The sequence below is a fragment of the Roseovarius sp. YIN77 genome, assembly GCF_057219155.1.
Genome location: NZ_JBXVVI010000007.1, coordinates 1 through 55008, shown reverse-complemented (window position 1 = coordinate 55008; position 55008 = coordinate 1). Strand labels below are relative to the sequence as shown.

The following is a 55008-nucleotide window of genomic DNA, read 5'->3' as shown; positions in this document are numbered from 1 at the left end:
TGGATCAGCAAAGCAAGGATGACCTGTGCTGGATGCGCCGGCCCTTTATTGACGACCGCTCAGACCACGGCGCCCTGATCATCCACGGCCACACCCCGGTTGATCGGGTGACCCATTACGGCAACCGGGTGAACATCGACACCGGGGCCGGGCATGGTAAACGTCTCAGCGCCATCGTGATAGAGGATGGCACCGTCTTTGAACTTGGCCCATTGGGCAGAACGGACCCCGCACATGAATAACCATCTCAAGGGCCTATTGCTCACCACGTTGGGCGTTCTGCTGGTGGTGCCGGATTCACTTTTCGTGCGATTGATCGCGGCGGAGCCGATGGTCATCGCTTTCTGGCGGGGGACGAGTTCAGGTTTGATCATCCTGATCGGTACATTGATTTTTCAGGGCACCCGGGGCATTCGCGCCTCACTGACGACCGGCTGGCCCGGGGTGATCTATATCTGTGCGATCGGCTCCACCACTTTTGGTTTTGTGCAGGCCGTGGCCAACACCAGTGTTGCCAATGTGGTGTTTATCTTTGCGACGATTCCGATCTTTGCCGCCATTTTTAGCCGGATTTTTCTGGGTGAACCGATCTCGCGCCGCCTGATCGCAACCATGCTGGTGGTGATGGTGGGGCTGGGCGTGATCGCCTATGGCTCCGGCGGATCCGAACTTGCCTCGTGGAAGGGGGACTTGTGGGCGCTTTATGTCTCTGCCGCCTATGCCGGGGCGCTGACCGCCGTGCGCCGGGTGAAAGACACATCAATGATCCCGGCGGTGCCGATTGCCTATCTGGGGGCGGCCGCCCTGATCTGGCTGTTTGTCGATCCCTTTACCGCATGGCAGGCGAACTGGACATTGATCATCGCCCATGGTGCCTTCATCGGGCTTGCCACCTGCTTTTTGACCCTTGGCCCGCGGTACATCAGTTCGCCCGAGGTGTCGCTCTTGATCTTGCTGGAATCCGTACTGGCCCCGATCCTTGTCTGGGCCGTGCTGGGCGAAGATCCTGGCCATTGGGCGATCATGGGCGGGGTGATTGTGATCGGGGCACTGGTCGTGTCCAATCTGGTGGCGCTACGGCGCCGATAATCACGCAAACCGTCTGAAATTCACGCGATCTGACGCCCAATTCACGCAGGTCTGCCGCCCCGGCTCGCGGTCAGATGCGCCGCGCCCTGCAAACTGATCCCATAGCACAACGCCATATTGGCCCAACACAGGATCAGACCATGACAGTTCGTAATCTCACCCTTGCAACCGCGTTTTTCATTGCCACCTCGACCCTGACCGCCGCTGCGGTGATGGTTGGCTCTGATGCCACCTCTCGGCCCTCAGCCACAGCCCAAATGCAAAAATACTTCGTATCCGTGCCCCAAGATCAGCCCGCTGGAACCACGCTCATAGAAGATGACCGTATGAAATTGCTCAACCAGTTTACGTGGCAGGGGCAAAACCATCTGGTGATCGAGGCGGCAGAGATCGACACCCTAATGCAGGCCCTTCTCAACCAGAATATCCGCTTTCACACGATCGAACCGATGCCGACACGGTGGGGTGATGATGCGCCGGTCAGCATGATGCCGTCTGAAAAGCTGGCCTTCTTTGCATCGCTGGCCTTCTGATCGCAGCGATCAGGCCTTGGTGTAATCCGGGCCGATTACAGTTGGCAAACCATCATCCAATCGCAGCCATGGCAGCTGTTCTTCGGCGGAAACATTCAGCGTCGGGCCATAGTGTTCCGGCGCCTCTAATGCGGCGACGTACAGGTGCATAACCCCCGACATTTTCTGGGATCGAAATGACATCGGGCTCCCGCAATTGCCACAAAACGTCCGTTCCACCCCGGGCGAGGAATGAAACACCTTCGGCGCATCCCCCAACCACCGCCACTGCCCGTCGGGGATGCCGATATAGGTGGTCATGGGCGATGAACACTGCCGCCTGCAACTGTCGCAATGACAATTGACACAGGCACTGACCGGATCGTCGACTTCAAATCTGACCTGTCCACACAAACATCTGCCGCGCATGCCACCCTCCACTGAACACGGTAACTCCGTTTAATCTATTCATGTTCAGGTGGGCTGTCTTGGCTGATTTGCGACGATTGGCGGCGGCTTTCACCACCTGCGCCGCCTTTATCTGTCTAATGCGAGCTTGGCACCCAGCCCAACCAAAATGCTGCCGCCAATGCGTTGTGCCCATCGATTGGCACCGCCTGCGGTTTTGAAATACACAGCGATCCTGTCTGCAAGGAGGACACAGATGGCATCGGCGCTGGAAAACATGAAATTGACGATCGTTCCCAGAATGAAAAGCTGGGCCCAAATAGGAAGTGATGCAGCGGGGTCCGCGAACTGGGGCAGGAACGCGACGTAGAAGATTGCCGTTTTGGGGTTGAGCACCTCGACCGAAACACTTTGCCAAAACGCCCGCTTGGCGCTTTTCCGGGGCATGGCGACAACGGAGTTGGTCGTGTCGGGCTTGGCCCTGAACATCGTCAGACCAAGCCAGATCAGATAGGCCGCACCTGCAAGTTTCAGTGTCAGATATAATGGCGGCACCGCGTCAAACAAATAGGCCAAGCCAACGGCGGCGGCAAAAACATGCACATACCCCCCCAGATGAATGCCCAACGCCGCGAACCATCCGGCCCGGCGCCCCCGCGCAATGGTCTGGGCCGCCGCGTAAAGCGTGGATGGCCCGGGCATATAGGCGAAAATGCTTGTCGCGATCAAAAAGGCGATCAACAGCTCTAAGGGTGGCATTGGTTGGGTCCGGTTGAATCAGGCTTGGGCAACAGTAACGTCACACGGCATAGGGTCCAAGCCGCTTGTCGCCTTCGGTCCCTCAGGTCAATCCTATGTGGTGTGGGTGATCCATGGTATCAGTGGAGGCATGACCAGACTATTGGATTGGATAACACTCAACGCCTGGGCTGTGGCGCTGGCTGCTGTCGCGTTTTCGCTGCTGGGCTTCGCCATCACGCGCAAAACGGCATTGCGGGGACAATCATCAGATGATCCGACGCCTTGGGTTGCCTTTTGCATGGGGCTGTATCGCGACACCGGGTCAGAGGGATCAGAAGACAATTCTGCAACATCTGATAGCGGCGACAGCGCGGCGGATGGCGGCGATTAAACCACACGGGCGCGCATGGGCCATCACTCCTCATCCACCCGGCCACGCGCGGCCTTGACCTCACCGCGCGTTTTTTTGGCTTTCAGCCGTCGTTCAATCGATCCTTTTGTGGGGCGGGTGGCGACGCGGCGTTTGGGGGCGACCATCGCCTTTCGGATCAGCTCTGCCAAACGTTCCCGCGCGATCTCTCGATTGCGGGCCTGGCTGCGGGTCTCTTCGGCCCGGATCACGATCGCGCCGTCCAGCGTCCAGCGCCGTCCGGCCAAACGTTTCAATCGGCGTTTGACGGCATCTGGCAGATTAGGGCTGCGGGCGGCTTCAAACCGCAGCTCGACCGCAGTGGACACCTTGTTCACGTTCTGACCGCCGGGGCCAGAGGAACGGGTGAACTGTTCGGTCAGTTCCCAGTCTTCGATGCAGAGTGTATCTGTTATGCGCAACATGCCAAATTCTGCCGTGGTTCATGTGTCATCATGCCTGAAAACCCCGGATATCGACACCGTCGTAATACCGACGTTACACCGACGTGCTGCAGCGGGTCAAAAAGGCCACAAATGGAAAGAGCCCCGTCCAGATCAGACGGGGCTCTCCTCGAGAATTGGAGGTGGCAAGCAGGGAACCCGGAGGGTCGCCCGAAGCCAGGATCGTGTCAGAGGGGCTGCCCCCTAAACCTTCACCTCGCTTGTAACCTTACCCAGCTGCTCCCGTTTCCCAATGATCATTGGCACCTCCTTTCTAGTAGTTATCTACAATTAGAAGCCTGCCATAGATTTTGTGTTTGTCAAAACATTTTACGCATGATTTGGAGAAAGTTTTGCAACAACTATGCGGAAAGGCACCAGTGCGACCAGTGCAAGCGACAGTTTGACCATCCAATCGGCCACCGCCAACGACACCCAAAGCGGCACTTCGGGACCCGCGCCCAACAGCGGCAGAACCTCTCCGGCCCAGCTGACGTCATTGGCAGGTTCGATAAAGCTCAGCGCGCCGGAAAACGCGATGGTAAAGAACATCGCCGTATCAACCGAGGACCCAATCAGGGTAGACGCCAAGGGCGCCCGCCACCAAGCCCCATCCCGCAACCGATTGAACACCGCAACGTCCAAAAGCTGCGCCACCAGAAACGCGCTGCCCGATCCCACGGCGATGCGCAAGGTCACCAGCGGGCCATACTCGCCCATGATTTGTGTGCCAATGAACGAACAGATGATGCCCACGACAAAACCCGCCAGCACGACCTTGCGCGCTGCCGAGACGCCATAGACGCGGTTCATGATGTCGGTGACCAGAAAGGCCAGAGGATAGGTAAAAGCCCCCCACGTCAGCCAATTGCCGAACAGGAACTGCACAAGGATGTTTGAGGCCACGACAATGGCGGCCATGGCAATAATGCCAGGAAGAATTCGTGTCATATCTTGATCCGTTTTATCAAGGTTGCGGAGACTTGGTCCTGCATCTGTGCAGGACGCGGGCTGTTACCACAGGCTTGTGCTGCAGATCAAGGACCAACGCGCAGCGATTAATCGGCGGACAAAACCGATGCGCATTGCAAGGGCAACTCGCCCAACGTCAATTCCCGGCGCGGTTTCGGTGGCGGTGCGTTGGGATCGGGTGGCGGCGGGTTCAGAATGTTGTGGACCCATTCATCGGCCTCGGCACATCCGTCGCCGGGTGGCGGTGGGGCCTGATCAACGCAGCCCTCAATGCCATCCGGGCAGGACAGCCTGACATGGAAATGATAATGGTGCCCCCACCAGGGGCGCACCTTTCGCAGCCAATCGCGATTGCCGGTCTCGTCACGGCACATCTGTGCCTTGGCCCCCGGGAAAATGAAAATGCGTGCGACCGCCGGGTCAGAGGCCGCAGCGCGAACAATCTGGTGATGGGCGCGGGTCCATTGATCATTCACATAGGCCCCGTTCTGGCGGCGCATAGAGGTAGAGGACAGATCCTCCCGTTCGGCGCGGCTCAGGGTCATATCCGTGCCCGGGCGCAGCCAGATATCGGCATCCAAGCCGATCTGGTGTGACCGATGCCCGGTCAGCATCGGCCCTCCGCGCGGCTGGGAAATGTCGCCGATGTAAAGCCCGTTCCAGCCCAGCTTCACCGCCTCCTGGCTGAGTTGTTGGATGAACCTGATCGTGTCGGGATGGCCCCAATTGCGATTGCGCGACAGGCGCATGGCCTGCCATGTCGGCCCGGTTTCCGGCAGTTGCATGCCACCCGCCAGACAGCCCTTGGCATAGCTGCCATGGGGGGCAGGGGATTGGCGGGACGCCTCATGTTCGTTGCCAAACAATTGCTTGGCCTCCACCGACAGCAGGGCCGGGTCCAGATTGCTGCTGGCGACGGTCACGATCGGTTGCTGCGCGACCGGCTCGCTGGCCTGACATCCCAACAGGGCAATGCAAAAGACAAATGCGGTGGACAATCGGATCATGGTTGAACCTCCCCATCCGGCTTGACCCAGCGCAACAGGATCAGGCCAATTAAAAACAGCGCAATCAATGGCGTCACACCCAGACTTTGGCTGCCGGTCACCGCAGTGGCGATGCCGATCATAAGGGGCGCGATGAAGGATGTGGCCTTGCCCGCCAATGCGTAAAGGCCGAACGCTTCGGTCATGCGATCCGGATTGGCTTGTCTGACCATCATCGTGCGGCTGGCAGATTGCAATGCCCCCCCCGCGGCCCCAATCGTGGCCCCGAGGACGTAAAACGCTATGTCGGGCAAGCGTGATGTCTCTGTCACGGCAAATCCAAAGACGGACTCGCGTGAAACGAAGACCACCAGAATGGCCACGACTGTCAGGATCGAGATACAAAGGGTGATCACCGGTTTGGGGCCGTAAGTCTGATCGGCCCGTCCGCCGATCCACGCAAATATGGCCCCGGTCACAATCGCCAGAATGCCGAAAATCCCCGTATCCACGATGGACCAATTCAACACCCCCGCCGCGTAGATGCCGCCAAAGGTGTAAATCCCGTTCAGGGCGTCGCGATAAAACATCGACGATCCCAGATAGGCAAACAGGCTCGGCCGTGCGGGCAGGCCGCGGATGGTCTGTTTCAACTCCTGCAGGGCATAGGACACTTTCAGCGCCGACACCGCCTGATGTTTCGGATCCCGCACCCACAGGAAAAACGGGATCATGAACACGACATACCAGATGGCGGTCAGGGGCCCGACAAACCGCGTGCCTTCCCGCGCCGAACTGTCCAGTCCAAACAGTGGGTCGAGCCCAATCAATGTCTTGCCATTGCCCTGTTCGGCAAACAATAGCAGCATGATCACCAGCGCCAGAAGACCCCCGACATAGCCAAAGGCCCAGCCGTTGCCGGATATCCGTCCGATCTCTTTTTTAGGCCCAAGGTCGGGCAGCATGGAATTGGTGAAAATCGTCGCAAATTCCATCCCGATCAGGCCGACGGCAAATAAAAGCATGATCTGCACGATGTTGAAATCTGCCGGGTCAGACCACCACAGACCCGTCGCGCCGACGACATACATGACGGAAAACACCCAGACCCAGCGCACCCGGTTGCCGGAATTATCGGCAATCGCCCCCAATACGGGTGCAAGAATGGCAATCACGATCCCGGCAGCGGCCACACCAAAGGCCCAGATTGTTTGTGCGGTGGTACCATCGCCAACAACGGATTTGACATAAGGGGCAAAAATGAAGGTCAACAGCAAGGTGTTGTATGGCTGGCTGGCCCAGTCAAAAAAGAACCAGCCCCAAACCCGTTTGCGCAGTGAAATCTCTGCCATGCTCTGCCTCATTTCCTGCCCGTTGATGGAATAAGACAGGCAATTGCCGGATCAGGCAAGCCCCGTATGGCAAAGAAGCGCCGACCCTTGATCGCAAGACAGGGGCTTGCGCTTTGGTCGCCCTGCACCTAGGTCTGCCAAAGACTGACTGAGGAGCGCAATAATGATGGCGATATACGGACCGCTGGCCCTGATCCTGAACGTGGTTTTCATGATTATGATCATTCACATCATCATGAGCTGGCTGATCAATTTTCAGGTCCTGAACCTGCGCCAGCCAATCGTGGCGCAAATCTGGTTCAGTCTGAACCGGCTGTTGGAGCCGATCTATCGCCCCATTCGCAACTTTTTGCCAAACACGCACCCACTTGATCTGGCGCCGCTTGTGGCGTTCATCATCGTGATTTCCCTGCGCGATTACATCTTGCCGGAACTTTTGCTGCGCTAATCCTCGTATGCGGCCTTGAGGTGGGCCGCTACATATGGGATGTCTGGGCCTGAGCAGACAAAATGATAATCAGGCCCAATGTCCGATCCAAAGGCACTTCTTTCCTCTGTTTTCGGCTTTTCCGAGTTTCGCCCCGGACAGGCAGAGATCGTGCAGGCCGTAACCGCCGGGCGCAATACATTGGCGATCATGCCAACCGGCGGCGGCAAATCCTTATGTTTCCAACTGCCCGCGTTGTGCCGTGATGGCCTGACCGTCGTGATCTCCCCCCTTATTGCGCTCATGCGCGATCAGGTGCGCGCGCTTAGGCAGGTCGGGGTGGAGGCGGGCGCGCTGACCTCTGGCAATACCGAGGAGGAAACCGATCAGGTCTGGCAGGCGCTGGAGGACGGGCGTTTGAAACTGCTCTACCTCGCGCCCGAACGATTGGCCGCTGGGGGGACGCAAAACATGCTGCGCCGCGCTGGTGTCAGCTTGATTGCCGTGGACGAGGCGCATTGCGTCAGCCAATGGGGCCATGATTTCCGCCCGGATTATCTGCGTATCGGTGAATTGCGCCGCACCCTGAATGTGCCGCTGGCGGCCTTCACCGCCACCGCCGATGCCGAAACGCGAGACGAAATCGTTGCGCGGTTGTTCGGCGATGAGCCCCCCGAAACCTTCCTGCGCGGCTTTGACCGGCCCAATATCCATCTGGCCTTTCAGGCCAAAAACCAGCCGCGCCAGCAAATCCTGTCTTTTGCTGCCGCCCGCAAGGGCCAGCCCGGCATCATCTATTGCGGCACGCGTGCGAAAACCGAGGCGTTGGCCCGCGCCTTGATCGAGGCAGGCCACAGCGCCTGTGCCTATCATGGCGGGATGGAGGCCGATCATCGCCGTGAGGTCGAAGCGCGCTTTCAGCAAGAGGACGGATTGATCGTCGTCGCCACCGTGGCCTTTGGCATGGGGGTAGACAAGCCCGATATCCGCTGGGTCGCGCATGCCGACCTGCCCAAATCGATAGAGGCCTATTATCAGGAAATCGGTCGGGCCGGGCGCGACGGGGCACCGGCTGAAACACTGACGCTTTATGGCCCGGATGACATTCGCCTGCGCCGCACCCAGATTGATGAGGGGCTCGCCCCACCAGAACGGCGCATGGCCGATCACGCGCGCCTGAACGCACTTTTGGGTCTGGCAGAAGCCCTGCGCTGTCGTCGCCAGAACCTTTTGACCTATTTTGGCGAAGCGCCGGACCCCTGCGGTAACTGTGATCTGTGTGACTCCCCCGCAGATATCTATGATGGCCGCGAAGCTGTGCAAAAGGCCCTGTCTGCAATCTTGCGCACCGGCGAATATTTCGGGGCCGGGCATCTGATTGACATCCTGACGGGAAATGAAACGCCCAAGGTCAAGGAACGTGGCCATGACGCCCTGCCAACTTTTGGTGTTGGGCGCGAATTTGATCGCCGCCAGTGGCAGGCGATTTTCCGGCAGATGATGGGCCATGATCTGGTGCGCCCCGATCCCGAACGCCACGGTGCCCTGCGCATGACCCACGCCGCCCGCCCGATCCTGCGCGGCGAGGTCGGGATCGAACTGCGCCGCGACAGCATCAAATCCGCCACCCGCCGCCCGGCGGTCAAAACGCTGGTCAGCGAAGAGGACGCGCCGCTCTTGTCGGCACTAAAGGCCAAGCGCCGCGCCCTGGCAGAGGCCGCAGGCCTGCCCGCCTATATGATCTTCAACGACCGCACACTGATCGAAATGGCCGAAACCCGCCCCGCAACTCTGGACCAGATGGCCGGGGTCGGCGGGGTCGGCGCCAAGAAACTGGAAAGCTACGGCGCCGCGTTTCTGACCATCATCACGGGTGAGGCCACCGCCGCTATGCACCCGGCGCGCCGGAAAATCGCGGGCCGCGAGGCCGGTGCCGTATTTGACCGATTGATGGAAGCCCAACAGCGCCTGGCGCGGGGTCACGACGGCGTTGACAAATTCATGAGCTGCCCAACCTCCACCTTACGCCATATTGCCGAACGCAGGCCCGACAGTCTGGACGGGCTGGCCCGGATACAGGGGATGGGCGCGCAAAAGGTGGAACGTTTCGGTTCGGCCTTTTTGGAAGTCTTGCTAACAGAGGATGCCTGATGCTGATCACAATTTCCCCGGCCAAACGCCTGAACGAGGCAGCCAGCACATCCCTGCCCATGACCACCCCCCGGTTTCAGGCAGAGGCTAGCAATCTGGCCAAGGTGGCTCGTGAACTGACCGCGCCGCAGTTGCAGAAATTGATGGCGATCAGCCCGGCACTGGCCGAATTGAACCAAACCCGCTTTGCCACCTATCAAACCGCGCCCACGCCAGAGGCTTTGGCCCCTGCGGCCCTGATGTTCGCGGGCGATACCTATCTGGGGTTGGAGGCGGAAACGCTTTCTGATGACGCCATGCGCTGGGCACAAAACCACCTGCGCATTCTGTCAGGGCTATACGGGGTGCTGCGCCCGCTGGACGGCATTCAACCCTACAGGCTGGAAATGGGTAGCCGTCTAAACAACCCCAAGGGCAAGTCGCTTTACGACTATTGGGGTGCTCAGATTGCCACGGCACTGAATGAAGAAGCCGATAAGGTGGGCACCGACATCTTGGTCAATTGCGCCTCTGTCGAATATTTCAGCGCCGTTGACCGGCAGGCCCTGAACCTGCGCGTGATCACTCCCGTCTTTATGGAATTGCGCAATGGCACACCAAAGATCGTCAGCTTTTATGCCAAAAAGGCGCGCGGGGCGATGGCGCGCTTTGCAGTCGAAAATCACCTGACAGACCCTGTGCACCTGCAACAGTTCGACACCGGCGGTTATCAGTTTCAGCCGGGGATGAGCAGCGGCGATCAATGGGTGTTTCTGCGCAGCGACGCGGCGGGCAGCTGATCAGCGGGCCTGCCTTTGGCGCGGTGTCGGGGCGGGTGCCGCCGGTTTGAGATCTGCCGATAGTTTTTCGATCGCGTCCCACAAATCCTGCCTGCGGATCGGCTTGGCAAGGTGTTGATCGAGCCCCGCCGCCATGATCTCTGCAATCTCTTCTTCCAGCGTATAGGCGGTCATCGCCACGATCGGGATGCGCACAGTACCGGATGCCTGCTCCATCCGTCTGATCCGCGCGGTTGCCTCTTTTCCGTCCATTCCGGGCATCGAGATATCCATGAAAATGATGTCCGGCTGAAACTGACCGAAGGCTTCAATCGCTTCGACCCCGTCACAAGCCAGACACAGATCAATGTCCAGTGTCGCGACCATCTTTTCAAAAACCAGCCTGTTGGTTTTGTTATCGTCGACGGCCAATACCTTGATCAGTTGTTGGCTCCGTCGCAGATTGGGCTGCGCGACAGGTCGCTTGGCCGAAGCTGATGTCGCGGGTGCCTCCAACCCACGAAAGATCGACATCACGTCCCGACGCGACATCGGCTTGCGAATGATTTTTAACACGCCGGCCTGTAGAAAGTGCTCCACCGATGTTGATGGGGAGTTGGACATAAAGATGATCGGCATCTTGGGGGCGGATTTATGCGCCTGTTTGGCGAAATCCGGGCTTTCCAGCGGTGGCAAATCAATATCGGCAATCAACAAATCAATCGACGGGCCGCAATATTTCAACGCGTCATCAGAAGATTTGGAGATTGCGGTCGAAGCACCCATCGTGCGCAACTGCCGTTCCAAAATCGTGCCAGTGATTTCGCTTTGCGTTGCGATCAGAATGCGCCGGGTGTCTTTGGGCAATTCCAAAGCCTGCCAGTTCACATCATGGGCCGGCTCCAACGGCAGTCTGAAACCGAAACATGATCCTGTCCCTTCCTCGGAATCGACCCAGATCTCACCCCCCATCAATTCGACCAGATGTTTGCTGATCGACAGGCCCAGGCCGGTTCCACCCAAATGACGGCTGCTGTCATTGTCGACCTGATCAAACTCCCCGAATACATGGTCTAACCGATCCTCGGGGATGCCAATGCCGGTATCTTCCACAGAAATGTGAACCTGCGTTTCGCTGGTACCGTCCGGTTGATGCCCGACCACGCGGATGATGACATGCCCTTGGGATGTAAACTTCACCGCATTGCCGATCAGGTTTGTCAGAACCTGCCTGATGCGACCGCCATCGCCCAAATAACACGGCGGCAAAAACAGATCGAAATCCACCAGCAAATCGATCCCCTTGGCGTGTGCCTGTGGTAACAATAACGTCACCACCTCATGCAGACAGCGATCCAGATCGAACTGTTCACGGTGCAGGGTCAGCTTGCCCGCCTCGATTTTGGAATAGTCTAAAATGTCGTTGATAATGACCAGCAGGGCCTCACCCGAATTGCGGATCGTATCCACGTATAGGCACTGATCCTCGCTCATCTCGGTATCTGACAACAGTTCCGCCATACCCACCACGCCGTTCATAGGGGTGCGGATTTCGTGGCTCATACGGGCCAGAAATGCGGATTTGGCGTGATAGGAATCCTCTGCCTGTTGGCGCGCGTGGGCAAGCTCTTGCTCCGCCAGCACCGCCTCAGAATTGTCAATCGCGATAGAGGTCCGATCCCCCAGCGGTGTTTTGACATCGATCAGTAGGATATACCGCCCGTCTGTTAGGCGGATCGTTTCGGGGCGGGGGCGCTCCGCCGCGCATCTTTCAACAAGCGGTCTACACCACGCCTCTGCGTCTTTTCCATCAGTGTTGAAATGACCGGATTTCACCCCGTCAGACAAGAGATCACCAAAACATCTGCCCATCGGATCACGACCGTCCAGCGCAAAGTAATCGCGGTAAAATGCATTGGCAAACATCAGCTTGTTATCTGCGTCATACATGGCCACCCCGTTTGGACCCGCTGCAAAGCCCGAAACCAGACGTAAAGCGCGGGCATAATCGATGTCACGCAAGAGCGCATCCGTGTGCTGATGTTGCTTGCCTGATTGTTGGTGAAGCTTTCCCAGCTCTGCCAATAACGCAGAGACGCGTTCGTGATGCAGGTCATTGCCCGCAGGTGTGTTCGGTGTTTGAGGTGCCATCTGTCCGCCTGAGTTGTCACAACAAGGCGACTGTTTCAGACAGATGTGAACCCGGGATTAATTTCTGATATCCAGGCGACCGCGTCGTGCCCCAGCCGATCCTCCATATCACCAAGCTTTGTTGACAACACGGGCCGAAGAACGCAGGTATTGGGCATGGCCAATCACTCCGACATCCTTGATCAACTGGCAAGCCGGCTGAAACATGCGCGGACCTCGCAAGGGCTGTCGCTTGATGCCGTGGCGAAACTGTCGGGCGTTTCCCGGTCAATGGTCAGTCAGATCGAACGCGGGGAATCGTCGCCCACCATTGCCACCTTGTGGAATCTGACCCGGGCTTTGCAGGTTGATTTTGCCGGATTGTTGGAAGGCGGCAGCCCAGAGCCCGAAATTGACGTTGTCCGGGCGGAGGCAACCCCCACGATCGAACAGCGTGGGGCAGGATGCCGCATTCGAATTCTGTCACCGCCTGAAGATGCCGGGCGGTTCGAGGTCTACGAACTCTCCTTCGATGCCCATGGCGCGCTGGACAGCCAACCGCATACCACTGGCGCGCGTGAGGCGCTGACAGTGATAGAGGGGGAATTGCTGGTCCGGTCCGGGGATACCAGCGCAAGGTTGAACGCCGGTGATACCGCGCGATATGCGGCGGATGTGACCCATATGATTTCGGCGGCGGATCAACCGGCAAAGGCATTTTTGATCGTTCAGGGCGGTTAATTCCGTAATAGTGGACAGAATATCCGTTATATGATATCCGTCATATTGACAGCACTGTCCGTTATCACAGATTTATCAACCGGAGGTCCAAATGTCCCAGAATTTTCTGACACATGTCTGCAATACCCTGAAGGGAATCGATGCGGACGGCCTGATGAAACGCGAACGTCCCATCACCTCTGCCCAGGGCGGCCATATCGCGGTTGGTGAACACGAGGTCATCAACCTGTGCGCCAATAACTATCTGGGGCTCGCCAATCATCCCGATCTGATCCGGGCCGCCCGCGATGTGATGGATGACAAGGGATTTGGCATGGCCTCGGTCCGGTTTATCTGTGGCACACAGGATATCCACCGCGAGCTGGAACAGAAACTGGCGACCTTTCTGAACAAGGACGATGCGATCCTTTTCGCCGCCTGTTTCGATGCCAATGGGGGCCTCTTTGAACCTTTGCTGGGCCCCGAAGACGCAATCATCTCCGACAGTCTGAACCACGCATCAATCATCGACGGCGTGCGCCTGTGCAAGGCCAAACGCTATCGCTACATGAACAATGACATGGCCGATCTTGAGGCGATGCTAAAACATGCCCGCGAAGAGGGCGCGCGCCATATTATGATCGCAACAGACGGCGTGTTTTCGATGGATGGGTATTTGGCCAATTTGCCGCAAATTACCCGGCTGGCCCGCGAATACGATGCATTGGTGATGGTCGATGACTGCCATGCCACCGGGTTTATGGGGCCACGCGGTGCGGGAACGCCAGACCATTTTGGCGTGGACGTAGACATTTTGACAGGGACGCTCGGCAAAGCACTTGGGGGGGCCATCGGCGGTTATATCGCCGGGCCGCAGCCAGTGATTGATCTTTTGCGGCAGCGGGCGCGGCCCTATCTGTTTTCCAATTCGCTGCCGCCCTCGATCGTTGCCGCGGGGATAGAGGCGATCCGTCTGGTGGAAGAGGGTGCCGCCCTGCGTGCGCAGCTTTTCGACAATGCGCGCTACTGGCGCGCGGGGCTGGAACGCCTCGGCTTTAACATCTTGCCGGGCGAACATCCCATCATTCCGGTGATGCTGGGGGAGGCACAATTGGCCCAAGACATGGCGGCGAAACTGTTCAACGAAGGCGTTTATGTCTCCGGCTTCTTCTTCCCGGTGGTCCCGCGCGGCCAGGCCCGGATCAGAACCCAGATGAACGCTGCCCTGACCCGCGACGATCTGGATACGGCGCTTGCCGCCTTCGCCAAGGTCGGGTGCGAGCTAGGGGTCATCCAATGACACGTCCAAACACGATGAAGGCGCTGGAGAAGTCAAAGCCAGAGGAAGGCCTGTGGATGGTGCAGGCACCGGTTCCGGAAATTGGGCCAGACGAGGTGCTGATCCGTATCCGCAAAACTGGTATCTGCGGTACTGACATCCACATCTGGAACTGGGATGACTGGGCCGCGAACACCGTACCCGTGCCGATGATCACAGGCCACGAATTTGCCGGTGAAATTGTCGAGTTGGGCAAAAATGTCGAAGGGCTGGAAATCGGCCAGCGCTGTTCAGGCGAGGGGCACCTGATCGACCATGACAGCCGCCAATCGCGCGCCGGCAAGTTCCACCTTGATCCCGGCACGCGCGGCATCGGGGTGAATGAACAGGGGGCCTTTGCCGAATATCTGCGCTTGCCTGCCTTCAACGTTGTGCCGCTGCCCGACGATATCCCGGATGAGATCGGTGCCATTCTGGACCCGCTGGGCAATGCGGTGCATACCGCCCTGTCCTTTGATTTGCTGGGGGAGGACGTGCTGATCACCGGCGCCGGTCCCATTGGCATCATGGCTGCCGCCGTTGCCCGCCATGCAGGCGCGCGCAATGTGGTGATCACCGATATCAACCCGGATCGGTTGGCATTGGCCCAGCACGTGGTCCCAACCGTGCGGCCGGTCAACGTCGCCAATGAGGATCTGAATGACGTTATCGCCGAACTGGGCTTGGCCCAGGGTTTCGATGTGGGGCTGGAAATGTCCGGCAATCAGGCCGCATTGGATCAGATGGTCGAGGCCTTGGTGATGGGTGGTAAAATCGCCCTTCTGGGCATACCGCCGGGAAAATCGCCAGTGGACTGGTCGCGCATCGTTTTCAAGGCCATCACCATCAAGGGCGTTTACGGGCGCGAGATGTTTGAAACCTGGTACAAGATGATCGCCATGCTGCAAAACGGGCTGGACGTCAGCCGGGTGATCACCCACCGGTTCAGCGTTGATGACTTCCGCAAAGGATTTGCTGAGATGAAAGGCGGGGCCTCGGGCAAGGTCGTGCTGGATTGGGGATAGATCCTGACCCTAAGGTCGGTCCCCAATTTTCGGTGGTTTGTCCAGCCCGGCCAACACATCCACCACAATATTGCGAATCCACCTATGTTCAGGATTGTTCGTGGATGTTTTATGCCAAACCATTTGCAGAGAAACGGGCGGGATTGGCAAAGGTGGCAGGTAGATGTCGAGCTTCAATCTGTCGGCAACATTTTCGGCGGATTGATGCGGCAACAGTGCAATAATATTGCTTTGGCTTACGGTGTTGCACACACCTGAAAAATTGGGCGCAGTAAAGTTAACGGTTCGGCATCTGCCAATCTTTTCCAATGCGGCGTCAGCATGCCCCCAAAACTTTCCCTCCGGGGAACACAGAACATGCGTAAGGCTACAGAACAGATCTAGGGGCAGAACGTCGCCAACTGGCGTACCGGAACGAGATATTTCCGGGTGCCCTTGCCGAGCAACGACAACATAGCTGGTGGTCAAAACTTCTTGCGCCTCCAGCCAACTGGGCAAGGCAAATTTTGGAATCAAAGCGATATCCAAATTGAATTTCGGGAAATATTCCATCTTGTCGTCCAGAATAACATCCACCATCTGCACGCGCATGTGGGGGGCCAGTTCTGACAATCTGTTTGCCAAAACCGGAAAAAGATGTTCGGCAAAGAAATCAATGCCCGTCAGGCGAAAGGTTTCATGTGATGTCGCCGGGTCAAACTGATCTGGCCCGGCCAATATTGTCTCCAGCCGATTCAACATATCCCGTATGGGCAGGTCCAGGCTGCGGGCATAATCGGTCGGAACCAGCTTTTGCCCCTGCCGAATGAAAAGCGGATCGTTCAGCGCATGGCGAAGCCGACCAAGAGCGGCGGACACGGCAGGCTGTGACAAACCTATGCGTTTGCTTGCTGCAATCGTCGAACTCTCTCGAAACATGGCATCAAGAACCCGCAACAGGTTCAGGTCAAGCTTGGATAAATTTGTCATGTTAATATATATTATAATTATAATTCATTTTATTAATCAATTCTATTTTCTTACCCTGTATGAATATGGGGAAGGAGAACTATCATGAAGGGACTGTCATTTAATTTCATGGTCTTGGGGGCACTGTTTGTGGTGATCGGGATGGGATGGGGCATCCAAATGTCCGCCTCTGGGGATCACACAATGTCACCGGCCCATGCGCATTTGAACCTGTTGGGTTTTGTGCTGTTTGCAATCTATGCGTTTTACTATCACCTCGTGCCCGCAGCGGCAGAGGGGATGTTGCCCAAGGCGCATTTCGCGCTGGCTTTGGCCGGGGTTGTCATTGTGGTGCCGGGGATTGTCATGGCGATCAGTGAAACCACCGAAACCTTTGCCAAGATCGGGTCAATCCTGACATTGCTATCTGGCATTGCGTTTCTGGTCGTGGTGTTCAAAAACCGCGGCTAGGGTCAGGGCAGGGCCCTATAATGCGCCCTGCCAATCACGCACCGCATCCAGCGGATACAGCAGCATCAGCACATTTAGCGCCAGACCGTCGCGGATCACCCAGGCGGTTAGCAGTTCAAACCCGATCACGATCACAAAGCTCAGCCAAACGGGGAAATGACGCGCTAGCCAGAACCCCACCAGCATCGCGATGATATCGGCAAACGAATTGACGACGCTGTCACCGTAGTAATCCAGCGATATCGTCACCTCGCGGTAGCGTTCGATCACCGCATTGGTGTTTTCCACGATCTCCCAGGCGGCCTCGACAATCGTGGCAATCAGCAGGCGCCAGCCGACATTCATGTTCCGCGCCACCAGCCACAAAATCGCATAGAACAAGAACCCATGCAGCAGATGGCTGGGCGTATACCAATCCATCAAATGCTGAGAGTTTTCCGACGTCATGACTGCGCCGTACCACAGCTTGATCGTGCCGCATTCGCACCACGGCACCCGCCCCATCGCTAGCAGGATGATGGTGGTCAAAAGAACAACAATCGCGGTCAGCCAATAGGCACGTTCAACTTGTGTATTCATGGGGATAAGCAATCACACCCCGTCTGATCTGTCTACACCAAGATATGATGATCGCATTTGATTCAGGCTCTTGCTGTTTGGTAGGCTCCGGGCGTAGCCTAGTGGCATATTTTTCAGAGGTGAATTTATGCGTTGGTTGGTTCGGTTTGGTGTTCTGGTTCTGCTTCTCATCGCCTTGGGGGTTACGGCGTTGATGCTGATCCCCGGGGATCGCATCGCGCGGATCGCAGAGCGCCGGTTTGAAGAGGCGACCGGCCGTGCCATGACATTGACCGGCGGCATCAGCGCCACAATTTACCCGCAACTTGGCATTCGCATCGGTGGTGTCAGTGTCGCCAATGCCGATTGGTCTGATGACGGCCCGATGCTGACTGCCAAAGCCGCCCGCATAGGTGTCAATGCCTGGGCCTTGATGTCGGGTGGCGTGCGGATCGAAGAGGTGGAGATTACTGAGCCGGTCCTGTTGCTGGTCGCCGATGAACAGGGCAGAACCAATTGGGATTTTGACGTCGAAACCGGCGGCGCCAGCATTGGCGCCCCCGAGGCATCGGGTGATGTGCCCGCCTTTTCACTGGATCGCGGGCTGGTTCAAAATGGCACCGTCATTTATCGCAATCTGGCCACTGGCAAAGATACGCGGCTAGAGGCACTGGATCTGTCACTGCGGCTGCCAGACTTCAGCGGCCCGGCCTCTGTTGATCTTTCCGCACTTCTTCACGGTATCCCGCATAAACTAGTCGCCCGGATAGAGGAGTTTGACACTTTCCTGACCGGGGACATCACGACCCTGGATCTGGAGGTCGACAGCGGCGATAACTCTCTCAGCCTGAACGGGCAGGGCGGCTATGCGCCCACCGCGTTCGAGGGGCAGTTGGACGCACAGTTCGCCGATATTCCGCAATTCTTTACCGCGATCGGCGATGACACACCGGAAATCCCGGCAGGCTTTGGCCGCGACCGGATAGACATCTCGGGCGCGGTGACGCTCACCCCGGATCAGACTTTGCACCTGCGAAACGGTTCGATCCGGCTGGACGATAACCGGTTGACCGGGGCGTTTGATGCCAATCTTGTCGGGGACCGCCCGCAATTCAATGCCAGGCTGGCCGGGGATCAGCTTGACTTTTCCTCCCTGGCCGCCGGGGAGGGGCAGGGCGAAAGCCAGCAAACCGCCGCGCCTGCCGACGGCTGGCCCACCGATCGGATCAACGCTGATGCGGTGTCTGCCATCGATGGCGATCTGGCCTTCACGGCCAATGGCATCAACTTTGGCACGCTGACGTTGGGCAAGACGGAAATCCTGACAACGATTGACCGATCCCGCGCGGTTTTTGGCCTCAGATCAATTTCGGCCTATGGCGGGCAGATCACGGGCGAGTTTGTGATGAACAATCGCAATGGATTGTCCGTGGGCGGCAATCTGAACCTGGCCGACATGTCCATTCAGCCGTTCCTGTCCGATCTGGCCGATTATGAACGGCTGATCGGAACCGGAAATGCCAAGGTAAACTTTCTCGGCGTTGGGAACAGTCTGGATGCGATCATGAAATCGCTTTCAGGTTCCGGATCTCTGTCGCTGACAAATGGCGAATTGCGGGGGCTCGATCTTGCCGGGATGCTGCGAAACTTCGACAGCTCCTACGAGGGCAGCGGATCAAAAACGATCTTTGATGCGATCACGGCCAGCTTTGTGATAGAGGCCGGCGTTTTATCCAATTCCGACCTTCTGATTGCCGCCCCGCTGGTCAATGCGACCGGCGAGGGCAAGGTGGATATCGGTCGCCAGAAACTGGATTACCGGATCGTTCCAACCGCTTTGGCTGGCGAGGATGGCACGGGCGGCTTTACCGTGCCGGTCATCATCACCGGCCCGTGGTCTGATCCATCCTTCCGCCCGGATCTGGAGTTTTTGCTGGAACAGGAACTGGCCGAAGAACGCAAAGCCGCCGAAGAGGCCCTGAAACAACAGGCCGAAGAGGCGCTGGGCGTTCAGCGCGAAGAAGATGAAAGCCTGGAAGACGCCGTCAAACGCGAACTGGAAGAGGAACTGGGCAACAAGCTGTTGGATATTTTGGGCGGCAACTGACCCACCCCGCAGGCCGGGCTTCAGCCCGGCATTCTGCGTCATCCCCCAGTCAGAAAACAGACAGGGCCGCACCCAGCCCTCCACATCAATTTTGCGATTGAATCGCCGCTAGACCCGCGTATAGGTTGTGACATGACCTGAGCCAGTTGCATTGCAAAATTATTCACCCATACCGCCAAACCCAACGCGCCGCACTCGGTGATTGGCCGATTGGTGGAACCGGATATGCTAAAACAGATGGGGGCGCAGGGCCCGACGGATCAGGACTAAGGGGGCAGATATGGTTTATCACATTTCAGGCGGAAAATACGTTACGGATTATGATTACGAGTTGCCAGCATGGCATCCTCTTAACGGTGACAAACGCAGAATTCAATTGGTTGACCCAACCCCGGATGGGGGGGGTAATGATCGCTCGTCAATCTGGAAGAGCACAAAAACCTGATCATATTCCTACTAAATTGGAGCGTCAGGGGGTGGGACCCGATAAAGTTGCATTGGTTGACATCGACGATTTTAGCAGTTGTCTCCTCGTCAATCAGACCTTCAAGGACATTTTGGAGGAATTGGAACCCGGCGTGCATCAGTTCTGGCCAATGGAGCTGTATATCAAGGGTGAAAAGATCGGCGATGCCTATTGGTTGAATATTTGCAACCGGCTGGATACGACGCACCGAGGGTTGACGTATCCTGTTAATGAACGAGGATTTTGGGTGCCCACCAAGGGCAAGCCCAGTCAATTCTTTTTCGATGTTCAGAAGATCGGTGTTCACCACGCCTGGCATGACAAATTTCGAGGCGGCACCTTTATTTCAGAGGAATTCGCCGCGCGCCTGAAGGCGGCTGGAGTGACGGGGTTGTCATATCAGCACCTCGAACAGGCCTGATCCACGCTCGAAACCCAAATGGTTAACACCATCGCGCCTATCCAATACCCACCGTCGCTATGCAGTCGTAATACCGACGTAATACCGACGTTGATTTTGGCGTTAACGATTTCCGTTTCCGGGGCGTCAACGGAAATTCCCGGTCGCCGGTTGTGCATCCAGCGCAGAGCCCTTAGATCGACAAGGACCCGATTTTTGATGGTGATTTCATGCCTGTTCCCAATCCATCCGCGCTGGAATTTCTGCTGACCCGGCGCTCGCGTCCGGCCAAAACATTGACGGGCCCAGTGCCCTCCTGCGATGACCTGATCCCCCTTCTGACCGCCGCCGCCCGCAGCCCCGATCATGGTAAGCTGGAGCCTTGGCGTTTTATTGTTTTGGAACGTAACGCACTGAAAAGACTGTCTGAACTTGCGGTCACCCGCGCGGGTGCATTGGGTAAAGATGCGGTCGTGACCGAAAAAACCCGCCGTCAGTTCGCCGATGCAGAGCTTGCTGTCGCCGTGATATCCACCACAATCTCGTCGGAAAAAGTGCCCCAGATCGAACAGCATCTTTCCGCCGGTGCTGTGTGCCTGTCATTGCTCAACGCGGCACTGGCCACTGGCTGGGGCGCCAATTGGCTGACCGGTTGGCCCGCCACGGATGATGAATTCCTGAAAGAGGGGCTGGGTTTAACAACGGGCGAATTCGTCGCCGGCTTCATCCACATCGGCACCGAAACCGCCGCCCCACCAGAACGCCCACGCCCCGATATTGATGCAAAAACCACCTGGGTAAGTGAATGATTATAAGTGATTTTTTGCGTGCTCTGGGGCAGCTGGGTGATCCCCGGTTTCGATCAGTTCTGGCCAAAGGAATTGGCCTGTCGCTGGGTTTGCTTGCCCTGATTTACTTTGTGTTTTTAACGCTGATCGGGTGGTTTGTTCCTGATCAGGTGAGCTTGCCATGGATCGGTGCGGTGACATGGGCCGATGATGTCCTCAGCATTGGGTCCTTCTTTGTGATGATCGGGCTGTCGATCTTTCTGATGGTGCCCGTCGCCTCTGCCTTCACCGGGATATTTCTGGACGAGGTCGTGAATGCCGTAGAAGACCGACACTACCCCGGCATTAGTACCCCGCCATCCGTACCTTTGGTAACCGCGCTACGGGATTCCGTTGGATTTTTGGGGATAATGATCGCCGCCAACCTGCTTGCGCTGATCCTTTACATCGCCCTACCACCCTTTGCCCCGCTGATTTTTTGGGGGCTAAACGGATACCTTCTGGGGCGCGAGTATTTTCAGATGGTCGCCATGCGACGTTTGGGGCGCAATGGTGCGCGTGCCCTGTATCAGCAGCATCGTTGGTCAGTTTGGACGGCGGGCTTTTTAATGACGGTGCCGTTGACCATCCCGCTGATCAACTTGTTGATCCCGGTTTTGGGCGTGGCGACCTTCACTCACCTTTATCATCGGGTTCAGCAGGCTCGCCCATAATATTGCGCCAGTCCAGATCACGAACCGTGATCGCGCCGCTGACAATCGTGCCTGCGATCACTGCCCATAAAACGATAGACAGCGCCGTGGTGATCTTGGCCCGGCGTCCAATCTGCGGATCATGCGGGGCCCCGGCATGGGTGCCCGCGACAATCTCGCCCACATCGCCCTGTGTTTTCAGGCGGATCGGCAGCACGATCAGAAAGACCATGAACCAGATCACAGCATACAGCACGATTGCCGACGTGATGGACATCAGATTTCTTCCAATTCGATCAGGCAGCCGTTGAAGTCTTTGGGATGTAAAAACAGAACCGGCTTGCCATGGGCGCCAATCTTTGGTTCCCCAGTGCCCAGCACCCGCGCGCCTTCGGCCTTCAGCTTGTCGCGGGCGGAGATGATATCTTCGACCTCATAGCACATGTGGTGAATACCGCCTGACGGGTTCTTTTCGAGAAAACCGTTGATCGGAGAGGCATCGCCCAATGGGTAGAGCAATTCGATCTTGGTGTTCGGCAGTTCAATAAACACGACGGTCACGCCGTGATCGGGCTCATCCTGCGGTGCGCCGACATCGGCCCCCAGCGTGTCGCGATACTGTGCGCTTGCGGCTTCCAGATCAGGGACGGCGATGGCAACGTGGTTGAGACGACCAATCATGAGACATTCCTTCCGGGTGCGAATATCAGTTGCGCTTCTTATGTCGACAGACAGCTGCGACAACAAGTGATTTTCAAGCGACCCAAGGCCGCAGGTTGTGGTTTACGCCCCCTTTACCCGGGCGTGATCTGCTGCGCGGGTACCCAAGGATGTTGCCATGAATGAGATCGAGCGAATGGTTCCCCCGCGCAGGCCCAAAACACGCGGCCCGCTTGCCGGAATCTGCATTCTTCTGGTCGAAGACAGCAATCAGGCATCGGATGCCATTCGGTTGATGTGCCTGCACAGCGGGGCAAAGCTACGCCGCGCCCGCGACCTTGCCGGTGCCTTGTGGCATCTGGATCGGTCGCGCCCCGATGTTGTCATCGTTGATCTGGGGCTGCCGGACGGGTCGGGTGAGAGACTGATTTCCCGTATCGACAAGCGCACAAAAGACAATACGCGCCCTGCGATACTGGGCCTTAGCGGCGATCCTGACGGGCGGGGCCGGGCGCTGAATGCCGGCGCGGGTGCCTTTCTCGCCAAACCCATTCAACATGTTGGCGCGTTTCAAATGAGCGTCCTATCTGTTCTTCCGGGTGCCCGACGGAAATCGATACCCCGCCTTCAGGTCACAACGTGCGCTTGCGATCCATTGGCCTGCCGGGAGGATTTGACCATGGCCGTTGAGCTTCTGCAAAATCGGCCAAACAGCCGCTACGCCGCCCAGTTTGTCAGGGGGTTGGCCCTCAGCATCGGGGATGGGGAGCTTCGATCAGCGGCGCAGGCGCTTTTGTCCGCCACACCCAATGCAAACAACCGGCAGAGCGCCACGGTAAACCTGACCCAAATCTTGCACACTCGCCTTGCCCGGCTGGATGAAATCTGACCCACAGAACCGCATTTTCCGCTTGCCCGATCCGGGTTCCGCCCGTATAGGGGGCGCTCTAGTCGCGCGACCGGCCCAAGTGGCATGCCGAGTCGTGCATAAACCGACCTGAAATCAAGGAGCCGGAAATGCCCAAGATGAAGACCAAATCAGGCGCTAAAAAGCGCTTTAAGGTGACTGCCTCTGGCCGCGTTGTCGCAGCCCAGGCTGGCAAGCGTCACGGCATGATCAAGCGTACGAACAAATTCCTGCGCAATGCCCGTGGAACCACAACCCTGTGTGCCGCTGACGAGAAAATCGTCAAAGGCTACATGCCATACGCTCGCTAAGGAGTACGACTAATGTCTCGTGTAACTTCTGGTAAAGTCACCCACGCCCGTCACAAGAAGGTCATCAAAGCGGCCAAAGGCTATTACGGCCGCCGCAAGAACACCTTCCGCACCGCAACCCAGGCTGTCGACAAGGCAAACCAATACGCAACCCGTGACCGCAAGGCACGCAAGCGTAATTTCCGCGCCTTGTGGATTCAGCGCATCAACGCTGCTGTACGCAGCCATGATGAGGCCCTGACATACAGCCGTTTCATCAACGGTCTTTCGCTGGCCGGGATCGAAGTGGACCGCAAGGTTCTGGCCGATCTCGCTGTGCATGAGCCCGAAGCGTTCGGTGCCATCGTCGATAAGGCGAAGGCCGCGCTGGCATAAGATACCTCTGGCGGAGCATTCCCAGCAAAAGTGGATACCGGTTTTGCGGTTCGGGAATGCGACCAAAAATAAAGAGGGACAGATGGAAAGCCGCGGGCCCCGCAAGGGTTCCGCGGCTTTCTTTGTTTACATCGGTTTTCAGGGGGGCAGCCGCTTGAAAACCCGGGCCCCGGCGGGTAGCAGGGGCAAGACAGAAATTGAGAGGCCGCAATGGACGATCTGAGGCAGAAATATCTGGATGCAATCGCGGGCGCCGCGGATGAAAACGCGCTGGAAGATTTGCGCGTGCAGGCCGTGGGCAAAAAGGGCGAGGTCAGCCTGAAAATGCGCGAGCTGGCCAAAATGACACCAGAGGAGCGTCAGATCGCAGGCCCCAAGCTGAACGCGCTGAAGGATGAGCTGAATTCGGCCTTGTCTGCCAAGAAAACCGCGCTGGCCGATGCCGCGCTGGATGCCCGCCTGCGCGACGAATGGCTGGACATCACGCTGCCCGGTCGCCCACAGCGCCAAGGCACCATCCACCCGATTTCTCAGGTGACAGAGGAAGTTTCTGCCATCTTCGCCGATATGGGCTTTGCCGTGGCCGAAGGGCCGCAGGTGGAAACCGATTGGTATAACTTTGACGCGCTGAACATCCCCGGCCACCACCCGGCGCGCGCCGAAATGGACACGTTCTATATGCACCGGGCCGCAGGCGATGATCGCCCGCCGCATGTGCTGCGCACCCACACGTCGCCGGTGCAAATCCGGTCGATGCAAAAACACGGCGCACCGATCCGCATCATCGCACCGGGCCGTGTGTACCGCGCCGATTATGACCAAACCCACACGCCGATGTTCCATCAGGTTGAGGGGCTGGCAATTGACACCGACATTTCCATGGCCAACCTGAAATGGTGTCTGGAAGAGTTCGTGAAAGCCTTCTTTGAGGTCGATAATGTAGAGCTGCGCTTCCGCGCCTCCCACTTCCCCTTCACCGAACCGTCGGCAGAGGTCGATATCCGCTGCAGCTGGGAAGGTGGCACCGTGAAAGTGGGCGAAGGCGACGATTGGCTGGAAATTCTGGGCTCTGGCATGGTGCATCCCAAGGTGCTGGCCGCCGGTGGCATTGACCCCGAAGAATATCAGGGGTTCGCCTTTGGTGTCGGCATCGACCGTATCGCCATGCTGAAATACGGCATCCCCGACCTGCGCGCATTCTTTGACAGCGACCTACGCTGGCTGCGCCATTACGGGTTCGCAAGTCTGGATCAACCGACCCTGCATGGGGGGTTGAGTAGGTGAGTGAGACCATCTCCGCATGTGAAAACATTTGCCGCGACTTTGACTGGATTTGGTTTGCGGACAAAAGCGTAATCAGTGGATTGTTGACTTTTGCTGCGGCAATTTTCGGTTCAGCAACGGCCTTGTTTATTGCGATAAAGGTATATCCGTTGCAAAAAACAAAGGACCGCGAGCTACAGATTCAGTTGGAGCAGCGGTCGGAATACGTTGCTACGCTTAAGGCGATCTCTGATCTAAAGACACAAGTAGAACGATTTAAATTTGACAATTACGAAGCTCTAAAGGCTTCTGTAAGCGATTACTTTTCGGCATGTGATGAAGTCGAGAACAAACTTACCATTCTATCATGTTTGGCGGATGGCGAGATTCTAAAGTTTACTTCGGAGTGCTATGAAGCAATCAGAGAAATTGTGGGTGAGTTTGCTCAGAAGTTAACCAGTATTGCCAATTCTGGATGCAATGAATTTGAAGCAGATGAACTAAAACAAGAGATGCTTGAAGTGCGAAGGGCGGCGAGCGAGAAAATCGATCAGGCGACAGTTAGATTAGTTAATGCTGTCAGACAGAAATCGTTTGGCTTGAGCGGCGAAATTTCCATCAAAAGCCGAATAAGTCTAAGTCAACAAGCTCTGCGTCAAAGTGTTGAAGCTGAAGGGTGATGTAGAAATGCTTAAAATTTCTCCCAAACTGAACCAAAAATATGATCTTTGCGACAACAGGAAGACGTCATGAAATTCACCCTCTCCTGGCTGAAAGAGCACCTTGAAACAGAGGCGAGCCTTGATGACATCACCTATGCCCTGACCGATCTGGGGTTAGAGGTCGAAGGCGTTGAAAACCCGTTGGAAAAATTTGGGGCCTTTACCCTTGGCTATGTGGTGGAGGCCGTTCAGCACCCCGATGCCGATCGCCTGCGCGTCTGTCAGGTCGAAACCGACGAGGGCATGAAACAGATCATTTGTGGTGCGCCGAATGCACGCCAAGGCATCACCGTCGTCGTTGCCAAGCCCGGCATGTATATCCCCGGCATCGACACCACCATTCAGGTTGGCAAAATCCGCGGGATTGAAAGCCACGGCATGATGTGTTCCGAGCGCGAGATGGAACTGTCGGACGAACACGATGGCATAATCGAGCTGCCATCGGGCAAAGTCGGCGACAAGTTCACCGACTGGCTGGCGGAAAATGACCCGGCCAAGGCCGACCCGGTGATCGAGATTGCCATCACACCCAACCGCCCCGATGCGTTGGGTGTTCTGGGCATCGCCCGTGATCTGGCCGCCCGTGGTCTGGGCAGCCTGAAACCGCGCGAGCTGGACCCGGTTCCAGCAGCGTTTGAGACTGATTTCAACGTCACCATTGATGACGACACACTGGACGGCTGCCCGCTGTTCACTGGCCGCGTAATCCGGGGCGTGAAAAACGGCCCCTCCCCGCAATGGTTGCAGGATATTCTAAAGGCGATTGGTCTGCGCCCGATCAGCTTTCTCGTCGATGTCACCAACTACTACACCTATGACCGCAACCGCCCGCTGCACGTGTTTGACATGGACAAGGTGCAGGGCAATCTGCGGGTCCACCGCGCCAAGGGTGGCGAGACTTTGATGGCGCTGGATGACAAAGAATACACGTTCCAGCCCGGCCAGATGGTAATCTCTGATGATCAGGGCGCAGAAAGCATCGGCGGTATCATGGGCGGGCTAGAGACAGGCTGTACCGATGACACCGTGAATGTGTTTGTGGAAAGCGCCTATTGGGACCCGATCCAGATCGCCTATACCGGTCGCGCGTTGAAGATCAATTCCGATGCGCGGTACAGATTTGAACGCGGCGTTGATCCGGCCTTTACCCCCTTCGGTCTGGAACACGCGGTGCGGATGATCGTTGACCATGCCGGTGGTGAGGTCAGCCAGATGATCACTGCCGGGCAGGTGCCAGACACACAGCGCAAATACCGACTAAATACCGACAGAATACAGAGCCTGGTTGGAATGGAAATTCCGGCCGATGAACAACGCCGTTCATTGACCGCTTTGGGCTTCGTTCTGGAAGGGAATATGGCCTATGTACCAAGCTGGCGCCCTGATGTTCAGGGGGAGGCTGATTTGGTTGAAGAGGTCGCGCGGATCGCGTCTCTGACAAAGCTTAAAGGCAAACCTTTACCCCGTCCTGCTGGTGTGGCGCAGGCGATCCTGACACCGATGCAGAAACGCGAATGGTCTGCGCGGCGTGCAATGGCGACCCTGGGCTATAATGAGTGCGTAACATATTCATTTGTAGACAAAAAATCTGCCAAGGCCTTTGGTGGTGGCGATGATGCTGCGATGCTGGAAAACCCGATTTCGTCAGAGTTGAGCCACATGCGCCCGTCGCTGTTGCCCGGTCTTTTGCAGGCTGCGGCACGCAATCAGGCACGCGGGTTCATGGACCTTGCCCTCTTTGAGGTTGGCCCCGTCTGGCATGGCGGGGAACCCGAGGATCAGGAACTGTTGGTCACCGGTATTCTGGTCGGCAACACCGGCCCGCGCGACCGCCTGGGCAGCCGCCGTCCGGTGGATACATTCGATGCCAAAGCCGACGCCGAAGCGATCCTCAACGCCATCGGTGCACCGGCAAAGTTGATGCATTTGCGCGGCATGAACAACTGGTGGCATCCGGGTCGGTCGGGCAAACTGTCCTTGGGGCCGAAAAACGTGCTGGCTGGTTTTGGCGAATTGCATCCCAAAGTGATCGGTGAAATGGATGTGAAGGGGCCGGTTGTCGCCTTTGCGATCCACATGGCCAATGTGCCTTTCGCAAAGTCAAAAGGCGCCAACAAAGGCGCGCTGAAGGTCAGCGATCTGCAAGCGGTAGAGCGTGATTTCGCCTTTGTCGTTGATGCGGATGTCGAGGCTGTGACGCTGGTGAATGCGGCTGCCGGGGCGGACAAGGCATTGATCGACAACGTGCGTGTGTTTGACGAATTTATCGGCGGCCGCTTGGGTGATGGTAAGAAATCGCTGGCGATTTCAGTGCGTTTGCAGCCCTCGGACAAGACGCTGACCGATAAGGATATCGAGGCGGTCGGCGAGAAGATCGTCGCCAAGGTCGAGAAAGCCACGGGCGGTGTCCTACGCGGCTAGTGTGGGATGCCTCCGGCGGAGGTATTTAAGGCGAAAGGAAGAGCATCATGGGTTTGAACGTCTATCTGTCCGGTGAAATTCACACCGATTGGCGCGAGCAGATTGTCGAGGGCGCGACGGGTCTGGATGTGACTTTCCATAGTCCGGTGACGGATCACGATGCCTCTGACGATTGTGGGGTCGCCATCATGGGGGCAGAGCCCAACAAGTATTGGCACGACCACAAGGGGGCGATGGTGAATGCCATCCGCACGCGCAAGGGGATTGCGGATGCCGATGTTGTTGTTGTGCGGTTTGGCGAGAAATACAAACAGTGGAATGCGGCCTTTGATGCGGGTTACGCCGCGGCGCTGGGAAAATCCCTGATCATTCTGCATGGACCGGATCATCAACACGCACTGAAAGAGGTGGACGCTGCAGCCCTGGCGGTGTGTGAAGAACCTGCGCAAGTGGTGAACATCTTGCGTTATGTGTTAACCGGATCATTGCCGGGCTAACGGTCTGAGCAACGACGCAAGCTGTTCGACCCCGTTTGTTAAAGCCTCCTCGTCAAATCCGGCATATCCCAGAATGAGCCCCTGGCGCGACGACGCGCCTGAGGTGTAGTCAGAGATAGCGCGCACGGTCAGGCCGATCTGTTTGGCCGCGCGCGATATTTCTGTATCGGTTGTTCGGCCCAACAGCTTTGGCCCCAATCCACAGACCAGATGCATGCCTGCCGGATCCTCTGCGCATTCCAGATACTCTGACAATTCGGATGAAATCAGGGACAACAAATGCCGTTGCCTGGCGGCATAGAGTCTGCGCATGCGTCTGAGGTGAATGGAAAACTCTCCACTATTCATGAAACTGGCCAGTGCTGGCTGGGCGATCATTGAGGCCTTGCTGCCGCGGATCGCCAGCGTTTCGCTGAGGGCAGGCACCATGTGCGCTGGTGCAACAAGGTATCCGATCCGCAAATGTGGGGAAAACAGCTTGGAAAAGCTTCCGACATAGAGCACATGCCCCTGATCATCCAATGCCGACAACGCCGGTAGTGGTTGACCCTGATAGCGAAACTCCCCGTCATAGTCATCTTCGACGATCAGAGTTTTGTTTTTCTGCGCCCAATCCAGCAGCATCAATCTGCGCCCAAGGGGCATTGTCATGCCAAGCGGGTATTGGCGAGAAGGTGTGACAATCGCGGCCTGAGCCACCGCTTGTGATGTGCAGAAATCCAGATCAAATCCGGCATCATCCACGGGGCAATGTGTCAATTGCAACCCCACCTGCGACAGAGCATTTTGCATGGGAGTGTAGCCGGGATCCTCAACACAGACCGTGTCCCCGGGTGAAAGAAGTGCGCTGCCGATTAGCTCGAACGTTTCGACGGCGCCGGATGTGATAAAGACCTGATTGGCATTGCACTGAATGCCGCGCCAGGCGCCTAAATGATTTGCTATTTCTGCGCGCAGCGGCTGCCAACCCGCAGGGTTGGGTTGGTTCAGTAATGCGTCACTTGGATTTCGCCAGGCGCGGTCCAGATGACGCGCCCATTGTCGGTACGGGAACAGTTTCAGATCAGGAATGCCCGCGTGAAACACGGAATAGGGTTGAGGAATTGTGCCCTTGGTCGGCGGTTCGGTTTGTGGCTGTGGTGTGGAGATATGAGGGAGATCTTGGGCGATAAATGTGCCTGCGCCTTGCCGGGTTTCAAGATAACCCTCCGCAATGAGCTGCTCGAAGGCAGAAATCGTTGTGACCCGCGAAACAGACAGCTCTTCGGCCAATCGACGGCTTGAGGGCATTTGCGATCCAGGCGGGGCGATATCTGACAGGATCAAATCCCGCAGATGATCTGTCAGCTGTCTTTGCATAGGCGCGTTTGCCCGCCTGTCCAGGTTTAAACCGAATAAGGCAGTGTATAAATTGGTATGGTATAAATTATCTATATTGGACATTACCTTATTACCAATAACGAAATAATTTAGCTCTAGCCAATCAATTAAGAGTTATCCAATGACGAACCCACCCACCGATCGTGTCCGCCTGCGTCGCTCTCATGCACGTGGTGCCTATGACAAAGAGACACTTTACAAAATTCTCGATGCGACACCTCAGTGTTTTGTTGGTTACATCATTGATGGCGCGCCATACGTGACGCCAACGCTGCATTGGCGCGAAGGGAACCGTGTGTATTGGCATGGATCATCCGCCAGCCGGGCGTTGCGGGCCAGCACAGAGGCGCAGGTCTGTTTGACGGTGTCCATTATGGATGGGTTTGTCATGGCCAGGTCAGGTTTTCACCATTCAGTGAATTCACGTTCAGTCATGCTGTTTGGAACCGCGAAAAAAGTCACCGATATTGACGAAATGCAAGACAAGCTATGCACATTCATAGATGGACTGTTTCCCGGTCGCTCTGCGGTTTTGCGGCCCAACAACGAACAAGAGCTAAAGGCGACGACACTCTTGTCGTTGGAAATTGATGAGGCCAGCGCCAAAATTCGCACGGGCCAGCCCATTGATGATGAGCCGGACTATGACTTGCCGATCTGGGCTGGGGTTATCCCAATCAGCACGACGGTTGGGGCGCCCGTTGCCGATCCCAAAAACATGCCCGGTGTGGACGCGCCAGTGCACATCACGCGATTTCGCTGGCCAGAGTAAGACCGCACATCGTGTCTTAACAAAGGATCAGAAAATGCCTTGCGCAATAATCATGATTATCAGGGACACGATCCAATAACCGAAATTGATAAGGGCAGCCGCTTGGCTTTGCTTTGCAAACAGGCTGCCCGACAGTGCCAGGACGGAGAAGGCAATTGTGCCCAAGATCACGGTCAGCAATGCCTCGTTCTTGGCAGTGACGCCGACAAACCAGCTCATCAGGAATAGTCCGAACAGTTGCAGGGCCATCGCACCAACGGGCATGTCCGAGGTATCGCCCATCTTTACGCCAACACCATCTGCCCATTTTGGTCCAAACAGTTTTGGGGAATACCACAACCACCCGACCAGAAAGGACACGACCGCGCCCACTATGACGCCAATCCAACTTATTCCGGATAAGATTTCAGCCATTTGTCAATCCTTCAATAACTTTAACAAACACTTCCAATCCGTCAGAGATAGATTACAAGTCAAACGTTTCCGCGACCTCGACTGTCCCATTTCCGAGGATCGGGCAGCCGCGTGCAATCGCAACGGCATCGTCTATGGAAGCTGCCTGCACCAAGGAGTAGCCAGAGATCGGATTGGCGCCACCGTCGTCATTTACGCCCTCGGCGGTCACGGTTTTTGACGGACCAACGGGATTGCCGCCGTCAATCACGGCATCCCCCATACCAGCAAACCAGGCCTGCCATTGGGCCATGACCTTGGCACCTTCTTCAGGCGTGTCGGGCATTTTCCCGCCGTGATATGCAAAAATATACTTTGGCATTTTCTCCTCCACTATTTGTGATCGTTGTATTGGTCGTGACGCCGCAGCCAAGCCATGGGCCAAGGAAGGTCTCCCTCATTGCGGCCTTCCGGCACCAGATCCAGATGCTGATAAGCGGTGTTTAACGGATCCAGACCGCGGGCGTAGGTAGAATAGGTTCTGTAGATGGCCCCGTCACTTGTTTTCGCCAGAACCGATAATCCCGGAAGCTCCTGACCAAGGGCAGGCAGAGTCTGATGATTGTAAAGCAACGCGTCAGAGGCGGTATCATCCTCTGAAAACGTAACACCGAAATGTCTGTTGAAGTCAGAACCCGCGGATGACACCCACGGGAATGTCCATCCCATCCGTTTGCGATATTGAAGTAAGGTGCCGATTGGCGCTGAAGAGACGGCAGCTAGACTAACATTCCGTTGGTTCAGGTGAATTCGAGCTGGAGAGTATTGGTCTGCCCAAAATGAACAAGAGGGGCAGCCCTCTTTCCAATCTTTTCCAAACATAAAATGCCAGATGATGAGCTGTTTGCGCCCGTCAAACAGATCGGACAGGTGAATCTCCCCCTTGTCGCTCTGAAACAGGTAGTCCTGGTCAACGCGTGTCCAAGGAAGGTTTCGCCGTTCTTCGGCAAGCTTGTCGCGCGCCCTCTGAAATGCCTTTTCTTTTTGCATGAAGGCGCTATGTGCTGCTTCCCATTCAGATGCACTGATGATCGAATTTGGCTGCATGGCGTGGCTCCTCGGGCTCACTCAAACATTGTTTCAAATTTTCTGAGGCTCGATGTCCAACCCATATTGTGATTGCTCGCGCTTTCCTCATCCGCCAGATGCTGATGGTTCAGAGTTAATCTGGTCCGCCCATTTCCCAAATCGTCGAGCGTGATCATCACATGGCTTTCGTGGCCACGGTCATCGTTCTCATCGTGCCACCCCCAGGTGAACGCTACAAGGTCAGGCGCCGAGACTTTCGTGACCTGCCCAGATACTTTGAAACGCTTGCCTTCAGCGTTCTGCATTACGGAGAACCAAGCGCCGGTTTGGGTGAAATCAAGATCGCCTTCGGGGATATGCATGCCTTCCGGTCCCCACCATTTCAAAAGGTTTTCCCGGATCGAGATGAACTGAAAAACAGTTTCCTGTGGGGCGGCGATAATACGTTCCAGTTTTAAGTCAGTCACTTGCGGGAAATCTCCTGTGTCAAAGCCGCCTCCAACCGATTCAGGCTGGCTTGCCAGAATTCTTTGTGGCTCATTGTCCAGGCGCTGATTGTTTCAATCGCTTGGGGGCGTACGGAGTAAAAACGCTGTTGGGCACTGGCACGACGCGTCACAACGCCAGATTTCACCAACACTTTCAGATGTCGGGAAACAGCCGGGGCTGAAATTTTCTGCCCTTCCAGTAAATCCGAAACGGGCATTTCCCCCTCTGCCATAAGTCGCTCAACGATTGCGAATCGGGTCGGATCGCTGAGGGCGGAAAATAGTCCTGTTAATTGGGTCATGTGTCCTCCGTACAGCATTAATTAACACAAATATTAATTAAGTAAAAGGGTAAATAAAAAGGCCCCCAACTTTCGGGAACCTTTAAGAACAAAAGCTCAGGTTTTGGAGGGCGTTCGAAGCCCTTTTTGCACTGCGGGTCGGGAAAGAAACCTTTCCAGATAGTCAGGGACGTTTTTGAGTTTGTCCCAGTCAACAAGATCACCAACCCGGTAAAAATCTCTGATCGTGCGCAGCCATGGTGCAATGGCGATGTCCGCGATTGAATATTCACCGGCGACCCAATCCTGGCCTTCCAATTGACCATCCAGAACTTTGAGCAATCTGCTTGCTTCGCTCAGATACCGTTCACGTGGCCGAGGATCCTCGATCTCTTTGCCCGCGTAATTGGTGAAAAAGCCAACCTGGCCGAACATGGGGCCAATGCCACCCATCTGAAACATTAGCCACTGCAAGACTTCGTAGCGTTTAGCGGGATCGGTTGGGAGGAGTTTTCCAGATTTTTCAGCCAGATAGATCAAGATTGCGCCAGATTCAAACAATCCGATCGGCGCGCCCGATGGACCATTGGGATCGATGATCGCGGGAATTTTATTGTTGGGGTTGAGTGACAGAAACTCCGGGCTTAGCTGCTCCTGATCGGCAAAGGAAACGAAGTGGGGTTCGTAGTCTATGCCCATTTCTTCCAAGGCGATGGATACTTTCACACCATTTGGTGTGGTCAGAGAATACAATTGCAACAGTTCCGGGTGTTCCGGCGCCCAGCGTTGGGTGATCGGATAATCATACAGCGAAGGACGTGTGATTGGCTGATACAGGGTCATTGGGGGCTCCTATTCGATTAGGTGACAAATAGGTGCGATTTCCCCTGAACATAGATGCGAATATATTCGATAAACGCACAGCGATTGTGCAGGAATGCAAGGGGACGGAAAATGCTGCAGGAATTTAAGAGTTTTATCGCCAAAGGCAACGTAATGGACATGGCGGTCGGGATCATCATCGGCGCGGCCTTTACGGCCATCGTGAAATCGATGGTAGATGACCTGATTAACCCGATTATCGGCCTGTTCACAGGCGGTGTGGATTTCACCAATAACTTTGTCGTGCTCAGCGGTGATGGGGATTATGCCTCTTTGGAAGCGGCACGCGAAGCTGGTGCAGCCGCTTTTGCGTATGGGTCATTCATTATGGCCGTGATCAACTTTTTGATCATCGCATGGGTGGTGTTCATGCTCGTGAAAATGGTCAACAAAGCCAAAGACGCCGCCGCGAAAGAGGAAGAGGTTGTGGAAGCAGCCCCTGCAGGCCCAAGCGAAATCGACCTGCTGACCGAAATTCGGGACGCATTGGCGAAATCCAAGTAAGGCTGCATCACGAACGAAAAGACCCGCCAATTGGCGGGTCTGATTTTATCTGTGTTTGAATGTCTGCCTTAGGCTGCTTTGATCACCAATTGTGGTGAAATGACATCCATGCCCAGAGCTTCGCCCACTGCATAGTAGGTCAGTTTGCCAGCGTGGACGTTCAGACCGTTCAGAAGATGTGGGTCGTCGGCGCAGGCCTGTTTCCACCCTTTGTTTGCGAGCGAAAGCATAAACGGCATGGTTGCGTTGCCAAGTGCGATCGTCGACGTGCGTGCAACAGCGCCAGGCATGTTCGCAACGCAATAATGCATGATGCCGTCAACGTCGTAGATCGGATCAGCATGAGTTGTCGCCCGCGACGTTTCAAAGCAACCACCCTGATCGATGGCAACATCTACCAGCGCTGCGCCGGGCTTCATTTCAGACAGTTGTGCACGAGATACCAGTTTCGGTGCGGCAGCGCCCGGGATCAGGACGGCCCCGATGACCATGTCTGCTTCACGTACCAACTCAGCTGTGGCGCCAGCGGTGGAGTATTGGTTCTTGAATGTACCGCCGAACACATCGTCCAAATACTTCAGACGCGGCAGGGAGCGATCCAAAATGGTGACATCTGCGCCCATACCAGCCGCGATTTTGGCAGCATGGGTGCCTACGACACCACCACCAATAACGACGACTTTTGCCGGGCCAACACCGGGCACGCCACCCATCAGAACACCGCGGCCACCGTTTGCTTTTTGCAGGGTCCAGGCACCAACTTGCGGCGCCAAACGGCCAGCAACCTCGGACATCGGGGCCAACAGTGGCAGGCCGCCGCGATCATCGGTTACGGTTTCGTAGGCAATGGCGGTGCAGCCACTTTCCAGCAGGTCGTTGGTTTGATCCGGGTCTGGAGCCAGATGCAGGTAGGTGAACAGCAACTGGCCTTCGCGCAGCATTTTGCGCTCTCCTGCTTGCGGTTCTTTTACCTTCACGATCATATCGGCAGTGGCAAAGATTTCTTCTGCCGTGTTAATGATGGCCGCGCCTGCTGCGACGTAGTCTTCATCCGCGAAACCAGCGCCCAATCCGGCGCCTTGCTGGATGATGACCTGATGGCCCCGTGCGACGGCTTCACCTGCCGCGTTGGGGGTCATGCCGACGCGGAATTCCTGGGGTTTGATTTCTGTCGGGCATCCGATCTTCATGAGTTTATCCTCCACAAAACATTTGTTGACAGTTTGTCACAGGGGCGATGCAATTGTTTGGAAATTATTGCTGGTGTTAGCGTGTGACATTCGATTAATGTGCGAAGAAATTCAGATTCTTTCGAAGAAGCTTGCGTAATTATGAGCATAGACAACACAGACCGTCGAATTTTGGAACAACTGCAGCGGGCAGGGCGCATATCGAATGCGGAGCTGGCGGAGAAGGTGAATCTATCCGCCTCTGCCTGTCACAGGCGCGTGCAGCGATTGGAGTCAGACGGATATATCAAGGGCTACGTGGCGCTTCTGAACGCCCGGAAAATGGGCTGCCCGTCAACAGTGTTTGTTGAAATTACCCTGCAAGGTCAAGCAGATGAGGTTCTGGAAGCGTTTGAAAAAGCCGTGGCGCGCATCCCCGATGTGCTGGAATGTCACTTGATGGCCGGGAAATCAGACTACTTGCTGAAAGTCGTGGCGAAGGACACCGAGGACTTCGCTCAGATCCACCGCAGACATTTGGCCCGCTTGCCGGGGGTCACTCAGATGCATTCCAGCTTTGCCCTCAGAACGGTGCGCAAAACCACCGCGCTGCCGGTTTAAACCGCCGACAAAACAAGCCGATTTGGTTGTCGGTATTGCGTCGGTATTCCGATTTCAGAGTGGGGCGGAAAATGCACCTGACCAATCGCTTCGCACATAGCACCATCAAAGCAGATGGTGTTATGAATTTGAGTATTGGTTGTAGAGGTGAACCGTCTGCCAGCCAATGATCACAACACAGAAAATGGCAACGATTACCATCGCTGTGTTTAAGGGGACATAGCCCTTTAGAACCCCAATCTTCCCGATGATCAGGCACAGCGCGATGCCTGCTGGCACTCTGACCCAGAAGCACAATGTCAGCCAGACACCTAATGCGATCAGTGCCTCCCAATAGAGCAGATCGAACTGAGATCCAGCCCCCAATGGCTCAAGAAGCAACGTGATAGACGTGCTGGGTTGGACCGGCAATTCGGTGATCCCGATAATGCCGATTCCAAACAGAAGCAGCCCGGCAAGTGTGCAGATCGAGTAGTTCAGATAACGCATTTCGCGGCCTATCATACCAATTTCAATGAGTTAGAAATCCTCAACCCATGAAAAAGTGCACTATTAAACGATACATCTAAGGGTAGAGCCAAGTGCGCCTGGTTTCAAGCTCTGAAAGTTATGAATCGATTAAATTGACCTTACGTCAACTATTCGGCAGTTAAAACAACAGACTGGCCCACCCGAGGCTTAGATGGGTTCGTTGTCTTTTTGCTTTTGCGTCCACAATTTTGGGGCGCGCCGAGGCGATCCCAACACGATTATGGCGCAAAGAACTACGATCAATATCACATCAATCATATTGGTGCCTGAACTGCCTGTTCGCTTTATTCGCGTTTCTTAAGGTACATTTAAACCTGAAACTGGCCGTTGAATAGCTATCCTTTTGGACAAAATTCGTTAGAAAATCGTTATCTGCCTGATGAAGAAACGAAAACCCGGATTGAAGGGACGCTGCACATTTGGTTCAGCCGTATGACTGTATTTGCATCAATTCCGTCCAAGACTGCGTGGCCAGATACTACGCTTCCCAACCCTCGATCACGTCCATCGCCTGTTGTGCGGTTTCAACGAATTTGAACAGTTCCAGATCATCGGCACCGATGGTGCCGGCCTCTGCCAGAGTTTCCCAGTTTATGATCGACCGCCAGAACTTTTCGCCAAACAGCAAAAAGGGGACGCGTTTCATTCGTCCGGTTTGTATCAGGGTTAGAGATTCAAACAACTCATCCAATGTGCCGAATCCACCGGGGAAGACGCAGATTGCCTTGGCCCGCATCAGGAAATGCATTTTGCGGATCGCGAAATAGTGGAAGTTGAAGCACAGATCGGGCGTTACATATTTGTTTGGGGCTTGTTCATGGGGCAAGACGATGTTCAGACCGATGGAACAGCCACCGACCTCTGCCGCGCCGCGATTGGCGGCCTCCATCACGCCGGGGCCACCGCCCGAGACGATCACATCTTCGGTGCAGCCGGATACCTTTGATTTTTCGGTGATCAGCCGGGCAAATTCACGGGCCTCTTCGTAAAATGACGACAGCTCTGCCAATGTCTTCGTGCGGGCGCCCTCTTTTTTTTCGGGCTCTGGGATTCGCGCCCCGCCAAAGAGGACAATGGTGGAATTGATGCCGCGTTCTTCGAGGATCATTTCCGGTTTCAGCAGTTCCAACTGCAGCCTGACCGGGCGCAATTCGGCCCGACACATGAAATCGTCATCGGTAAAGGCCAGCCGATAAGCAGGGGACCGGGTTTGCGGTGTATCGGGGATTTCACGGGCCTGTTCGACATCCTGACGGGCATAACGGAACGGGTGGCGGCGGGTTTCTTCGTTCATTGTCGCGTCTCCTGCATCCAATGCCGCATTGCGCGGCGTCAATCTTGGGTCTATAGGCTTCAACCCAGTCACGCCAGATACGTTTACGGGGAAATTACATGTCCAATGCGCAACTTGAATCCGCCATCGAATCCGCCTGGGAGGTTCGCGATACCATCACGCCCGCCACCACAGGCGAAACCCGCGAGGCCATCCTGGACACGCTGAATGCGTTGGACAGTGGCAGCTTGCGTGTTGCTGAAAAGCAGGAAAGCGGTGATTGGCATGTAAACCAGTGGGCGAAGAAGGCGGTTTTGTTGTCCTTCCGCCTGAACGACATGGAAATGATCGAAGGATCAAACGGTGACGGCAAATGGTGGGACAAGGTTCCATCCAAATGGCAGAGCTGGGGCGACAATGAGTGGAAAGCAGCGGGCTTTCGTGCCGTCCCTGGGTCCATTGTGCGCCGCTCCGCCTTTATCGCGCCTGGCGTGGTGTTGATGCCGTCTTTCGTGAATATCGGTGCCTATGTTGATGAGGGGTCGATGGTTGATGGCTGGGCCACGGTTGGCTCTTGCGCGCAAATCGGCAAAAATGTGCATCTGTCTGGTGGCGTTGGCATCGGTGGTGTGCTGGAACCGATGCAGGCCGGCCCGACCATTATCGAGGACAACTGTTTTATCGGTGCGCGTTCTGAGGTGGTCGAGGGTTGCATCGTGCGTGAGGGATCAGTTTTGGGGATGGGAGTCTTTATCGGCCAATCCACCAAGATCGTCGATCGCCAAACAGGTGAAGTGTTCTATGGCGAAGTTCCGCCCTATTCGGTTGTCGTGGCGGGGTCGATGCCGACCAAGAACAACATCAACCTCTATTGCGCGGTGATCGTAAAGCGCGTGGATGAACGGACCCGGTCCAAAACCGGTATCAACGAGCTTCTGCGCGATTGACCACATTCAAAGATTCGCAAACAGAAACCCCGGCCAAGAGCCGGGGTTTTTCGTTTTGGGACTTTGGCAAATACTTCTCTGTCCGTTTTGACAGATCAGTTCGCCTGAGTGCCAAACCATTTTGTCATCAGCGCCCTGTAGGTGCCGTCCTCGCGGAACTTCAGCAGGGTCTGGTTGATCGGTTCGCGCAGGGTGCTGTCGGTGGGCAGGGCGATGCCGTAGTTTTCCCGCCGAAAGACGGGTCCAGCCAATTCTGCAGTGCCTGGGCGCGCGGTGTTGACATAGTGAGCCAGGATAGGCGCGTCAAAGACCACGGCGGTGATGGTTCCGTCCTCGTAGGCCTGGGTGAGCTGTGCCAGATCGTCAAAGCCCCAATAGGCAATGTCGAACTGCTGCAGGTAGGACGCGGAAGTCGACCCCTCGATCGTGCCGACTGTCTGATGGTCAAGATCTCCCAAGCCTTGGATATTTGATTGAATCGCGTCGACGGTCAGTACCGCGGTCACCTTTGCTACGAAAAGAGATACAATGAACAGGCTTGAGACGACCAGAAGCGTGGCAAAAACACGACCACCGCGTGATTGCGGCATGCGTTCCTCAAACCCGCCATTCACGACCAGATTGAGCGCCCACCAAAAAGATGGAAACAGGGCCTCGCTGGCCGGGCGGTCGAAATAGGGCTGGCGTTTTCTCTCCATGGCCCACATCAGCATGCCGCCAAAGAACAATAGGCCAAAGGCCGCGACCACCCAGATCAAAACGTCGCGCGTGGCAAGTATCGTGAACACACTGCCGCCTTTACTGGCCGAAGACATAATCTGCAGGCCACTTTCAAAAATAGGTTGCGAGAAGTCCATGACCCGTTCGCGTTCAGCGGTGATCGAGATGTTGGCAATAGCGGCATCGGCCTGGCCGGTGCGTACCAGTTCAAGCATGCCGCCGAAGCTGTCGACGCGCACCACCGTATATTCGCGTCCCAGATCGTCGGCCAGCGCCTGAAACAGATCCATGCTAAAACCGGTTTCACCGCCTTGGCCACTTGGCATGGAAAAGGGCGGACGCGTGACGGTTGCGATTGTCAGCGTACCGTCCTGCGCAACCGCGGGACGCTCTGCACAAAGAATGGCGAGACAAAATAAAAGGCAGATACGTGAAACGTAGCGAATGATGTATGGCATTTTGGTCTTATGTGAGTGTATTGCTGCGCAAGTTGCATGAATTGACGACCGGGTGCAACGTGAATGGAATATTTTGCAGCTTCGGTGTGTTTCCGGATCACTAGACACATTTCGAAGTTGTTTTGAAATAAAGGTGCACAGGTAGATGGGCGGTAAATCGGCACAAAAAGTCTATACTCTGGTGGTGGAAGTGGGGCGCAAAGCCGGTGATGGCCTGCCTGATGGCGCCACGGGTGGGGCATTGATGTGCTTTGCCTCTGGCGTGGATGAGGCAGAAGCGGTTCGTGAAACTGTGGCGATCCTGAAACAGGCGGATATGGCGCCATTGGATGTGACGGGGTACGGAACACTTGAGGATCGTATGGAACTGGGCCACGAGGTGGGCGAGGATGAACGGGACCTGATGGATCGGGCACTTGCAGAAAATTCTGTCATTGTGGCGCAGGTCACGCCATTTTACCCGGACAGCACCGACTGACCCTAGGCGACGAGTGATGCAAAGACCGGCAGCGCGACCATCGATGCCAGTGTCTGCCATGTCAGAATATCCGCATAAAGATCAGCATCCCCGCCCATCTGTTTGGAAATGATGTAGCCGTTCGATGCGGCAGGGACGACCAAACAGATCAGTCCGATAAGGACCTCTGTCTGACCAAGGCTCCAAAGCTGCGCCACACCTAAAAACAGCATTGGACAAACGATCAGCCGCGCCGCTGTGCCCATCACCATTCCACGAGAGATACGGATCAACCGGGAAAACCGGGTTCCGGCGCCGACCGCCAGCAAACCGATCCCCAGCGCGGCGTTTCCGACCAGCCTTAGCGTCTCTGAAATCGCCGTGGGTAGGGAAACGTCGAGCAGATTAAGCACGAGGCCCAAGGCGCAAGCCTGCAAAATTGGGTTATAGGCAACGATCTTTGCGATCCGGCGTGGTCCGGTTTTTGCGGTTCCATAGGCGGTTAGAACCAAAATGGACACGACCTGAATGATGACAATTAATACAGCCATGGCAATTGCGACCACGGCCAGCGCTTCGGGGCCAATGAAAAGCTCTGCCGCGGCCAGCGAAACAAAGGCGTTCCAACGAATGGCGGTTTGAAACACGGTGGTCAGTTGCGGATCTGGCAATTTCAGGATTGGGCGGGCCAATAAAATCGCCGCCCCGACAATCACCAATGTGGTCAGCAGCGCCCAGACCATCGGCCCGACGCTTTGCGAGGACAGATCAGAAGTGATGATGGCCCGAAATAGAACCGCCGGGATCAACAGGCGAAAGCTGAGTGTTTCGATGCCGCCCCAGTTGTCACGCGGCAATACGCCCCAACGGGCCACGCCATATCCCAGAGCAATGATCAGGGCGATGGGTAAGATAGCGAGCGCAAATTCCATAATGCAATCTTGACCTGGGTTATGCGTCTGTGACCGTGCCGCCAATGGCATTGGTAATGTCGGTGGCAGCCTGCGTCACACACCCAGATAGATGGGGCAGGCGGTGTTCCGCAAAGCGGCTGCTGGGGCCAGAGACGGAAACACCGGCCACGACCATTCCGGTTTCGTCGCGGATGACGGCACCAATGCATGACATGCCAGCATGGCGTTCCTCGCGATCAAAGGACCAACCGCGCGAGCGGGTTGCTTCCAGATCATGGCCAAGGGCATCGGGGTGGGAGAGGGTGTTTTCGGTGAAGGCGGTCATTGACACCTGTCCGAGGCGCGCAATGCGTTCAGAAACGGGCATGGTGGCAAGGATGGCCTTGCCAATTCCTGAGGCATGCATCGGCGTGCGCGTGCCTTGGGCAAAAAAGGCCCGGATCGGGTTTTGGGTTTCGACCTGGCCGACAAAGACAACCTCCCCCCCATCCGGGATGGCCAGATTTGCGGTTTCTCCCGTCGCCTCCATCAAACGGCGCATGATCGGGCGACTGACCTGCATCAGGTCGGTGCGATTGATATAGGCGCTGCCGGTGCGAAATGCCTCCACCCCGACCATCCACATCTGGTTGGTGTCATCAATTTCGGCATATCCGTGTCGTTCCAACGTGGCCAGTATCCGGTGCAACGTCGCCGCTGGCATGTTCAGGCGGTGCGACAGATCGGTCAGCGCGGCGCGTTCCATCCGTGCCAATTCGGTCAGGACCATCAGCCCACGATCCAGTGCCTGAATCAGCGGTGGGGGGCCTTCTGTGAACAGGGATTTGGGGCGACCGCGTTTGCGTTTTGGGGATTCTGACATGATTATTTCCGTGAAATCATTTTCCAGTTGGAAGTGACATTATCAAATGGAAAACTATAAGTCTATATAATACAATGATTATATATTTTTCATCAAAAAATGGAAATTAATTTCGAAAAAATTGCAATTGGTGTTTGGGCGGGTGACACTCCTTACAAATCAAAGGAATCTGTCATGTCTGATCAAAACCCCGTCTTTATCCCCGGCCCGACCAACATCCCGGATCGTCTGCGTCTTGCCATGCAAGTTCAAACCAAAGATCACCGCGCGCCGGATTTTGTGGAAACTTTCGCCCCCGTATTGGAAGATACCAAGAAAGTCTTTGGCACTGCAGAGGGCAAGGTCATCACTTTCCCGGCCAGCGGCACGGGCGGATGGGAAGCCGCGATCACCAACACCCTGTCGCCCGGCGATAAGGTTCTGGTGGCGCGCTACGGAATGTTTAGCCATCGCTGGATCGATATGTGTCAGCGTCATGGTCTGGATGTGCAGGTCGTTGAAACCCCGTGGGGACAGGGCGCGCCAGCTGATAAATTTGAGGCGATCCTGAGTACCGATAAAGGCCAAGAAATCAAGGCCGTTTTGGTCACCCACAACGAGACTGCCACCGGTGTACGGTCTGATATCGCTGCGGTGCGCGGTGCCATGGATGCAGCCAGCCACTCGGCGCTGTTGTTCGTTGACTGTGTGTCATCCCTGGCCTCCATGCCATTTGAGATGGATAAGTGGGGTGTCGATATCGCCGTGTCTGGCTCGCAAAAGGGTTTCATGCTGGCCACTGGCATGGCCATTCTTGGGGTCAGCCCCAAGGCCTTAGCGGCGATGGAAACTGCAAAACTGCCACGCACCTTCTTTGATTTTCGTGATATGATGGGCGCCAATGCCTCTGGCGGGTTTCCGTATACTCCGCCGCTGCAACTGATATTCGGCATGCGCGAAAGCCTGAAGATGTTGTTCGAAGAAGGCTTGGACAATGTCTATGCTCGTCATCATCGTTTGGCCGAAGGTGTGCGCCGCGCGGTGGATGTTTGGGGCTTGAAATTGTGTGCTGAAACACCCGACCTCTATTCCGATACGGTCAGTGCCATTTATGTGCCCGACGGGTTCGACAGCAATGCCCTGACCGAACATGCATTCAATCAATATGGTGTCAGCTTTGGCATTGGATTGGGGGAGATGAACGGCAAGGCCTTCCGTATTGGTCATCTGGGGTCGTTGACCGATGTAATGGTTCTGGCGGGGTTGGGCACGATCGAAATGGCCATGGCTGATCTTAGTTACCCGATCAAGCTGGGATCAGGGGTTGCCGCAGCGCAAGATTACTTCCGTCAGTCACGCAATGAACATCGGGCAGCTGCGTAAGCTGCCCAACGAATGGTCCTGTTATGATGTATGAGCGAATAAAGGTTGACTCGCCCCACAAGTTTCCGATAGGAAATTTTGCGACGGGAGAGATATTTTTGTATCGCCGAAGGAGCAACCGCCCCGGAAACTCTCAGGCAACAGGACCGTCAGTAGAAAAAGAACTCTGGAAAGTGAGGCCGTCTGGTCTCCGCCCACGGTGTAAGCGTCTGGCCAGGATGGCGGGGCGTGAAACTCTCAGGCCAATGACAGAGGGGGCACGAAGAATCGCAGCGGATGCGAGGAGGAGTGCCATGAGAGAGAATTCAAAAGTTGCCGTGATCGGTGCTGGTGTGACCGGCACAACGACGGCGTATCAATTGGCCCGCAAAGGGGCCGATGTCACCATATTTGAGGCCAACCCCTATCCGGCGATGGAAACCAGCTATGCCAATGGCGGGCAGTTGTCTGCCTCTAACGCTGAGGTGTGGAATTCCATTCCGACGATGATCAAGGGCGTAAGTTGGATGTTTTCATCCGGGGCGCCATTGTTGATGAACCCAAAACCATCCTGGCACAAATATTCTTGGCTTGCGGAGTTTGTGGGGGCCATTCCGCACTATGAGGAAAACACACTGCAAACGGTGAAATGGGCGTTGGATGCGCGCAATCAGCTGATGGAGATGGCCAAGGCGGAAAACATCGACTTTGACCACGAAGAGACCGGTATCCTGCATTTTTATGAAACCAAGAAGCAGTTTGAAGTGGCCGAAAAGGTCACAAACTTGTTGAAGAAGGGCGGGTTGGAACGCCGCCCGGTCACAGTAGAGGAAATTGGCAAGATCGAACCGACCCTGAAGGGCGAGATCTATGGCGGCTTTTATACCGAAACCGATTTTACCGGCGACATTCACAAATTTACCAGTGCATTGGCCGGTGCCTGTACCAAACGTGGTGTGGCAATGCGACTGTCCACGGTTGTGGAAAAGCTGCGCGCAGATAAGGGTAAGATAGAGGTCTTTAGCCGGATTGAAGACAAGCATGGATCGTCCTCCCCCGGTCAGCACAAAGAGGTGTTTGATCAGGTGGTGATCTGTGCTGGCGTCCATTCGCGCCGTTTCGCCGCCATGCTGGGCGATCGTCTGAATGTTTATCCGGTGAAGGGCTATTCCATCACCGTTAATCTGGAAGACGAGGCCAATCAGGCCGCCGCCCCAATGACCAGCCTGTTGGACGACAACGCCAAACTGGTGACCAGCCGGTTGGGCAAAGGTCGATTCCGGGTTGCAGGTACGGCCGAATTCAACGGCTACAGCAAAGACATTGTTTGGAAGCGTATCAATCCGATGCTGAAGTGGTGCCACCGCCATTTCCCCGGCATGAGCACTGAAAGCTTTGTCTCTTGGGCTGGTCTGCGCCCGATGATGCCAAACATGTTGCCGCGCGTGGGCAAGGGCAATCGTCCTGGCGTGTTCTACAACACCGGCCACGGTCATTTGGGTTGGACGCTATCGGGCGCGACCTCTGACATCATTTCTGAAATTGTTGTAAACGAAAGGGCTGCTTGATGATTATCCCCACCTATGAGGATATGCTCGCCGCACACGAACGTATCAGTCCCTATATTCGGCGCACTCCGATCCGGCAGTCTGCCTATCTGAACGAGTTGACCGGGGCGGAGCTGTTTTTCAAATGCGAAAACTTTCAGGAGCCGGGTGCGTTCAAGGTACGTGGCGCCAGCAATGCGGTTTTCGGGCTGAGCGAGGAGCAGGCCAAGAAGGGTGTGGCAACACATTCATCGGGCAATCATGCCTCTTGCCTGTCTTATGCGGCGATGTTGCGCGGCATACCCTGCAACGTTGTCATGCCGCACACGGCGCCTCAGGCCAAGAAAGATACCGTGCGTCGTTATGGTGGGACGATTACGGAATGCGAACCTTCGACCAGCTCGCGCGAGGAAACATTTGCGAAAGTGCAGGCCGAAACCGGTGGTGATTTTGTGCACCCCTATAACGATCCGCGGGTCATCGCGGGGCAGGGGACCTGCGCCAAAGAACTGATGGAACAAGCTGATCGTCTGGATTTCGTTGTTGCCCCTATTGGTGGCGGTGGAATGATTTCGGGCACCTGCCTGACGTTGTCGACACTGGCGCCGGAGACCAAAATTATTGCGGCGGAGCCCGAACAGGCCGATGACGCCTATCGCAGTTTCAAAGCCGGATACATCATCGCTGATGATGCGCCAAAAACCGTAGCCGACGGGCTGTTGGTGCCGCTGAAGGATCTGACCTGGCATTTCGTGTCGAACCACGTAAGCGATATATTGACCGTGTCCGAGGGTGAAATCATCGAGGCGATGAAACTGGTCTGGAAACATGTGCGCATCGTCATGGAGCCCTCCAGCGCGGTGCCGTTCGCGACCATTCTGAAAAACAAGGAACGTTTCGCTGGCAAACGCGTCGGCGTGATCATCACCGGCGGCAATGTCGACCTGGACAAACTGCCCTGGATCTAAATCGAAATCAAAATCGCCCGCCATGGGCTGCACCCACCGGCCAAATGACAGGGTGCAAAAAACCGGAGAAGAAAAATGAACGTACAAGTAAAACTGGAAGACCTCGAAGTTGGTTATGACGTCCCGGCTCTGCCCGGCATGGATGAGGCCGACATTCAGACCCCCTGTTTGGTCCTGGATCTGGACGCGCTGGAGCGTAACATCGTGAAAATGGGCGATTATGCCAAGGCCCACGGGATGCGTCACCGCGTACATGGCAAGATGCACAAATCCGTCGATGTGGCGAAGCTGCAGGAACGTTTGGGGGGTGCGGTTGGTGTATGCTGTCAGAAAGTGTCAGAGGCCGAAGTTTTCGCCCGTGGTGGTATCAAGGATGTGTTGGTGTCAAACCAAGTCCGTGACCCGGCCAAGATCGACCGTCTGGCGCGTCTGCCGAAATTTGGCGCCCGCACTATTGTTTGTGTGGATGATGTGAACAACGTTGCTGACCTGTCGGCGGCGGCTGTAAAGCACGGCACCGAACTGGAAGTCTTCGTGGAAATCGACTGTGGCGCGGGCCGCTGTGGTGTCACGACAACCCCAGCTGTGATTGAAATCGCCAAGGCGGCAATCGCAGCGGATAACCTGAAATTCACCGGCATTCAGGCCTATCAGGGTGCGATGCAGCACATCGATACCTATGAAGGCCGCAAGGAAAAGCTGGATATCGCCATTGCAATGGTCGCCGACGCGGTTGCAGGTCTGAAAGCTGAAGGGATCGAATGCGAATTGGTTTCCGGTGGCGGCACAGGTTCTTACTACTTCGAATCCAACTCTGGCGTGTTCAACGAACTTCAGTGTGGTTCTTACGCGTTCATGGATGCCGATTACGGTCGTATCCTCGACAAGGATGGCAACCGGATTGACCAGGGCGAATGGGAAAATGCCTTCTTCCTGCTGACATCAGTGATGAGCCACGCCAAAGCGGACAAAGCCATCTGTGATGCGGGACTGAAGGCACAATCCGTCGATAGCGGACTGCCCTTTATCTTTGGTCGCAATGATGTGGAATATGTCAAATGTTCAGATGAACACGGCGTGATTGCCGACCCGGACGGCGTTCTGAATGTGAACGAAAAACTGCGACTGGTGCCCGGTCACTGCGACCCGACCGCCAATGTTCACGATTGGTATGTTGGTGTTCGAAATGGCAAGGTAGAAACCGTTTGGCCCGTCTCGGCCCGCGGCAAAGCCTACTAAGGTTTCTTCTCTGGGCTGACGGGATCGGACCTCCTGTCCTGTCAGCCATTTTTTTGAATTGATGGAGATACGGGATGATTATTGTTCCAGAAAGAGAGATCGCAGGTCTGGTTGGCCGCGACGATTCCTATAAGGCCGTAGAGCAGGTGTTTGCCGCGATGGCCTCGGGGGATGCCTATAACTTCCCGGTCATCCGCGAGGCGATTGGGCACGAAGATGCGCTTTACGGGTTCAAGGGCGGGTTTGACCGTGCGGGTCAGGCGCTGGGCCTGAAGGCGGGGGGATACTGGCCGAACAATCTGGAAAAACGTCAGATTATCAACCACCAATCAACGGTGTTTCTGTTTGACCCAGATACTGGCAAGACCCGTGCCATGGTCGGTGGCAACCTTTTGACAGCGCTGCGTACTGCGGCAGCCTCATCCGTTTCGATCAACCATCTGGCCCGCAAGGATGCCAAGGTGATCGGTATGGTTGGCGCAGGCCATCAGGCGACGTTCCAACTGCGTGCAGCACTGGAACAACGTGACTTTGAAAAGGTCATTGGTTGGAACCTGCACCCTGAAATGCTGCCCAACCTTGAAAAAGTGGCTGCAGAGGCTGGACTTCCGTTCGAGGCGGTTGATCTGCCCGGCCTGCAAGAGGCCGATGTGATCATCACCATCACATCATCCTTTGCCCCGTCGCTGATGTCGGATCATGTATCGGAAGGCACCCACGTCGCCTGCATGGGCACCGATACCGTCGGTAAACAAGAAGTCGAGGCCGCCCTGATCGAGCGTGCCACCGTGTTCACCGACGAAGTCGCGCAGGCAGTGACGTTGGGCGAGAGCCAACACGCCGTGGCCGCAGGCACCAAGGCCGAGGCGGATATTCATCAGATTGGCGAGGTGATTAATGGCACCCACCCGGGCCGGTCCTCGGATAGCGAGGTAACACTGTTTGACGGTACAGGTGTCGGCCTACAAGATCTGGCTGTGGCCTCTGCGGTCGTCGATTTGGCGGTTGAAAAAGGTATCGCGATTGAGGTGGATTTCTGACGAAATCAAACGTTGAAAATTTTGAAGTAATTCAGCAGGGTTAAATAGCGAGTTCCCAAGGTTGGTTATGCGCCTCCCGGCTTCGCTAATCGCCCTGCGTTTCTTCGATATAGCTTTGGAACCTGTCCAGCGTTTCGTCGCTAACGTGATGTTCGATGCCTTCGGCATCATGTTCGGCGGTGTCGGCCGATATACCCAGGGCAATCAGGAAATCAACCACGATCCGATGGCGCCTGCGGCAGGCATCGGCCAGCGTGTGGCCGGCCGCTGTCAGGTGAATGGCGCGGTAGGGTTCGTGGGTGATAAAACCCTCGCGTTTCAGGCGCGCAAGATTTTTGCTGACCGTCGGTTGGGCCACGCCAAGCCGTTCTGCGATTTCCACCGGACGGGCCGCGCCGTTTAGACTAATCAAGTCCGATATCAGTTCGACATAATCCTCGACCATTTCGCTTTGATGGGCGGAACGGACGGATTCAAACTGGCTCGCCTGTGCCTCTGAATCGCGTTCCGCAGAGTTTGGTAACGTGTTGGTCATTTAGAACGGTCAAAGTCACATTAGGTTGAAAACACTGTATGACGCGGATTTCAGTTCTTGACAATGTATTAGTCTTGGCTAAAGAACTTAGACAAAGCTAATATTGATGGACGCCATGAAGAAACTATTAACTGCACTCTTTCTGTCGACTGCCTGTGTGGCGGCTCCGTCTTTGGTAAGTGCGACTGCAATTGTCGAGGCCCCCTGGGCGCCTCGGGCGGCGGCTTATCGGTTGACCGTGTTTATGGGCAACCTGGATCCGACCCCCTGGCACCAGTTGGAACAAAGCTGGCATAACCCGATTCCCGGCAGCGCTTTTGACACGCCGGCATTGTCGCTTTTGACGGTGGAACAAGCTGCGGCAGTTTCTGCAGCGTTAAAGGCGCAGGATCGCCAGGCGTTGTTTCAGGCTGCAACGGTTGCAGTCGCGTCGGGCATTGTATCCCATTTAGAAGCAGCCGAGACTTTTTTGGGCACGCCAGAGGCCGCGATTGAATTGGCAAAGGCAGAAGCGCTGTATCGTGCATTTGAGGACGGTATCCGTGCCGGGGATCGGGGCGCCATGCGCGATCTGGGTCGGGCCTGGCTGGTTTTGAACTCCTCGTTGGGTACTACAGGTCTGCTGGGCACCGGCGCGCAGGAGGCACAGGCTGCTGACTTTGCTGCCGCGCGTGCCGAGATTGCCGAATATTTGGCGGTGAATTACACGCCGGATCAGTTTGCGGACCGGGCGAAACTGTCGCCCGTGCCTGAAACAGTGGTTTTGTCCGGCGCTGACGTACATCTGCCCGCGACTCTGCCGCCGGGATCCAATATTGCTGATCAAATTCCACTACCCCGGTTGGTGTTGCAGTTTGAAGAGGCTGGTCTGGATGAGGCCGATCTGCCGCTGGTGGCCTATGGCGACATGCTGTTTGACAGCCCCGAAATATTTGGCGGTCCGGCACGGGAATTGGGGATTGCCTGTTCGACTTGCCACAACCGGTCAGACGTGAATCGCGATTTCTTTATCACCGGGCTTAGCGGCCATGCGGGCGGTATGGATGTGGATGGGTCGTTCTTCAATTCGATGTTCAACGACCGGGCCGACGACCATCTGGATACGCCATCGCTGCGTGGCATCCGCTTTACCGCGCCTTATGGACGCGATGGGCGCGAACCCAGTTTGCGCCGCTTTACCCGCAATGTGATCGTGACCGAGTTTGCCGGCAAGGAACCGACGCCGTTCCAACTGGATGCGCTGATCGCCTATATGGTGCAGTTCGACTGGCTGCCGAACCCCCAGATCGATCGGGCAGGCGGGTTGACCGATTTGGCTTCAGACGCCGCGCGTCGGGGTGAGGTATTATTTAATACAGTTTATGATGGATTGGGCGATAAATCCTGCGCCTCTTGTCATACGCCGGAACGTAACTTCCGCGATGGTCTAACTCATGATATCGGCAGCAGTGAGCCGCCGTTTCCGGGGGGGACTGCCACGCAGTTTGATACACCGACGCTGCGCAACATCAACTTTACCGCACCTTATATGCATGATGGATCGCTGCCAACACTGGCCAGTGTCGTGGATTGGTTTGACAGTACAAAGTCATTGGGGTTGAGCGAGGCGGAACGCGCCGAACTGACCGCCTATCTGGAGGCCGTTGGTGATGGCGAGGAGCCCTATCAACATTTCGAAGGGCGCGACAGCGCCTTCCGCCTGGTGTTCGACGAGCTGACCACTTTTGCCTCGACTCTTGGCACACTGATCCCGATGCAGGATCAGGAAAACATCGCCCTGCTGGTTGATACAGTGGCCGCCGATCTAGAGGCGGATGCCTCTGCGATGACCAACCATGCTGCAAAGGCACAGGTCTACGAATTTGCAGAAATTCTGTGGGCGGTGGGTGATGCCAGCGCGGCCGGAGATTGGGCAGAGGCGGATCGCCAATGGCAGGCATTCCAGGCGATGCAGACACAAATTGACAAGGACATGTTCTGATGCTGACACGACGTTCATTTATGGCCATGTCCGGGGCCGCGCTTTGCGTGCCACATGTGGCGCATGCGGCACAAGGGCTGACCCTCGCCTTCATCCCGCAGGAAAACCCCGAAAAGCTGCTGGGTGATATCAAAGTGATCACCGGTTGGTTGAGCGATCAATTAGGTGTTGAGGTTAACGGGTTTGTCACCTTTGACCACGCCGCAGCGGTCGAGGCCCTGCGCAATGGCGATGCGGATATCTCTTTCATGGGGGCGTTGCCCTTTGTGCTGGCCGAAGATCAGATTGGGGCGGTTCCGCTTTTGTCCGAGGTTTATCGCGGTTATCCCAGTTATTCGGGCCGTGTCTTTGTACGCCGCGACAGTGGTATCGATACGTTGGCCGATCTGAAGGGTCGCGATATTGCCTTTGCCGATCCGGTCTCTGAATCAGGTTATATCTATCCGTTGGATCTGTTCGTTCGCGAAGGGTTGTTTACGGGCGCGCGCGATGCGGGTCAGTTTTTTGGCCGGACATTTTTTGCCGGCGGGTATCAGCAGGCAATGCAGGCCATGGCCAACGGCCTGGTTGATGCAGCCGGGGCCAGCCAATATGCCGATCTGCTGCTGTCACCAACCCAGCAAGCCGAGATTAAGTTCATTGGGGAATCAGAACAGATCCCAAGCCATGCGGTGATTGCACGCCCCGGGCTTGACGCCGAATTGCAGGCGCGGTTTACCGAAACGATGTTGAGTTTGAATGAACCGGTAAATCAGCACCTGCTGGCCTATCTTTATGGGCCTGAGGGTTACATCGAGGCCGACTCGGCAAGCTATGACGGGGTTCGGGAAACCGCACGCCGATATGGGTATTTAAGATGACAACCGCAATCGCCCTGTCCGGGATCACGCATAAGTTTGATGATGTCTCTGCATTGAGAGAGATCAGCGTGACGATTGACGAGGGCGAGTGCGTGGCTTTGCTGGGCCCATCCGGTGCCGGGAAATCCACCTTGCTGGCGCTGATGGACGGCCGTCTGGCCCATTGGGCCGGGAAGGCCGAAGTTCTGGGCCATAGCCTGATCAGCGAGGCCGCAAAACGGCGCAAGTTTCGTTCCGATATTGGGTTTATCTTTCAGGAATTCGCACTGGTTGATCGTCTGGATGTGTATCAGAACGTCATGAACGGCCGGTTGGGACGCGCTCGCGCCTGGGCCTCTTTGTGGGGTCGGTTTGAGGCCAAGGATCATATGACAGTGTCGGCCGCTTTGCGTGACACAGGCCTGAGTGATCTGGCGCGTCGTCGCGTCGATCAGCTGTCTGGTGGGCAACGGCAGCGCGTGGCGATCGCGCGGTGTCTGGCGCAAGAGCCCAAGATCATTTTGGCCGACGAACCGGTCAGCAATCTGGACCCGGCCCATGCAGAGCGTATTTTGTTGCTGATCACGCGGGAGGCGCGCAAACGCGGGATTTCCGTCGTGTTCAGTTCACACCAACCGGATCTGTCATTGCGTTTTGCCGATCGGGTGATTGGCTTGCGCGATGGAAAAATCGCGTTTGATCAACCCGCCAAATCGGTTTCGACTGAAGAGATCAACCGGCTTTATCGTGGAACACCGGCGGCGGCCGGTTTGCGCGTGGTCAGCTGATGTCACGTGGATTAATCTGGCTGGGATTTGTCGCCGCTATTCTATGGGCTGGTTTCAGTGCCGATTTGGGCTTGTCCAAATTGCCGGGTGCCGGGCTGCGCTTGTCTGAATTTTTGGGCCGCATGATCCCGCCTGATTGGTCCGTTTGGCCCGAAGTTCTGACCGGGCTGGCCGAAACGCTGCGCATCGCCATTCTGGGCACGCTATTTGCCGTCATCCTATCTGCGGGGCTAAGCATTCTGGCGGCGCAATCGCTGATGCCAATGGTGATTGTTAGACCGGTGCGCGCGACACTCGCCGTGATCCGGTCGATCCCATTAATCCTTGTGGCGATGCTGATGGTGGGGGCCGTTGGGCTGGGCCCGTTGCCCGGTATTCTGGCGGTCACCTTTCACGCCACAGGTATGCTGGCCAAGTTTTATTCAGAGGCGATCGACAATGTCTCTGCTGCGCCTGTAACCGCGCTTCAAAGCGCGGGAGCGACACGTCTGCAACAGCTGCGTTGGGGCATCTGGCCGCAAATGGCCCCGGTTGTATTGCGCGACACGGTGTTTCGGTTCGAATTGAACCTGCGCGAAAGCCTGATTCTGGGCATCGTCGGCGCCGGGGGGATTGGTCTTTATGTGCAGACCTATGTTCGTTCGTTCCAGTATGATAAGGCCGCCACCGTCACATTGGCCATCGTCCTTTTGGTGTTGGTATCCGAGGCGATCAATGGCCTGCTGCAGAAACGGTTTTCATAATACCCGCAATTTGCCCATGGCGAAGCGGACCCGGGCAATGCTAGGCTGAATTTCCAGAGAGAATTCAGACAGGGGCCAGGGCCGTGACCATCTATAACCTCGGGTCGATCAATATTGATTATGCCTACTATGTGCCGCACCTTCCTGCGGCTGGCGAAACCCTTGCAGCTGACAGCATGCGCATGGGGCTTGGGGGCAAGGGGTTGAACCAATCCATCGCAGCAGCGCGGGCTGGGGCACAGGTTGTTCATATCGGCGCGATTGGGCAAGCCGATGATTGGATTTTGGCACAGATGGATCGCGAAGGAATCGACACCACGCATATCCGCAAACTGGACGGGCCGACCGGGCACGCGATCATCAATATTGATCGGTCAGCCGAAAACGCGATTGTTCTCTTGGCCGGGGTGAACCGGCAATTGACTGAAGGCCAAATTGATCAGGCGCTGGCCGGTGCCGCGCCGGGGGATTGGTTGTTGCTGCAAAACGAAACCAGTTTGGGTCAATATGCGGCCCAACTGGCTGGGTCGAAAGGGATGAAAATCTGCTATTCGGCCGCCCCCTTTGATTTACAAGCTGTTCGGGAAATTTTGCCGCACGCCGATCTTCTGGTCGTAAATGAACACGAGGCTGCGGATATAAGACAACATCTGCCTGGGGTCGCTGAACGCTTTGACGCCATGACCGTCGTTGTGACCAAAGGGGCCAAAGGGGCTGGGTGTGTCGAGCAAGGGCAGGTTACCTCTGTCGATGCCTTCAATGTTGAGGCCGTGGATACCACCGGAGCAGGGGATACATTCCTGGGTTTCTTTCTGGCCAGGATAGATCAGGGTGATCCGGTCAAAATGAGCCTGACAAACGCGTCGGCGGCCTCTGCCATCCAAGTGACCCGCGAAGGCGCCGCAGACGCCATCCCTGAACTTTCCGAAGTGCTGGAGTTTGTGAGGAATTTGTGAACGAGGTGTTCATGAAGCATGAGGGTTCCTCAAAGTTTGCGGTACAGGCTCCTCGCTGAATTTTAATGAAAGACTTGGATCTGAGGCGAAATCCGGTCTTGACGTTCGAAAATGATAACATAGCGGATAACCCTGTTAAGCGGGCGTTGTGTAGTGGTAAGACCTTAGCCTTCCAAGCAAGTGTAGTGAGTTTCACTGAGTTGCATGGTGTTGCTATCTCTTTCATTTTATTTATTAAATGATTGCACTGAGTATCACTCAGT

62 protein-coding genes and 1 riboswitch (1 of these 63 only partly in view) are annotated in these 55008 nt (G+C 56.0%); of the genes, 37 read left to right on the top strand and 25 right to left on the bottom strand.

What is annotated here, in order from left to right:
- The 3 genes from AC2D8P_RS08560 to AC2D8P_RS08550 form a co-directional block, all read left to right on the top strand.
- Positions 1-242, top strand: the end of a protein-coding gene (locus AC2D8P_RS08560; RefSeq protein WP_484701982.1) for a metallophosphoesterase. It extends 502 nt beyond the left edge of the window; the window shows 242 of its 744 coding nt (coding positions 503-744); its start codon lies beyond the left edge, outside the window; it ends in the stop codon at positions 240-242.
- Positions 235-1089, top strand: a complete 855-nt coding sequence (locus tag AC2D8P_RS08555; protein ID WP_484701980.1) for a DMT family transporter — start codon at positions 235-237, stop codon at positions 1087-1089. Before AC2D8P_RS08560 ends, AC2D8P_RS08555 begins: the two co-directional genes overlap by 8 nt.
- 140 nt (positions 1090-1229) lie before the next feature.
- Positions 1230-1622 carry a hypothetical protein gene (locus AC2D8P_RS08550; protein WP_484701979.1) on the top strand — a complete coding sequence of 131 codons (393 nt, stop codon included), beginning with the start codon at positions 1230-1232 and terminating at the stop codon, positions 1620-1622.
- 9 nt (positions 1623-1631) lie between these two features.
- Here AC2D8P_RS08550 and AC2D8P_RS08545 read toward each other — a convergent pair whose 3' ends face one another.
- Together AC2D8P_RS08545 and AC2D8P_RS08540 are read right to left on the bottom strand one after the other, a co-directional pair.
- Positions 1632-2030 (bottom strand): GFA family protein, encoded by a 399-nt coding sequence (locus tag AC2D8P_RS08545; RefSeq protein ID WP_484701977.1) that lies wholly within the window; start codon positions 2028-2030, stop codon positions 1632-1634.
- 108 nt (positions 2031-2138) lie between these two features.
- Positions 2139-2768, bottom strand: coding sequence for a LysE family translocator (locus tag AC2D8P_RS08540; RefSeq protein WP_484701976.1), 630 nt, complete (start codon positions 2766-2768; stop codon positions 2139-2141).
- 130 nt (positions 2769-2898) lie between these two features.
- Here AC2D8P_RS08540 and AC2D8P_RS08535 point away from each other — a divergent pair, with 130 nt between their 5' ends.
- Positions 2899-3141, top strand: a complete 243-nt coding sequence (locus AC2D8P_RS08535; protein WP_484701975.1) for a hypothetical protein — start codon at positions 2899-2901, stop codon at positions 3139-3141.
- A gap of 23 nt (positions 3142-3164) precedes the next feature.
- On the opposite strand, the gene arfB is transcribed toward AC2D8P_RS08535, so the two are convergent.
- The 4 genes from arfB to AC2D8P_RS08515 all read right to left on the bottom strand — a co-directional run bounded on the left by arfB (position 3165) and on the right by AC2D8P_RS08515 (position 6912).
- Positions 3165-3584 carry an alternative ribosome rescue aminoacyl-tRNA hydrolase ArfB gene (gene arfB, locus AC2D8P_RS08530; RefSeq protein ID WP_484701973.1) on the bottom strand — a complete coding sequence of 140 codons (420 nt, stop codon included), beginning with the start codon at positions 3582-3584 and terminating at the stop codon, positions 3165-3167.
- A 348-nt stretch (positions 3585-3932) separates the two neighbouring features.
- Entirely contained in the window at positions 3933-4553 is a 621-nt protein-coding gene (locus AC2D8P_RS08525) for a queuosine precursor transporter (protein WP_484701971.1), read from the bottom strand.
- A 107-nt stretch (positions 4554-4660) separates the two neighbouring features.
- Positions 4661-5581 carry a penicillin-insensitive murein endopeptidase gene (gene mepA, locus AC2D8P_RS08520; RefSeq protein WP_484701969.1) on the bottom strand — a complete coding sequence of 307 codons (921 nt, stop codon included), beginning with the start codon at positions 5579-5581 and terminating at the stop codon, positions 4661-4663.
- Positions 5578-6912: an MFS transporter gene (locus AC2D8P_RS08515; RefSeq protein ID WP_484701967.1), complete on the bottom strand. Its 1335-nt coding sequence runs from the start codon at positions 6910-6912 to the stop codon at positions 5578-5580. Before AC2D8P_RS08515 ends, mepA begins: the two co-directional genes overlap by 4 nt.
- Before the next feature lie 163 nt (positions 6913-7075).
- Between AC2D8P_RS08515 and AC2D8P_RS08510 the strand changes: the two genes are divergently transcribed.
- The 3 genes from AC2D8P_RS08510 (at position 7076) to yaaA (ending at position 10269) form a co-directional block, all read left to right on the top strand.
- On the top strand, positions 7076-7360 hold the full coding sequence (locus AC2D8P_RS08510; RefSeq protein ID WP_484701965.1) for a YggT family protein: 285 nt from the start codon (positions 7076-7078) through the stop codon (positions 7358-7360).
- A gap of 78 nt (positions 7361-7438) precedes the next feature.
- Complete coding sequence (gene recQ / locus AC2D8P_RS08505) at positions 7439-9490, top strand: DNA helicase RecQ (RefSeq protein ID WP_484701963.1); 2052 nt, start codon at positions 7439-7441, stop codon at positions 9488-9490.
- Positions 9490-10269, top strand: a complete 780-nt coding sequence (gene yaaA, locus AC2D8P_RS08500) for a peroxide stress protein YaaA (RefSeq protein ID WP_484701961.1) — start codon at positions 9490-9492, stop codon at positions 10267-10269. The genes recQ and yaaA overlap by 1 nt, the downstream gene beginning before the upstream one ends.
- Here the strand turns inward: yaaA and AC2D8P_RS08495 are convergent, their stop codons facing one another.
- Positions 10270-12399, bottom strand: coding sequence for a response regulator (locus tag AC2D8P_RS08495; protein ID WP_484701958.1), 2130 nt, complete (start codon positions 12397-12399; stop codon positions 10270-10272).
- Positions 12400-12555: 156 nt separating this feature from the next.
- On the opposite strand from AC2D8P_RS08495, the gene AC2D8P_RS08490 reads away from it, so the two are divergent.
- From AC2D8P_RS08490 to tdh, 3 genes are all read left to right on the top strand, one after another.
- On the top strand, positions 12556-13119 hold the full coding sequence (locus AC2D8P_RS08490) for a helix-turn-helix domain-containing protein (protein ID WP_484701956.1): 564 nt from the start codon (positions 12556-12558) through the stop codon (positions 13117-13119).
- 91 nt (positions 13120-13210) lie between these two features.
- A complete protein-coding gene (locus AC2D8P_RS08485) occupies positions 13211-14398 on the top strand; it encodes a glycine C-acetyltransferase (protein ID WP_484701954.1) in 1188 nt (395 codons plus the stop codon).
- A 14-nt stretch (positions 14399-14412) separates the two neighbouring features.
- Positions 14413-15441 (top strand): L-threonine 3-dehydrogenase, encoded by a 1029-nt coding sequence (tdh, locus tag AC2D8P_RS08480; RefSeq protein ID WP_484702074.1) that lies wholly within the window; start codon positions 14413-14415, stop codon positions 15439-15441.
- Between the two features lie 9 nt (positions 15442-15450).
- Here the strand turns inward: tdh and AC2D8P_RS08475 are convergent, their stop codons facing one another.
- Positions 15451-16410, bottom strand: a complete 960-nt coding sequence (locus AC2D8P_RS08475) for a LysR family transcriptional regulator (RefSeq protein ID WP_484701952.1) — start codon at positions 16408-16410, stop codon at positions 15451-15453.
- 84 nt (positions 16411-16494) lie between these two features.
- Between AC2D8P_RS08475 and AC2D8P_RS08470 the strand changes: the two genes are divergently transcribed.
- On the top strand, positions 16495-16860 hold the full coding sequence (locus tag AC2D8P_RS08470; protein ID WP_484701950.1) for a hypothetical protein: 366 nt from the start codon (positions 16495-16497) through the stop codon (positions 16858-16860).
- A gap of 15 nt (positions 16861-16875) precedes the next feature.
- On the opposite strand, the gene AC2D8P_RS08465 is transcribed toward AC2D8P_RS08470, so the two are convergent.
- A complete protein-coding gene (locus AC2D8P_RS08465) occupies positions 16876-17439 on the bottom strand; it encodes a DUF2585 domain-containing protein (RefSeq protein WP_484701948.1) in 564 nt (187 codons plus the stop codon).
- Positions 17440-17566: 127 nt separating this feature from the next.
- Between AC2D8P_RS08465 and AC2D8P_RS08460 the strand changes: the two genes are divergently transcribed.
- From AC2D8P_RS08460 to AC2D8P_RS08445, 4 genes are all read left to right on the top strand, one after another.
- Complete coding sequence (locus AC2D8P_RS08460; protein ID WP_484701946.1) at positions 17567-19525, top strand: AsmA family protein; 1959 nt, start codon at positions 17567-17569, stop codon at positions 19523-19525.
- Positions 19526-19932: 407 nt separating this feature from the next.
- Entirely contained in the window at positions 19933-20412 is a 480-nt protein-coding gene (locus tag AC2D8P_RS08455) for an imm11 family protein (RefSeq protein ID WP_484701944.1), read from the top strand.
- Positions 20413-20621: 209 nt separating this feature from the next.
- The gene (locus tag AC2D8P_RS08450) at positions 20622-21200 is read left to right on the top strand and encodes a nitroreductase family protein (protein WP_484701943.1); all 579 of its coding nucleotides are present in this window, start codon (positions 20622-20624) and stop codon (positions 21198-21200) included.
- Positions 21197-21892 carry an EI24 domain-containing protein gene (locus AC2D8P_RS08445; protein ID WP_484701940.1) on the top strand — a complete coding sequence of 232 codons (696 nt, stop codon included), beginning with the start codon at positions 21197-21199 and terminating at the stop codon, positions 21890-21892. Before AC2D8P_RS08450 ends, AC2D8P_RS08445 begins: the two co-directional genes overlap by 4 nt.
- Here the strand turns inward: AC2D8P_RS08445 and AC2D8P_RS08440 are convergent.
- Together AC2D8P_RS08440 and mce are read right to left on the bottom strand one after the other, a co-directional pair.
- Positions 21852-22148 carry a DUF1467 family protein gene (locus AC2D8P_RS08440; protein ID WP_484701938.1) on the bottom strand — a complete coding sequence of 99 codons (297 nt, stop codon included), beginning with the start codon at positions 22146-22148 and terminating at the stop codon, positions 21852-21854. The genes AC2D8P_RS08445 and AC2D8P_RS08440 overlap by 41 nt on opposite strands.
- Positions 22148-22552 (bottom strand): methylmalonyl-CoA epimerase, encoded by a 405-nt coding sequence (mce, locus tag AC2D8P_RS08435; protein WP_484701937.1) that lies wholly within the window; start codon positions 22550-22552, stop codon positions 22148-22150. Before mce ends, AC2D8P_RS08440 begins: the two co-directional genes overlap by 1 nt.
- A gap of 157 nt (positions 22553-22709) precedes the next feature.
- Between mce and AC2D8P_RS08430 the strand changes: the two genes are divergently transcribed.
- The 7 genes from AC2D8P_RS08430 (at position 22710) to AC2D8P_RS08400 (ending at position 29027) form a co-directional block, all read left to right on the top strand.
- The gene (locus tag AC2D8P_RS08430; protein ID WP_484701935.1) at positions 22710-23420 is read left to right on the top strand and encodes a response regulator; all 711 of its coding nucleotides are present in this window, start codon (positions 22710-22712) and stop codon (positions 23418-23420) included.
- Positions 23421-23548: 128 nt separating this feature from the next.
- On the top strand, positions 23549-23749 hold the full coding sequence (rpmI, locus tag AC2D8P_RS08425) for a 50S ribosomal protein L35 (RefSeq protein WP_484701933.1): 201 nt from the start codon (positions 23549-23551) through the stop codon (positions 23747-23749).
- Positions 23750-23761: 12 nt separating this feature from the next.
- Positions 23762-24124 (top strand): 50S ribosomal protein L20, encoded by a 363-nt coding sequence (rplT, locus tag AC2D8P_RS08420; protein ID WP_484701931.1) that lies wholly within the window; start codon positions 23762-23764, stop codon positions 24122-24124.
- 210 nt (positions 24125-24334) lie between these two features.
- Entirely contained in the window at positions 24335-25408 is a 1074-nt protein-coding gene (gene pheS / locus AC2D8P_RS08415) for a phenylalanine--tRNA ligase subunit alpha (RefSeq protein ID WP_484701929.1), read from the top strand.
- A complete protein-coding gene (locus AC2D8P_RS08410) occupies positions 25405-26067 on the top strand; it encodes a hypothetical protein (protein WP_484701928.1) in 663 nt (220 codons plus the stop codon). The genes pheS and AC2D8P_RS08410 overlap by 4 nt, the downstream gene beginning before the upstream one ends.
- A gap of 69 nt (positions 26068-26136) precedes the next feature.
- Entirely contained in the window at positions 26137-28530 is a 2394-nt protein-coding gene (gene pheT / locus AC2D8P_RS08405) for a phenylalanine--tRNA ligase subunit beta (protein WP_484701926.1), read from the top strand.
- Positions 28531-28577: 47 nt separating this feature from the next.
- Positions 28578-29027 carry a YtoQ family protein gene (locus AC2D8P_RS08400; protein WP_484701924.1) on the top strand — a complete coding sequence of 150 codons (450 nt, stop codon included), beginning with the start codon at positions 28578-28580 and terminating at the stop codon, positions 29025-29027.
- Here AC2D8P_RS08400 and pdxR read toward each other — a convergent pair.
- Entirely contained in the window at positions 29013-30386 is a 1374-nt protein-coding gene (gene pdxR / locus AC2D8P_RS08395; RefSeq protein ID WP_484701923.1) for a MocR-like pyridoxine biosynthesis transcription factor PdxR, read from the bottom strand. The two genes, AC2D8P_RS08400 and pdxR, sit on opposite strands and share 15 nt — an antisense overlap.
- A gap of 142 nt (positions 30387-30528) precedes the next feature.
- On the opposite strand from pdxR, the gene AC2D8P_RS08390 reads away from it, so the two are divergent.
- Positions 30529-31179 (top strand): pyridoxamine 5'-phosphate oxidase family protein, encoded by a 651-nt coding sequence (locus tag AC2D8P_RS08390; protein WP_484701922.1) that lies wholly within the window; start codon positions 30529-30531, stop codon positions 31177-31179.
- Positions 31180-31206: 27 nt separating this feature from the next.
- Here AC2D8P_RS08390 and AC2D8P_RS08385 read toward each other — a convergent pair whose 3' ends face one another.
- The 6 genes from AC2D8P_RS08385 to AC2D8P_RS08360 form a co-directional block, all read right to left on the bottom strand.
- On the bottom strand, positions 31207-31593 hold the full coding sequence (locus AC2D8P_RS08385) for a DUF1761 domain-containing protein (RefSeq protein ID WP_484701920.1): 387 nt from the start codon (positions 31591-31593) through the stop codon (positions 31207-31209).
- 52 nt (positions 31594-31645) lie between these two features.
- Positions 31646-31954 (bottom strand): YciI family protein, encoded by a 309-nt coding sequence (locus AC2D8P_RS08380; RefSeq protein ID WP_484701918.1) that lies wholly within the window; start codon positions 31952-31954, stop codon positions 31646-31648.
- An 11-nt stretch (positions 31955-31965) separates the two neighbouring features.
- Positions 31966-32679, bottom strand: coding sequence for a DUF899 domain-containing protein (locus AC2D8P_RS08375; RefSeq protein WP_484701916.1), 714 nt, complete (start codon positions 32677-32679; stop codon positions 31966-31968).
- A gap of 17 nt (positions 32680-32696) precedes the next feature.
- On the bottom strand, positions 32697-33128 hold the full coding sequence (locus AC2D8P_RS08370; RefSeq protein ID WP_484701914.1) for an SRPBCC family protein: 432 nt from the start codon (positions 33126-33128) through the stop codon (positions 32697-32699).
- Positions 33125-33451: an ArsR/SmtB family transcription factor gene (locus AC2D8P_RS08365; RefSeq protein ID WP_484701912.1), complete on the bottom strand. Its 327-nt coding sequence runs from the start codon at positions 33449-33451 to the stop codon at positions 33125-33127. The genes AC2D8P_RS08370 and AC2D8P_RS08365 overlap by 4 nt, the downstream gene beginning before the upstream one ends.
- A 96-nt stretch (positions 33452-33547) precedes the next feature.
- Entirely contained in the window at positions 33548-34273 is a 726-nt protein-coding gene (locus AC2D8P_RS08360; RefSeq protein WP_484701911.1) for a glutathione S-transferase N-terminal domain-containing protein, read from the bottom strand.
- 111 nt (positions 34274-34384) lie between these two features.
- Between AC2D8P_RS08360 and mscL the strand changes: the two genes are divergently transcribed.
- Complete coding sequence (mscL, locus tag AC2D8P_RS08355; protein WP_484701909.1) at positions 34385-34816, top strand: large conductance mechanosensitive channel protein MscL; 432 nt, start codon at positions 34385-34387, stop codon at positions 34814-34816.
- 68 nt (positions 34817-34884) lie between these two features.
- Here the strand turns inward: mscL and ald are convergent, their stop codons facing one another.
- Positions 34885-36006, bottom strand: a complete 1122-nt coding sequence (gene ald, locus AC2D8P_RS08350) for an alanine dehydrogenase (RefSeq protein ID WP_484701908.1) — start codon at positions 36004-36006, stop codon at positions 34885-34887.
- A 141-nt stretch (positions 36007-36147) separates the two neighbouring features.
- Between ald and AC2D8P_RS08345 the strand changes: the two genes are divergently transcribed.
- Positions 36148-36606, top strand: a complete 459-nt coding sequence (locus AC2D8P_RS08345; protein ID WP_484701905.1) for an Lrp/AsnC family transcriptional regulator — start codon at positions 36148-36150, stop codon at positions 36604-36606.
- 120 nt (positions 36607-36726) lie between these two features.
- Here the strand turns inward: AC2D8P_RS08345 and AC2D8P_RS08340 are convergent, their stop codons facing one another.
- Together AC2D8P_RS08340 and AC2D8P_RS08335 are read right to left on the bottom strand one after the other, a co-directional pair.
- Entirely contained in the window at positions 36727-37095 is a 369-nt protein-coding gene (locus tag AC2D8P_RS08340) for a hypothetical protein (protein ID WP_484701903.1), read from the bottom strand.
- A gap of 520 nt (positions 37096-37615) precedes the next feature.
- Positions 37616-38431 (bottom strand): LOG family protein, encoded by an 816-nt coding sequence (locus AC2D8P_RS08335; protein ID WP_484701902.1) that lies wholly within the window; start codon positions 38429-38431, stop codon positions 37616-37618.
- A 98-nt stretch (positions 38432-38529) separates the two neighbouring features.
- On the opposite strand from AC2D8P_RS08335, the gene dapD reads away from it, so the two are divergent.
- Entirely contained in the window at positions 38530-39357 is an 828-nt protein-coding gene (gene dapD, locus AC2D8P_RS08330; protein WP_484701900.1) for a 2,3,4,5-tetrahydropyridine-2,6-dicarboxylate N-succinyltransferase, read from the top strand.
- Positions 39358-39452: 95 nt separating this feature from the next.
- On the opposite strand, the gene AC2D8P_RS08325 is transcribed toward dapD, so the two are convergent.
- Positions 39453-40535, bottom strand: a complete 1083-nt coding sequence (locus AC2D8P_RS08325; RefSeq protein ID WP_484701898.1) for a transporter substrate-binding domain-containing protein — start codon at positions 40533-40535, stop codon at positions 39453-39455.
- 145 nt (positions 40536-40680) lie between these two features.
- Here AC2D8P_RS08325 and AC2D8P_RS08320 point away from each other — a divergent pair, with 145 nt between their 5' ends.
- Complete coding sequence (locus AC2D8P_RS08320) at positions 40681-41013, top strand: hypothetical protein (RefSeq protein WP_484701897.1); 333 nt, start codon at positions 40681-40683, stop codon at positions 41011-41013.
- Positions 41014-41015: 2 nt separating this feature from the next.
- Here AC2D8P_RS08320 and AC2D8P_RS08315 read toward each other — a convergent pair whose 3' ends face one another.
- Both AC2D8P_RS08315 and AC2D8P_RS08310 read right to left on the bottom strand, forming a co-directional pair.
- Positions 41016-41924, bottom strand: coding sequence for an AEC family transporter (locus tag AC2D8P_RS08315; protein ID WP_484701895.1), 909 nt, complete (start codon positions 41922-41924; stop codon positions 41016-41018).
- A 19-nt stretch (positions 41925-41943) separates the two neighbouring features.
- Positions 41944-42768 (bottom strand): IclR family transcriptional regulator, encoded by an 825-nt coding sequence (locus tag AC2D8P_RS08310; protein ID WP_484701893.1) that lies wholly within the window; start codon positions 42766-42768, stop codon positions 41944-41946.
- 174 nt (positions 42769-42942) lie between these two features.
- On the opposite strand from AC2D8P_RS08310, the gene bhcA reads away from it, so the two are divergent.
- The 5 genes from bhcA to bhcD all read left to right on the top strand — a co-directional run bounded on the left by bhcA (position 42943) and on the right by bhcD (position 48903).
- Entirely contained in the window at positions 42943-44130 is a 1188-nt protein-coding gene (bhcA, locus tag AC2D8P_RS08305; RefSeq protein ID WP_484701891.1) for an L-aspartate--glyoxylate aminotransferase BhcA, read from the top strand.
- 74 nt (positions 44131-44204) lie between these two features.
- A riboswitch (glycine riboswitch) is annotated at positions 44205-44289 on the top strand.
- 59 nt (positions 44290-44348) lie between these two features.
- Positions 44349-45677, top strand: a complete 1329-nt coding sequence (locus AC2D8P_RS08300) for a D-amino acid dehydrogenase (protein ID WP_484701889.1) — start codon at positions 44349-44351, stop codon at positions 45675-45677.
- Entirely contained in the window at positions 45677-46624 is a 948-nt protein-coding gene (bhcB, locus tag AC2D8P_RS08295) for a beta-hydroxyaspartate dehydratase BhcB (protein ID WP_484701888.1), read from the top strand. Before AC2D8P_RS08300 ends, bhcB begins: the two co-directional genes overlap by 1 nt.
- 75 nt (positions 46625-46699) lie before the next feature.
- Positions 46700-47863, top strand: a complete 1164-nt coding sequence (gene bhcC, locus AC2D8P_RS08290) for a 3-hydroxy-D-aspartate aldolase BhcC (protein ID WP_484701886.1) — start codon at positions 46700-46702, stop codon at positions 47861-47863.
- A gap of 74 nt (positions 47864-47937) precedes the next feature.
- Positions 47938-48903 carry an iminosuccinate reductase BhcD gene (gene bhcD / locus AC2D8P_RS08285; protein WP_484701884.1) on the top strand — a complete coding sequence of 322 codons (966 nt, stop codon included), beginning with the start codon at positions 47938-47940 and terminating at the stop codon, positions 48901-48903.
- Positions 48904-48988: 85 nt separating this feature from the next.
- Here the strand turns inward: bhcD and mntR are convergent, their stop codons facing one another.
- Positions 48989-49438, bottom strand: coding sequence for a manganese-binding transcriptional regulator MntR (gene mntR, locus AC2D8P_RS08280; protein ID WP_484701882.1), 450 nt, complete (start codon positions 49436-49438; stop codon positions 48989-48991).
- Between the two features lie 115 nt (positions 49439-49553).
- On the opposite strand from mntR, the gene AC2D8P_RS08275 reads away from it, so the two are divergent.
- The 5 genes from AC2D8P_RS08275 to AC2D8P_RS08255 all read left to right on the top strand — a co-directional run bounded on the left by AC2D8P_RS08275 (position 49554) and on the right by AC2D8P_RS08255 (position 54745).
- On the top strand, positions 49554-51419 hold the full coding sequence (locus AC2D8P_RS08275) for a cytochrome c peroxidase (RefSeq protein WP_484701881.1): 1866 nt from the start codon (positions 49554-49556) through the stop codon (positions 51417-51419).
- The gene (locus AC2D8P_RS08270; protein WP_484701879.1) at positions 51419-52279 is read left to right on the top strand and encodes a phosphate/phosphite/phosphonate ABC transporter substrate-binding protein; all 861 of its coding nucleotides are present in this window, start codon (positions 51419-51421) and stop codon (positions 52277-52279) included. Before AC2D8P_RS08275 ends, AC2D8P_RS08270 begins: the two co-directional genes overlap by 1 nt.
- Positions 52276-53046: a phosphonate ABC transporter ATP-binding protein gene (locus AC2D8P_RS08265; RefSeq protein WP_484701878.1), complete on the top strand. Its 771-nt coding sequence runs from the start codon at positions 52276-52278 to the stop codon at positions 53044-53046. Before AC2D8P_RS08270 ends, AC2D8P_RS08265 begins: the two co-directional genes overlap by 4 nt.
- Positions 53046-53789 carry a phosphonate ABC transporter, permease protein PhnE gene (phnE, locus tag AC2D8P_RS08260; RefSeq protein WP_484701877.1) on the top strand — a complete coding sequence of 248 codons (744 nt, stop codon included), beginning with the start codon at positions 53046-53048 and terminating at the stop codon, positions 53787-53789. Before AC2D8P_RS08265 ends, phnE begins: the two co-directional genes overlap by 1 nt.
- 83 nt (positions 53790-53872) lie before the next feature.
- Complete coding sequence (locus AC2D8P_RS08255; protein WP_484701875.1) at positions 53873-54745, top strand: ribokinase; 873 nt, start codon at positions 53873-53875, stop codon at positions 54743-54745.
- The last annotated feature ends 263 nt before the right edge of the window (positions 54746-55008 follow it).

Bases quoted from the DNA above. Each gene is read 5' to 3' on its own strand.
- AC2D8P_RS08555 (WP_484701980.1), top strand. From the start codon at position 235: ATGAATAACCATCTCAAGGGCCTATTGCTCACCACGTTGGGCGTTCTG.
- AC2D8P_RS08550 (WP_484701979.1), top strand. From the start codon at position 1,230: ATGACAGTTCGTAATCTCACCCTTGCAACCGCGTTTTTCATTGCCACC.
- AC2D8P_RS08545 (WP_484701977.1), bottom strand. From the start codon at position 2,030: ATGCGCGGCAGATGTTTGTGTGGACAGGTCAGATTTGAAGTCGACGAT.
- AC2D8P_RS08540 (WP_484701976.1), bottom strand. From the start codon at position 2,768: ATGCCACCCTTAGAGCTGTTGATCGCCTTTTTGATCGCGACAAGCATT.
- AC2D8P_RS08535 (WP_484701975.1), top strand. From the start codon at position 2,899: ATGACCAGACTATTGGATTGGATAACACTCAACGCCTGGGCTGTGGCG.
- arfB (WP_484701973.1), bottom strand. From the start codon at position 3,584: ATGTTGCGCATAACAGATACACTCTGCATCGAAGACTGGGAACTGACC.
- AC2D8P_RS08525 (WP_484701971.1), bottom strand. From the start codon at position 4,553: ATGACACGAATTCTTCCTGGCATTATTGCCATGGCCGCCATTGTCGTG.
- mepA (WP_484701969.1), bottom strand. From the start codon at position 5,581: ATGATCCGATTGTCCACCGCATTTGTCTTTTGCATTGCCCTGTTGGGA.
- AC2D8P_RS08515 (WP_484701967.1), bottom strand. From the start codon at position 6,912: ATGGCAGAGATTTCACTGCGCAAACGGGTTTGGGGCTGGTTCTTTTTT.
- AC2D8P_RS08510 (WP_484701965.1), top strand. From the start codon at position 7,076: ATGATGGCGATATACGGACCGCTGGCCCTGATCCTGAACGTGGTTTTC.
- recQ (WP_484701963.1), top strand. From the start codon at position 7,439: ATGTCCGATCCAAAGGCACTTCTTTCCTCTGTTTTCGGCTTTTCCGAG.
- yaaA (WP_484701961.1), top strand. From the start codon at position 9,490: ATGCTGATCACAATTTCCCCGGCCAAACGCCTGAACGAGGCAGCCAGC.
- AC2D8P_RS08495 (WP_484701958.1), bottom strand. From the start codon at position 12,399: ATGGCACCTCAAACACCGAACACACCTGCGGGCAATGACCTGCATCAC.
- AC2D8P_RS08490 (WP_484701956.1), top strand. From the start codon at position 12,556: ATGGCCAATCACTCCGACATCCTTGATCAACTGGCAAGCCGGCTGAAA.
- AC2D8P_RS08485 (WP_484701954.1), top strand. From the start codon at position 13,211: ATGTCCCAGAATTTTCTGACACATGTCTGCAATACCCTGAAGGGAATC.
- tdh (WP_484702074.1), top strand. From the start codon at position 14,413: ATGAAGGCGCTGGAGAAGTCAAAGCCAGAGGAAGGCCTGTGGATGGTG.
- AC2D8P_RS08475 (WP_484701952.1), bottom strand. From the start codon at position 16,410: ATGACAAATTTATCCAAGCTTGACCTGAACCTGTTGCGGGTTCTTGAT.
- AC2D8P_RS08470 (WP_484701950.1), top strand. From the start codon at position 16,495: ATGAAGGGACTGTCATTTAATTTCATGGTCTTGGGGGCACTGTTTGTG.
- AC2D8P_RS08465 (WP_484701948.1), bottom strand. From the start codon at position 17,439: ATGAATACACAAGTTGAACGTGCCTATTGGCTGACCGCGATTGTTGTT.
- AC2D8P_RS08460 (WP_484701946.1), top strand. From the start codon at position 17,567: ATGCGTTGGTTGGTTCGGTTTGGTGTTCTGGTTCTGCTTCTCATCGCC.
- AC2D8P_RS08455 (WP_484701944.1), top strand. From the start codon at position 19,933: ATGATCGCTCGTCAATCTGGAAGAGCACAAAAACCTGATCATATTCCT.
- AC2D8P_RS08450 (WP_484701943.1), top strand. From the start codon at position 20,622: ATGCCTGTTCCCAATCCATCCGCGCTGGAATTTCTGCTGACCCGGCGC.
- AC2D8P_RS08445 (WP_484701940.1), top strand. From the start codon at position 21,197: ATGATTATAAGTGATTTTTTGCGTGCTCTGGGGCAGCTGGGTGATCCC.
- AC2D8P_RS08440 (WP_484701938.1), bottom strand. From the start codon at position 22,148: ATGTCCATCACGTCGGCAATCGTGCTGTATGCTGTGATCTGGTTCATG.
- mce (WP_484701937.1), bottom strand. From the start codon at position 22,552: ATGATTGGTCGTCTCAACCACGTTGCCATCGCCGTCCCTGATCTGGAA.
- AC2D8P_RS08430 (WP_484701935.1), top strand. From the start codon at position 22,710: ATGAATGAGATCGAGCGAATGGTTCCCCCGCGCAGGCCCAAAACACGC.
- rpmI (WP_484701933.1), top strand. From the start codon at position 23,549: ATGCCCAAGATGAAGACCAAATCAGGCGCTAAAAAGCGCTTTAAGGTG.
- rplT (WP_484701931.1), top strand. From the start codon at position 23,762: ATGTCTCGTGTAACTTCTGGTAAAGTCACCCACGCCCGTCACAAGAAG.
- pheS (WP_484701929.1), top strand. From the start codon at position 24,335: ATGGACGATCTGAGGCAGAAATATCTGGATGCAATCGCGGGCGCCGCG.
- pheT (WP_484701926.1), top strand. From the start codon at position 26,137: ATGAAATTCACCCTCTCCTGGCTGAAAGAGCACCTTGAAACAGAGGCG.
- AC2D8P_RS08400 (WP_484701924.1), top strand. From the start codon at position 28,578: ATGGGTTTGAACGTCTATCTGTCCGGTGAAATTCACACCGATTGGCGC.
- pdxR (WP_484701923.1), bottom strand. From the start codon at position 30,386: ATGCAAAGACAGCTGACAGATCATCTGCGGGATTTGATCCTGTCAGAT.
- AC2D8P_RS08390 (WP_484701922.1), top strand. From the start codon at position 30,529: ATGACGAACCCACCCACCGATCGTGTCCGCCTGCGTCGCTCTCATGCA.
- AC2D8P_RS08385 (WP_484701920.1), bottom strand. From the start codon at position 31,593: ATGGCTGAAATCTTATCCGGAATAAGTTGGATTGGCGTCATAGTGGGC.
- AC2D8P_RS08380 (WP_484701918.1), bottom strand. From the start codon at position 31,954: ATGCCAAAGTATATTTTTGCATATCACGGCGGGAAAATGCCCGACACG.
- AC2D8P_RS08375 (WP_484701916.1), bottom strand. From the start codon at position 32,679: ATGCAGCCAAATTCGATCATCAGTGCATCTGAATGGGAAGCAGCACAT.
- AC2D8P_RS08365 (WP_484701912.1), bottom strand. From the start codon at position 33,451: ATGACCCAATTAACAGGACTATTTTCCGCCCTCAGCGATCCGACCCGA.
- AC2D8P_RS08360 (WP_484701911.1), bottom strand. From the start codon at position 34,273: ATGACCCTGTATCAGCCAATCACACGTCCTTCGCTGTATGATTATCCG.
- mscL (WP_484701909.1), top strand. From the start codon at position 34,385: ATGCTGCAGGAATTTAAGAGTTTTATCGCCAAAGGCAACGTAATGGAC.
- ald (WP_484701908.1), bottom strand. From the start codon at position 36,006: ATGAAGATCGGATGCCCGACAGAAATCAAACCCCAGGAATTCCGCGTC.
- AC2D8P_RS08345 (WP_484701905.1), top strand. From the start codon at position 36,148: ATGAGCATAGACAACACAGACCGTCGAATTTTGGAACAACTGCAGCGG.
- AC2D8P_RS08340 (WP_484701903.1), bottom strand. From the start codon at position 37,095: ATGCGTTATCTGAACTACTCGATCTGCACACTTGCCGGGCTGCTTCTG.
- AC2D8P_RS08335 (WP_484701902.1), bottom strand. From the start codon at position 38,431: ATGAACGAAGAAACCCGCCGCCACCCGTTCCGTTATGCCCGTCAGGAT.
- dapD (WP_484701900.1), top strand. From the start codon at position 38,530: ATGTCCAATGCGCAACTTGAATCCGCCATCGAATCCGCCTGGGAGGTT.
- AC2D8P_RS08325 (WP_484701898.1), bottom strand. From the start codon at position 40,535: ATGCCATACATCATTCGCTACGTTTCACGTATCTGCCTTTTATTTTGT.
- AC2D8P_RS08320 (WP_484701897.1), top strand. From the start codon at position 40,681: ATGGGCGGTAAATCGGCACAAAAAGTCTATACTCTGGTGGTGGAAGTG.
- AC2D8P_RS08315 (WP_484701895.1), bottom strand. From the start codon at position 41,924: ATGGAATTTGCGCTCGCTATCTTACCCATCGCCCTGATCATTGCTCTG.
- AC2D8P_RS08310 (WP_484701893.1), bottom strand. From the start codon at position 42,768: ATGTCAGAATCCCCAAAACGCAAACGCGGTCGCCCCAAATCCCTGTTC.
- bhcA (WP_484701891.1), top strand. From the start codon at position 42,943: ATGTCTGATCAAAACCCCGTCTTTATCCCCGGCCCGACCAACATCCCG.
- AC2D8P_RS08300 (WP_484701889.1), top strand. From the start codon at position 44,349: ATGGCGGGGCGTGAAACTCTCAGGCCAATGACAGAGGGGGCACGAAGA.
- bhcB (WP_484701888.1), top strand. From the start codon at position 45,677: ATGATTATCCCCACCTATGAGGATATGCTCGCCGCACACGAACGTATC.
- bhcC (WP_484701886.1), top strand. From the start codon at position 46,700: ATGAACGTACAAGTAAAACTGGAAGACCTCGAAGTTGGTTATGACGTC.
- bhcD (WP_484701884.1), top strand. From the start codon at position 47,938: ATGATTATTGTTCCAGAAAGAGAGATCGCAGGTCTGGTTGGCCGCGAC.
- mntR (WP_484701882.1), bottom strand. From the start codon at position 49,438: ATGACCAACACGTTACCAAACTCTGCGGAACGCGATTCAGAGGCACAG.
- AC2D8P_RS08275 (WP_484701881.1), top strand. From the start codon at position 49,554: ATGAAGAAACTATTAACTGCACTCTTTCTGTCGACTGCCTGTGTGGCG.
- AC2D8P_RS08270 (WP_484701879.1), top strand. From the start codon at position 51,419: ATGCTGACACGACGTTCATTTATGGCCATGTCCGGGGCCGCGCTTTGC.
- AC2D8P_RS08265 (WP_484701878.1), top strand. From the start codon at position 52,276: ATGACAACCGCAATCGCCCTGTCCGGGATCACGCATAAGTTTGATGAT.
- phnE (WP_484701877.1), top strand. From the start codon at position 53,046: ATGTCACGTGGATTAATCTGGCTGGGATTTGTCGCCGCTATTCTATGG.